At 40.6% G+C, this 54,234-nt stretch carries 39 protein-coding genes; 17 read left to right on the top strand and 22 right to left on the bottom strand.

The genetic code is table 11. The features are described 5' to 3' along the window. Window positions 1–343: 343 nt before the first annotated feature. A complete protein-coding gene (locus tag RMX69_RS24800) occupies window positions 344–1,093 on the bottom strand; it encodes a hypothetical protein (RefSeq protein ID WP_289798389.1) in 750 nt (249 codons plus the stop codon). Window positions 1,094–1,455: 362 nt separating this feature from the next. Continuing rightward, window positions 1,456–1,851, bottom strand: a complete 396-nt coding sequence (locus RMX69_RS24795; protein ID WP_322639021.1) for a hypothetical protein — start codon at window positions 1,849–1,851, stop codon at window positions 1,456–1,458. Between the two features lie 914 nt (window positions 1,852–2,765). Here RMX69_RS24795 and RMX69_RS24790 point away from each other — a divergent pair. From RMX69_RS24790 to RMX69_RS24780, 3 genes are read left to right on the top strand one after another with little or no spacing between them, the layout of a single operon-like run. Continuing rightward, complete coding sequence (locus tag RMX69_RS24790; protein ID WP_322639020.1) at window positions 2,766–3,863, top strand: Gfo/Idh/MocA family oxidoreductase; 1,098 nt, start codon at window positions 2,766–2,768, stop codon at window positions 3,861–3,863. Window positions 3,864–3,870: 7 nt separating this feature from the next. Next, window positions 3,871–4,116 carry an HNH endonuclease gene (locus RMX69_RS24785; protein ID WP_094352587.1) on the top strand — a complete coding sequence of 82 codons (246 nt, stop codon included), beginning with the start codon at window positions 3,871–3,873 and terminating at the stop codon, window positions 4,114–4,116. A 39-nt stretch (window positions 4,117–4,155) separates the two neighbouring features. Beyond that, entirely contained in the window at window positions 4,156–4,401 is a 246-nt protein-coding gene (locus tag RMX69_RS24780) for a hypothetical protein (RefSeq protein WP_322639019.1), read from the top strand. A 449-nt stretch (window positions 4,402–4,850) separates the two neighbouring features. Here RMX69_RS24780 and RMX69_RS24775 read toward each other — a convergent pair whose 3' ends face one another. Continuing rightward, a complete protein-coding gene (locus RMX69_RS24775) occupies window positions 4,851–7,559 on the bottom strand; it encodes a DUF3536 domain-containing protein (RefSeq protein WP_322639018.1) in 2,709 nt (902 codons plus the stop codon). A gap of 530 nt (window positions 7,560–8,089) precedes the next feature. Between RMX69_RS24775 and cax the strand changes: the two genes are divergently transcribed. Both cax and RMX69_RS24765 read left to right on the top strand, forming a co-directional pair. Beyond that, window positions 8,090–9,181, top strand: coding sequence for a calcium/proton exchanger (gene cax, locus RMX69_RS24770; RefSeq protein WP_289798383.1), 1,092 nt, complete (start codon window positions 8,090–8,092; stop codon window positions 9,179–9,181). Between the two features lie 264 nt (window positions 9,182–9,445). Then, complete coding sequence (locus RMX69_RS24765; protein ID WP_289798382.1) at window positions 9,446–10,588, top strand: serine/threonine-protein kinase; 1,143 nt, start codon at window positions 9,446–9,448, stop codon at window positions 10,586–10,588. 166 nt (window positions 10,589–10,754) lie between these two features. Here RMX69_RS24765 and gndA read toward each other — a convergent pair whose 3' ends face one another. Next, window positions 10,755–12,185 carry an NADP-dependent phosphogluconate dehydrogenase gene (gene gndA / locus RMX69_RS24760; protein ID WP_289798381.1) on the bottom strand — a complete coding sequence of 477 codons (1,431 nt, stop codon included), beginning with the start codon at window positions 12,183–12,185 and terminating at the stop codon, window positions 10,755–10,757. Between the two features lie 216 nt (window positions 12,186–12,401). Here gndA and RMX69_RS24755 point away from each other — a divergent pair, with 216 nt between their 5' ends. After that, window positions 12,402–13,130: a Ycf66 family protein gene (locus RMX69_RS24755; RefSeq protein ID WP_289798380.1), complete on the top strand. Its 729-nt coding sequence runs from the start codon at window positions 12,402–12,404 to the stop codon at window positions 13,128–13,130. A 383-nt stretch (window positions 13,131–13,513) separates the two neighbouring features. Here RMX69_RS24755 and RMX69_RS24750 read toward each other — a convergent pair whose 3' ends face one another. The 4 genes from RMX69_RS24750 to RMX69_RS24735 form a co-directional block, all read right to left on the bottom strand. Further along, a complete protein-coding gene (locus RMX69_RS24750; protein ID WP_322639017.1) occupies window positions 13,514–16,096 on the bottom strand; it encodes a GAF domain-containing protein in 2,583 nt (860 codons plus the stop codon). Between the two features lie 451 nt (window positions 16,097–16,547). After that, a complete protein-coding gene (pyrR, locus tag RMX69_RS24745) occupies window positions 16,548–17,084 on the bottom strand; it encodes a bifunctional pyr operon transcriptional regulator/uracil phosphoribosyltransferase PyrR (RefSeq protein ID WP_094353001.1) in 537 nt (178 codons plus the stop codon). Window positions 17,085–17,168: 84 nt separating this feature from the next. After that, window positions 17,169–18,143, bottom strand: coding sequence for an adenosylcobinamide-phosphate synthase CbiB (gene cbiB, locus RMX69_RS24740; RefSeq protein ID WP_289798378.1), 975 nt, complete (start codon window positions 18,141–18,143; stop codon window positions 17,169–17,171). 57 nt (window positions 18,144–18,200) lie between these two features. After that, window positions 18,201–18,641: an Rrf2 family transcriptional regulator gene (locus tag RMX69_RS24735; RefSeq protein WP_289798377.1), complete on the bottom strand. Its 441-nt coding sequence runs from the start codon at window positions 18,639–18,641 to the stop codon at window positions 18,201–18,203. Window positions 18,642–19,110: 469 nt separating this feature from the next. On the opposite strand from RMX69_RS24735, the gene RMX69_RS24730 reads away from it, so the two are divergent. Further along, window positions 19,111–19,524 (top strand): AbrB family transcriptional regulator, encoded by a 414-nt coding sequence (locus RMX69_RS24730; RefSeq protein WP_094353004.1) that lies wholly within the window; start codon window positions 19,111–19,113, stop codon window positions 19,522–19,524. Between the two features lie 211 nt (window positions 19,525–19,735). Here RMX69_RS24730 and RMX69_RS24725 read toward each other — a convergent pair whose 3' ends face one another. Then, window positions 19,736–21,640, bottom strand: coding sequence for a chloride channel protein (locus RMX69_RS24725; protein WP_322639016.1), 1,905 nt, complete (start codon window positions 21,638–21,640; stop codon window positions 19,736–19,738). Window positions 21,641–22,119: 479 nt separating this feature from the next. Between RMX69_RS24725 and RMX69_RS24720 the strand changes: the two genes are divergently transcribed. Both RMX69_RS24720 and RMX69_RS24715 read left to right on the top strand, forming a co-directional pair. Beyond that, window positions 22,120–22,506, top strand: coding sequence for a hypothetical protein (locus tag RMX69_RS24720; protein WP_289798376.1), 387 nt, complete (start codon window positions 22,120–22,122; stop codon window positions 22,504–22,506). Window positions 22,507–23,152: 646 nt separating this feature from the next. Continuing rightward, on the top strand, window positions 23,153–23,722 hold the full coding sequence (locus tag RMX69_RS24715; protein ID WP_289798375.1) for a hypothetical protein: 570 nt from the start codon (window positions 23,153–23,155) through the stop codon (window positions 23,720–23,722). Between the two features lie 174 nt (window positions 23,723–23,896). Here RMX69_RS24715 and RMX69_RS24710 read toward each other — a convergent pair whose 3' ends face one another. Next, window positions 23,897–25,516, bottom strand: coding sequence for an ArnT family glycosyltransferase (locus RMX69_RS24710; protein ID WP_289798374.1), 1,620 nt, complete (start codon window positions 25,514–25,516; stop codon window positions 23,897–23,899). A gap of 592 nt (window positions 25,517–26,108) precedes the next feature. Here RMX69_RS24710 and RMX69_RS24705 point away from each other — a divergent pair. Beyond that, on the top strand, window positions 26,109–27,278 hold the full coding sequence (locus tag RMX69_RS24705) for a hypothetical protein (protein ID WP_322639015.1): 1,170 nt from the start codon (window positions 26,109–26,111) through the stop codon (window positions 27,276–27,278). A 13-nt stretch (window positions 27,279–27,291) separates the two neighbouring features. Here the strand turns inward: RMX69_RS24705 and RMX69_RS24700 are convergent, their stop codons facing one another. Further along, on the bottom strand, window positions 27,292–28,599 hold the full coding sequence (locus RMX69_RS24700) for a recombinase family protein (protein WP_289798372.1): 1,308 nt from the start codon (window positions 28,597–28,599) through the stop codon (window positions 27,292–27,294). A 31-nt stretch (window positions 28,600–28,630) separates the two neighbouring features. Continuing rightward, complete coding sequence (locus tag RMX69_RS24695; protein ID WP_322639014.1) at window positions 28,631–30,568, bottom strand: ABC transporter ATP-binding protein; 1,938 nt, start codon at window positions 30,566–30,568, stop codon at window positions 28,631–28,633. A gap of 728 nt (window positions 30,569–31,296) precedes the next feature. Here RMX69_RS24695 and RMX69_RS24690 point away from each other — a divergent pair. The 3 genes from RMX69_RS24690 (at window position 31,297) to RMX69_RS24680 (ending at window position 35,321) form a co-directional block, all read left to right on the top strand. Next, on the top strand, window positions 31,297–32,010 hold the full coding sequence (locus RMX69_RS24690; protein WP_289798370.1) for a hypothetical protein: 714 nt from the start codon (window positions 31,297–31,299) through the stop codon (window positions 32,008–32,010). A gap of 67 nt (window positions 32,011–32,077) precedes the next feature. Further along, on the top strand, window positions 32,078–33,727 hold the full coding sequence (locus tag RMX69_RS24685) for a tryptophan halogenase family protein (RefSeq protein WP_322639013.1): 1,650 nt from the start codon (window positions 32,078–32,080) through the stop codon (window positions 33,725–33,727). 16 nt (window positions 33,728–33,743) lie between these two features. After that, window positions 33,744–35,321, top strand: coding sequence for an NAD(P)/FAD-dependent oxidoreductase (locus RMX69_RS24680; RefSeq protein ID WP_322639012.1), 1,578 nt, complete (start codon window positions 33,744–33,746; stop codon window positions 35,319–35,321). 106 nt (window positions 35,322–35,427) lie between these two features. Here RMX69_RS24680 and RMX69_RS24675 read toward each other — a convergent pair whose 3' ends face one another. The 7 genes from RMX69_RS24675 to RMX69_RS24645 all read right to left on the bottom strand — a co-directional run bounded on the left by RMX69_RS24675 (window position 35,428) and on the right by RMX69_RS24645 (window position 47,034). Next, on the bottom strand, window positions 35,428–41,046 hold the full coding sequence (locus tag RMX69_RS24675) for an ATP-binding sensor histidine kinase (protein ID WP_289798367.1): 5,619 nt from the start codon (window positions 41,044–41,046) through the stop codon (window positions 35,428–35,430). A gap of 476 nt (window positions 41,047–41,522) precedes the next feature. Next, window positions 41,523–42,734, bottom strand: coding sequence for a precorrin-6y C5,15-methyltransferase (decarboxylating) subunit CbiE (gene cbiE, locus RMX69_RS24670; protein ID WP_322639011.1), 1,212 nt, complete (start codon window positions 42,732–42,734; stop codon window positions 41,523–41,525). Window positions 42,735–42,780: 46 nt separating this feature from the next. Beyond that, window positions 42,781–43,185, bottom strand: coding sequence for a VOC family protein (locus tag RMX69_RS24665; protein ID WP_099100244.1), 405 nt, complete (start codon window positions 43,183–43,185; stop codon window positions 42,781–42,783). Between the two features lie 18 nt (window positions 43,186–43,203). Further along, a complete protein-coding gene (locus tag RMX69_RS24660; RefSeq protein ID WP_289798365.1) occupies window positions 43,204–43,800 on the bottom strand; it encodes a tRNA-(ms[2]io[6]A)-hydroxylase in 597 nt (198 codons plus the stop codon). Between the two features lie 100 nt (window positions 43,801–43,900). Next, window positions 43,901–44,770 carry a polyphosphate kinase 2 family protein gene (locus RMX69_RS24655; RefSeq protein WP_322639010.1) on the bottom strand — a complete coding sequence of 290 codons (870 nt, stop codon included), beginning with the start codon at window positions 44,768–44,770 and terminating at the stop codon, window positions 43,901–43,903. Window positions 44,771–45,143: 373 nt separating this feature from the next. Then, window positions 45,144–45,620, bottom strand: coding sequence for a hypothetical protein (locus tag RMX69_RS24650; protein ID WP_289798363.1), 477 nt, complete (start codon window positions 45,618–45,620; stop codon window positions 45,144–45,146). Between the two features lie 151 nt (window positions 45,621–45,771). Next, complete coding sequence (locus RMX69_RS24645) at window positions 45,772–47,034, bottom strand: proton extrusion protein PcxA (protein WP_322639009.1); 1,263 nt, start codon at window positions 47,032–47,034, stop codon at window positions 45,772–45,774. Between the two features lie 427 nt (window positions 47,035–47,461). On the opposite strand from RMX69_RS24645, the gene RMX69_RS24640 reads away from it, so the two are divergent. Together RMX69_RS24640 and RMX69_RS24635 are read left to right on the top strand one after the other, a co-directional pair. Then, a complete protein-coding gene (locus RMX69_RS24640) occupies window positions 47,462–48,631 on the top strand; it encodes a tetratricopeptide repeat protein (protein WP_322639008.1) in 1,170 nt (389 codons plus the stop codon). A gap of 302 nt (window positions 48,632–48,933) precedes the next feature. Further along, a complete protein-coding gene (locus tag RMX69_RS24635) occupies window positions 48,934–49,191 on the top strand; it encodes a hypothetical protein (protein WP_322639007.1) in 258 nt (85 codons plus the stop codon). Window positions 49,192–49,614: 423 nt separating this feature from the next. Here RMX69_RS24635 and RMX69_RS24630 read toward each other — a convergent pair whose 3' ends face one another. Beyond that, window positions 49,615–50,781, bottom strand: a complete 1,167-nt coding sequence (locus tag RMX69_RS24630) for a pyridoxal phosphate-dependent aminotransferase (RefSeq protein WP_322639006.1) — start codon at window positions 50,779–50,781, stop codon at window positions 49,615–49,617. Between the two features lie 172 nt (window positions 50,782–50,953). On the opposite strand from RMX69_RS24630, the gene RMX69_RS24625 reads away from it, so the two are divergent. Continuing rightward, window positions 50,954–51,622: a ribonuclease T2 family protein gene (locus RMX69_RS24625; protein ID WP_322639005.1), complete on the top strand. Its 669-nt coding sequence runs from the start codon at window positions 50,954–50,956 to the stop codon at window positions 51,620–51,622. Window positions 51,623–51,912: 290 nt separating this feature from the next. On the opposite strand, the gene RMX69_RS24620 is transcribed toward RMX69_RS24625, so the two are convergent. After that, on the bottom strand, window positions 51,913–52,995 hold the full coding sequence (locus RMX69_RS24620; RefSeq protein ID WP_322639004.1) for a class I fructose-bisphosphate aldolase: 1,083 nt from the start codon (window positions 52,993–52,995) through the stop codon (window positions 51,913–51,915). Window positions 52,996–53,359: 364 nt separating this feature from the next. On the opposite strand from RMX69_RS24620, the gene RMX69_RS24615 reads away from it, so the two are divergent. Next, window positions 53,360–53,677 (top strand): hypothetical protein, encoded by a 318-nt coding sequence (locus RMX69_RS24615; protein WP_289798356.1) that lies wholly within the window; start codon window positions 53,360–53,362, stop codon window positions 53,675–53,677. Window positions 53,678–53,897: 220 nt separating this feature from the next. Here RMX69_RS24615 and RMX69_RS24610 read toward each other — a convergent pair. Then, window positions 53,898–54,234: hypothetical protein (locus RMX69_RS24610; RefSeq protein ID WP_322639003.1), on the bottom strand; the 337-nt coding region annotated here is incomplete at its 5' end.

The following is a 54,234-nucleotide window of genomic DNA, read 5'->3' as shown; positions in this document are numbered from 1 at the left end:
AAGCACGGGGCTTCTCTACGAGACGCTTCGCGAACAGACCCAAATATGTGGTGAACAACAAAAACCCCAACTTCTTAGAGCTGACTTTTCACGGGATCTGGAAAACCCCTCTCCAAACCTCTCCCCTACAAGGAGAGAGGCTTTGATTTCTCCCCCTCTTCCCTTGTAAGAAAGGGGGCTGGAGGGTTAGGTTTTCCGTTGGCTTTTCCACATGACGTGAAAACTCAGCTTCTTGGAGAAGTCGGGTATCTGAAGCTGCGAATTAGATTCGCCAGATTTTTGTCAATTCTTAAACAACTGGAAACAATATGTTTCCTCAATTTGATAGCTGAATTTTTCCCTTTTACCAACAAGTACTGGCTGAAGCTGAGGTCATTGTTCTTAAATCGCCTGTAAACGCAGCTGTGTATTGATAAGGTGATGCACCATAGCAATTCATGGAATTTGTATTAGTGCCACGAGGAGTCCACCATGACTGAGCTTTCACAGTTAAATTTGCCCCATTCCATGATAGATGATTGACAAGTAAAGAGTTAGTTTGTCCATTATCTGCCTTTTTAGAAGAGAAAAATGTGGCATAATCAACCTGGCCATTAGCTGGATTAATCCGGGCTATCACTGCGGCTTTTGGCCCACCTCCATAACCATAGCTAGGCAACCACCGACCACTGGCAAAACGGCGAAAATCATTACCTGTCTGAGTGCCTGTGGAAGAGTAAATGCCATATAAAACATCATTTCCATTCCAATACAATCCGTAACCTGTACCATCGTCATTTGTTGTCTCGTAATCATTACGACACCATGCTTGTATCCCATTATTAAAGCGGACAGTTACAGGGTTTTTGTTATTTGATAGTTGCTGATAACCAATGTAAATTCTTGCTGTTCCATTAACTACTTTGGGACCATTTTTAGCTGCGATTGTCGCTTCACTATCATTGCAACTGAATGTCACAGCATTGCCAATCGATGTATTGATGGTTTGAGCTAAAACTGGAGCAGTTTTTTGTGTGAGAACTAAGTCACCTACTAAAATTACAGACAAAGAAATGCCCGCAAAATACTTTTGTAATTTGCCAAAATAAATCATGTTATGAATCTGCCGAGACAAGGAACGGAAAACACCGTACCACTATAAACTCTAATCAGTATTTATACAAGCAAATGGCTTGAAAATACTGCTCTGCAAGACTCTCAGCATTACAAAATGTTAGTTATGACTACAAAATGCCCGATCTAATATGCGTGATGATGCATGATAGTAGCTGTATATAATTGTTGTTTATCAAAGAGCATTAGTAAATATAAAAAATTGCAATAGGTTATGCTTTACCATAAACAATTGCAGTAATATAAAAAATAATTTTAATCAGCTAAGTGCCTTTGTTCGTTGCCTACATCCCTTGTAAGAACATTGTTTTCCCTCTGTTTTATGCTTTTATCCGGGCTGTATTAGATAGTTTTAGGATTTTTATCTGATGCTTCTCCAGCAGCAGCTTTCAAGCGGCTCAATCTGCTTTTGCGAATCCGTTCACTCTCGCGAACCCCACCCGCCATTTCATATTCGCTGCTATCTTTGCCATATTTAAAAGCAACCCCTCTTACCATTTTGTCTGTAAGATTACGTAGAGTTTTCTCCATCGCATCAATTTTAGTTTTAGAAGAATCAATTACAGTTAAAGCAGTGTTATAAGCATCAAGCATGGTTCTTAGCTGTTCAATTGCTTGACTCAAGTTTTGCAAATCGCAATCATCACCAAAACTCATATTTGAATCAATTGCTTTTAGTCCAGCGGATCTCAACTCAGCTTTTTCGAGAACACGGGATGTACGTTTTTTACGAGACATCAATATATTCCTTCGAGAGGTTTATAAAGCTACTTTGGCTTACTAAAGCTGTTTTTTGGCTCAGTAAAATTAGTGATAATTATATTTGTTAAGAAAAAACCAATTAATCTGAGTAATTTCTCTTGATTTTCAGTTTCCACCTGTTTTTCTTTGCAATTGCTTTAATGTTGATGATGAATACTTCAATGTTGATGAGAAATATTGCACTATTTATGAAGAACGTTACAATGTTGATGAGAAATATTGCACTATTTATGAAGAACGTTGCAATGTTGATGATGAATATTGCAATGTTGATGAGAAATATTGCAATATTTATGAAGAACGTTGCAATGTTGATGCGAATAACAACCGACATAATCTAGCGGTATACATTCATCACCCAATGTTGAAAATTCTTGCCTCGATAGCCGCTATTAACCCAAATTGTGACATCCTCACCGACCTAAAGGCGCTCTTAAGAAGGAGTAATGAGTAATAAGTAATGAGTAAATACCCATTTTTCATCCACTCATTACTTTAAAGCATTGCGTGAAGCACGGGGCTTCTCTACGAGACGCTTCGCGAACAGACCCAAATATGTGGTGATTAGTTGATAGCAGAGATGCCTACAGCAACGCATACATCAGACATAAAAAGCAAGCTAAAAGTATCGGTATTTACAACAGTCAATCCATGTACTACTGTTAGCTGATATAACTTATACTTTAAGTCCTATAGAGTCTTACGATAATCCTATCTGATAGTATACTAGATTAACAAGAGCGATCGCTAGATGTTATCAACTCCATAGTAACCGCCAAGCAGGAGGAAAAATATTGTCTACAAAGTTTGATATAACTACAGATTAGATATGAATTTTCAAAGGATATTAAGTAAATAATAAGTTAGATAAATATGGGGATAAAAATTAGATGATTGGAGTTGCGATCGCAGGTACTGGATTTGGTCAGAAAGTCCACATTCCCGGATTCCAAGCACATCCTCGCACTGAGGTAGTTGCTGTTTATCACCGAGATATAAATAAAGCCAAAGCTATAGCACAATCCCATAATATCCTCCACGCTTCCGACTCACTTGCAGATATTGTGGCATTACCAGAAGTGCAAGCCGTCAGTATTTCGACGCCGCCCTTTTTGCACTATGAAATGGCAAAAACCGTATTGCAAGCGGGAAAACATTTATTACTAGAAAAACCGACAACTTTAAATGCATTTGAAGCGAAAGAACTTTATCAGTTAGCTAAAGCAAAAAGCGTGATTGCAACTGTAGACTTTGAATTTCGCTTTGTCCCAGCATGGCAATTGTTTGCAGAATTATTGTCAGAAAAGTATGTGGGTGAGTTACGCCTAATTAAAATTGATTGGTTAGGTTCTTCTCGTGCTGATGTTTCACGCCCTTGGAATTGGTATTCTGATAAAGAGAAAGGAGGCGGTGCATTGGGATCTTTGGGTTCTCACGCCTTTGATTATATTCACTGGTTATTTGGGCCAGTGCGGAGATTAAACGCCCATTTAACTACTGCTATTCCTACACGAGTTGATCCGATTAGCGGGAAATCTAAAGCAGTGAATACAGATGATAATTGTATATTAACGCTGGAATTAGCCAATGGTACACCTTGCCAACTTTCTATCAGTGCAGTTGTTCATGCAGCAAGAACCCATTGGGTAGAAGTATATGGCGATCGCGGTACATTAATTGTAGGTAGTGAAAATCAAAAAGATTATATACATGGTTTTCGTGTTTGGGCTTCCCAACCAGGTAAACCTTTGACGGAAATAGAAATACCGAATCGGTTAATTTTCCCCAAAAATTATGCTGATGGGCGCATTTCAGCATTTATCCGCGTAGTAGACCAATGGGTGCAAGGAATTGACCACAATCACGAAATTATACCATCACTACGCGAAGGAATTTATTCTCAGTTGTTGATGGATTTATCTCATGAATCGCATCAAAAATCAAGTTGGTTAGACGTACCTAGCTTAGAAGAATTTCTGAGGAACTAGAAAACAAATGAGCAAAACTCCCCGTATTCGTATCCCGCCGGAAGTCAAAAAATATGTTTTTCAACGCGACCAATATCAATGCCGAAGTTGCGGTAAAACTAATGTAGAAACTAACCTCAGCATCGATCATATTATTCCCCTCGCTCGTGGGGGTCAAAATGATATTAGCAATCTCCAAACTCTCTGTTTTACCTGTAATCAGCAGAAAACAGATAATATCGATCCGCGTTTCCGGCGATATTTTCAGCTTTAGGTTACGATGGGATGAGCTATTAGTTTCTCTCTCATTTCTATGCCTCAAAATCACAATAGCAATTTCCTAATATTTCTCAATATTAGAACTACGCTTTTTTACTTCTTCACTGTCATAGCTATTTTAGTAGTAGCCTTTCCCTGGCTATATGAGATTAAAACGAAAGCTGGGATCGACATATCACCTGGACGCCATGCAGGAACATTTTTTGAAAAACATACCCGTGGAGTCTTCAAGTGTGAGTGGCTTTATCCCTACCATTGCGATCGCTCCCACGTTAGATGAAGAGTGCTGAGTTCCAAGTGCCTCGGCTTAGAGTTGAAAGACCGCCCACAAGGGGCGGGGCTTTTACCGTAGTACGGAAGTACTGAGTACTTCTTAAATTTACTCAGCACTGAGTGGATGAAATTTTGATCCAAAAATTGACCTCGTTCCCAATCTTTAGCTGGCAACGAGGTTTTGACTTAAGTTGAAAACTATAGCAGTCGCCAAAGCCGTTAGGACAGTTTGCGGGAAACGCGTCTTCAACAGCGTACTTTGTGATTTTATTGCTGTCCTAAGCTCCCTGTCCGTTGCTATATATCGGACAGGCGTTTTGCAAATCCCTCACGCCCTCATCCCCTAACCCCTTCTCCCAAAGGAGAAGGGGAATTGAATGTCTAGCCCCCCTCTCACTCACGGATGGGAGAGAGGGCAAAACGTTGACACCAATGTACTGCTGTGCGCCACTACATCTATTTCAGCTGATTTGAGATCGAGCTAACATCAACGGCTAACTTTTTACCTAACTTGAGCAACTGAAGACACTGATTATCTGCTTCATTACCAACGCTAGTAATACACACCGGCGCTATCTGACTTTGCAGACAGCTAAAATATAGTTCCTGCGATCGCTGTAGGGAAATATGAATATTTAGTTGATCCCCGACATCAATCAATCGCTCCAATAGTTGGATATCTGCATTAAAGCTACCATTGGCATCGTGCAACAATTGCCAGAGCGATCGCGCAATTAACTGTTCTAACATTTGCTTGCCGTCAGGAATATTCAGCCGACAACGCAGATGTTTTGCTTCAGTTGCGATCGCCTCTAATTCTAAGATGTGATTCCAACTCTTTTGGGGATCGGCAATCTCTTGTTCAAGCGATCGCAATGTCATCAGACAGCGATGCCCTAAAGCAATATCTGCTGCCACCTGCAATTCTTGGGGTACTGCTAGTTCATCTCGATGAAACGCCATCAGCACACCATAATTATCACGGTAGGCTTGGGTATACAACTGTCCTAAACGTGCCAGTGTTTCCTGACTCAGCAGCCGCATAATCCGGTGGCGTTCTTCAGCAAATAGATTTTGCAAGCTGAAAGCTTCTTCTCCAAATAGCTGCGTCATCGCCAATATCGTATGAGCCGCACTAGCTTGTTTTAGCGCCCCAAACAGCTTTTCTTTTAATTTGCTGTAGTCACGCCGCCCAGTAAATTGTTGAATGCCACAGTGGAAATCCCAGCCTCCCAAATGCAGAACCGCAAATACCAAATGCTCACTTTCCCAAGTAATCTCTGATACCAGCTTTAAATTTCCCACAGCCAGAGTTAGCGATCCCATGCGTTGCAGTTGGTAATCTAGCTCATTAGCAGCATAGCAATAAACCCGCTTCTGGTAACGCTGAGACTGTTTGTCAACAGCATCTTTTCTCGGTGGCGTTTCTGCTGGTTTCTGATTGGTAAACAGCGAAGTAATAGCGTAATGGGCTGCAACTTGCTTAAAGCCAAGTTGGGCAGTTAACACTAGTTGCCGATAAATTTCCGCACCGTGTTTGAACTCGTCTACATTACTGGGGGCTAAACCTAGATGTTTGACGAAGCCTTTTTCCAGCTGCACGCCAGCCACTTCCCCTGCCAATTCCAAAGCACGGGCAGCGTAGCGCAGAATTTGTGTCCCTTCTGGACGGGAAATTTCTTCAAAAAACCAACCGCAACTAGTGAACATTAACAAAGCGTGACGCTGCATTTCTAATAGGCGTAGTGCGTCTACTTGTTCGGCTGCGGTTAGTTTGTGGGTTTGATGACGGGCGAGGAAACGGTTGACATTGGTAGCAGAGCGATCGCGCATTACTTGGATATATTCATCTCGCGCTAGCCAAGGATCGCGAAATAACTGTCTGCCATGTTCCTGATACACCTCAGTTAGCTGATCCCGCAGCCAATTTAGGGCATCCCGCAGGGGACGACGCCATTTCTGATGCCAAACTGAGCCTTCCCCACCGCAACCACAGTCATCCTCCCATCTGCCGACACCGTGGGCGCAACTCCAGGCTGTGACTGACTTTAATTCCACTTCCCAACTGGGAGAATTTAAGCTCAGGTAGTGGGCGAAGTTCGTTACCGTCCAACCCTGTTGGGGAAACTCTTTGGTAAAGGCATAGGCTAAAGTTTTCTCTGTTCCCTTTTTGTGATGCCCAAAGGTTTCCCCATCCGTCGCCACCGAAATTAGCTGTGCTGGACGATGATCCCCACGCACCGCCGAACCAATCCGGCCGGCAAAGTGACTGGAATTATAAACGACATCACTAAAACCCATATCCCGCGATATCGGCCCATCGTAGAAGAAGATATCAATGTAGGGTAATTCTTCTGTACTAGCATCCTTGGGGCTAGTGGCGATTGCACTCAGAGGTGAAGATGAAGTGTCTAATGTGGGCTTCAAATAACAACGATAAGGACGAGTAGAATCAATCTGACTACCGCCGACTTCGATCCATTCAGGATGGGGACGATCTGGAGTGGGGAGGGGACGGCAACGCAGTGCTTGAGATGGTGCCAGGACAATGAAGCGAATACCCTCAGCCACAAGAGCTTCTAGGGTGGCGTAGTCTACAGCAGTTTCCGCTAACCACATTCCTTCGGGATCGCGGCCAAAGCGGGAGCGGAAGTCTTCTTTACCCCAGCGAATTTGGGTATATTTGTCGCGCTCATTCGCCAGAGGCATGATGATGTGATTGTATACTTGCGCGATCGCATTGCCGTGACCATGCAAGCGTTGGCTACTTTTGGCATCCGCCTCTAAAATCCGCTGATAAACTTCCACATCGTAGCGTTCTAGCCACGACATCAGCGTTGGGCCAATATTAAAACTGAAATGTTCGTAATTATTGACGATCCCCACCACTTCACCTTGGTCATTTAAGACTCTGGCAAAGGCGTTTGGACGATAGCATTCCCAATGAATCCGCTCATTCCAGTCATGGAAAGGTGCAGCGCTCGGTTGGCGTTCAATTGCGTCCAGATAAGGGTTTTCCCTTGGTGGCTGGTAAAAATGACCATGCACCGTCACATAAACACCATTAGCCTTGTTCAGGGGATCGGTTTCTTTAGTGTTATTGGGATCTGAATGTAATGTTAACGTTGAGCCAGAGCTAGCTGGCATTTCAGCAGCAGAAGTCATGTATATTTATCCAAAACAAAAAACTTACAGTTGCACCGAAAACATTGTGCATAAACCTTTCTACAATAGTTTTCACACAAAATCCGGTATAAATAACAACTATGATATCCAACTAAATTTTTACAAAGCTGTTTTATTGTAGTGGGAAATCTGCGTTATCGCACAGCCCTTTCCCTGAAGGCTTAAAGTAATTAGCCATTAAACAAAGCCTTAGTTAGGGGTTTTCTCTTCTTAAGCGCCAATCAAAAATTTAATTGTCTTTTAATATATTAAACCCCATTTTTGATGTAATATTTTGGCTCAAATTCATAGTTTTGCAACAAAAGATTACGAGAACTCATTATATCGCAATTTTGCTTTACACAACATCCACAGCGGTGAACGGAAAACAGTACAATCTCTGAATTGTTCTACAGGCGGTTGAGAGTATCCTATGGGAGTGCTGAATCAAAGTGATTGTTAATTCAACACTCCAAATTGAAAACTTAGGATTGCTCGCTGTGAATGATACCCTCAACTTAAGACAACAAATGTCAACCAAAAACATTATTCTTTTCGCTTTACTACTGTTTATCCCGGTTTCTGTAGCAGCCCACTTTCTGGAATGGGGAGAATTGACAGTTTTCATTACAGCTGGATTAGCAATTCTGCCCTTAGCAGCTTGGATGGGTACAGCTACAGAAGAAATTGCTGTCGTAGTTGGGCCATCGCTGGGGGGCTTGTTAAACGCCACATTTGGCAATGCTACAGAATTAATCATTGCCCTAGTAGCCCTGAACGCTGGGTTAATTGATGTAGTCAAAGCTAGTATCACGGGATCGATTATTAGCAACTTACTACTGGTGATGGGTTTTTCCATGCTTTTGGGAGGACTGCGCTACAAAGAACAGACATTTCAGCCAATTGTGGCGCGGGTGAATGCTGCTTCGATGAATTTGGCAGTGATTGCCATTTTGATGCCAACAGCAATGAACTATACTTCTCAAGGAATTAACGAACAAACATTGCAAAATCTGTCTATTGCTGTTGCCGTAGTATTAATCTTGGTTTACGCCCTAACACTGCTATTTTCGATGAAAACCCACTCCTATCTTTATGATGTGGGTGTAGCGGAGACAGAAGAAGAGGAAACTCCTCACGCGAAACCAAATATGATGTTGTGGGTTGGTGTCTTGCTAGTATGCACCTTACTAGTGGCACTTGAGTCAGAAATGTTGGTAGATTCTCTGGAAGTAGCCACATCTCAGCTAGGTTTGACGGCGCTGTTTACAGGGGTGATATTAGTTCCCATCGTCGGTAACGCGGCTGAACACGCCACAGCAGTCACCGTGGCGATGAAAGATAAGATGGATCTTTCCCTTTCGGTAGCTGTGGGATCGAGTATGCAGATTGCCCTATTTGTCGCACCTGTATTGGTAATAGCAGGGCGGATATTAGGTAAACCAATGGATTTGGATTTCAAGCCCTTTGAATTAGTCGCTGTGGTTGTGTCAGTGTTGATTGCCAACAGTATTAGTTCCGATGGTAAGTCCAATTGGCTCGAAGGTACTTTATTATTGGCCGCTTATACAGTGTTGGGGTTCGCCTTCTACTTCCATCCAGTTATGGAAGGTATGGGGTAGTACAGCAAGGCGGAAGTCAGCCCCTTTGGGGAAGTCAAAAGTTCACACTAAGCGGAGTCGAAGTGTCAAAAGTTAAAAGTCAAAAGTTTGTATATCAAGGCTTTTGCAAGTTTTCAAGTGGTGGCTTGATTTCCGCCGTGCTGTACTAGTTAGTAGTGGGACGCCGAGTAGCCCATCGTAGAGATCGCTCATATTTTAACGGATTCGCAAAAGTCTCCACCCTTAACGCCAGTAAAATAAAGAGATATAAGAGCGATCGCCTGTATGAGCTACTGCCTTAATCCCCATTGTCCCAAGCCGGAAAATCCCGATCATGTCAATTTTTGCGTGACTTGTGGTTCCAAGTTACTCCTCAAAGAACGTTACCGTGCTATCAAACCAATCGGACAAGGTGGTTTTGGCAAAACTTTCTTAGCTGTGGATGAGGATAAACCCTCAAAACCACGCTGCGTAATTAAGCAATTTTATCCCCAATCCCAAGGCACTAGCACTCTGGCAAAAGCCGTAGAGTTATTTAACCAAGAAGCAGTGCAGTTAGATGAATTGGGCAAGCATCCCCAAATTCCCGAACTATTGGCATATTTTACCCAAGAAAATCGGCAGTATCTTGTACAAGAATTTATCGACGGGCAAAACTTAGCCCAGGAATTGGCACATAAAGGTGCTTTTAGTGAAACGCAAATCTGGCAACTATTAAACGATTTATTGTCAGTGTTGCAATTTTGCCACGCCAGACACGTCATTCACCGCGATATTAAGCCAGAAAATATTATTCGTGAGAGCAATGTCGAACGCAAACTAGTATTAGTAGATTTTGGTGCGGCTAAATCTGCCACTGGCGCTGCCTTAAATAAAACTGGTACTAGTATTGGGAGTCCAGAATATGTTGCGCCAGAGCAAATGAGAGGTAGGGCTATTTTCGCCAGCGATATTTATAGTTTGGGTGCGACTTGTATTAATTTATTAACAGTGCGATCGCCCTTCGATTCTTATGATACCAACAACGATACTTGGGTATGGCAGCAATACTTGCAAACTCCCGTCAGTAATGAGTTGAGTCGCATTCTCAACAAGATGCTAGCAAGTATCCCAATTCGGCGTTATCAAACAGTAGACGAAGTTCTCAAAGACTTAAATAAATACTCGCCAGCAGCAGCAAAACCAGCAATAGCACTAAAGCCTATCCCTCAATCACCACCAAATTCTCCACCCAATTTTGTATTGAAATCTCCTAGTCAAATTGATCTAGAATTAGAACAAATGAAAACCCAATTTTTGGGTAGTAGCAAACCTCAAACAAATAAAATACAACCACCAAACCCAACGCCTCAGACTACTAGTACAAACAAAATAGATCAAGAATTAGAAGAATTAAAAGCTAAATATCTTGGTAATAATAACCCTTAAAATCAAGAAAAAATAGAGAATCGCTATTATCCTCCTCTCTTTCTCTGCGGTTTATCGCTTTGTGTCTATGTTAAAAAAAGTGGCTCTGAAACTCAGAGCCACTTCTAAATCTGTATTTTGAAACTGACTAACCTTTCACAATATTCTGATACAGATGTGCGAAACCTTACTTCTCGGCTTCAGCAATAGGAACCCATTCAGTGTGGAAACTTCCGGGTTTGTCGAGACGCAGGTAGGTATGTGCGCCAAAGTAGTCGCGTTGTGCTTGAGTTAGGTTTTGAGGCAAGCGATCGCGGCGATAGCTGTCAAAATAATCTAAGGAGGCGCTAAATGCTGGTACTGGAATTCCAACTGTTGCAGCTGTTGCAATCACTTCCCGCCAAGCAGTCTGTCTATCGAGAATTGTCTGCTTAAATTCGGGAGCTAACAACAGGTTAGGTAATGCTGGATTTTCGCTAAAAGCCTTCTTAATCTTATTCAAGAAGCGAGCGCGAATAATACAACCACCTTTCCAAATCCGTGCCATTTCGCCCAGATTCAAATTCCAGTTATATGTTTTTGAAGCTGTGGATAGCAACGCCATCCCTTGAGCATAAGAACAGATTTTTGAGCAATAGAGAGCATCACGTACTTTGTTGATAAAGTCCTTAGTTTGCCCGTCATACTTGATACTGGGGCCTGTGAGGACTTTCGATGCTGCTACCCGCTCCTCTTTAATCGAAGATATAATCCGGGCATTAACTGCTGCTGTAATTGTAGGAATAGAGACTCCTAATTCCAATGCAGTTTGCACAGTCCAGCGTCCAGTTCCCTTTTGACCGGCAGCGTCAACAATCAAATCCACCAGGGGTTGATTTGTGTCTGGGTCAATATATGGGAAAATATTCTTCGTAATCTCGATCAAAAATGAATCGAGTTCATCGGTGGTGTTCCATTCAGCAAACACGTCATGTAGCTGACTGGGGTTTAATCCAGCGACGTTTTTCAGCAAGTCGTAGGCTTCAGCAATTAGCTGCATATCGCCGTACTCAATGCCGTTATGTACCATTTTCACATAGTGGCCAGAACCACCAGGGCCAATATAGGTTACACAAGGGCCATCATCGACTTGGGCAGCAATTTTGTTGAAAATTGGTGATAGAAACTCGTAAGAGCTTGTTGTACCTCCAGGCATCAGAGATGGGCCATTCAACGCCCCTTCTTCACCGCCACTGACACCCATACCAAGATACCGAAGCCCAGTAGGTTCTAATTCCTGAGTGCGGCGTTCCGTATCTTCAAACCAAGAGTTGCCACCGTCGATAATGATATCGCCTTCTTCTAACAAGGGTTTGAGTTGAGCAATCACCGCATCCACTGGCTTACCAGCTTGCACCATTACTAGAATTTTGCGGGGACGTTCCAATAAGGCAACGAATTCTTCTAGAGTAAAGGCGGCTTTGACGTTCCGTCCTGTAGCACGCTGCGCCATAAACGCATCCGTTTTTTCGCGGGAGCGGTTGTAAACTGCAATTGGGAAGCCATTGCGCTCCACGTTGAGAGCGATGTTCTCACCCATAACGGCTAATCCAATCACACCAAAGCTTTGTAGTGTCATAAAAAATTTCTGGCTAACTCTTGCAGATCCTTTACCTATAAGGGTAGTCCGATATTTTCCGTTCTCCCCTAAAGAAGACCTTAAGACTTGATATAAACGACAAAAATCCACAACTAACATGGATAATTAATTTTAAATTGTATCTAAATCAACAATTGACTGACAAAATTTGCAAAATTGAAATAATTAAAGGACGCAGTAAGGAGTAACCAAATAATGCTGGCATTTGTCCTAGCTTTGGTAGTGGGTCTTGGTAGTTTAGCCATTTATATAGCAGCTTTCTTTTTCCCAGAAATCCATCGTAAGAATGACTTTATCTGGAGTGGCGTAGGATTGTTCTACGCTTTAGTTTTATGGGTATTTGCACCACGCATTACTGGAGGTTTGTTGCTGGGTCATGTGGCTAGTGTGGCTCTTTTGGTCTGGTTTGGCTGGCAAACTCTATCATTACGTCGGCAATTGACCCCACAGGCACAACAAACCCAAGTACCCAGTGCTGAGACGGTAAAAACTGGCATTCAAGAACAGGTAAATAAGTTGTCCCTTCAGGAACGGCTGGGCCAGTTGCAAAAAGGTCTGGGTAGCACCTTCAGTGGTGCGAAAGACAAAGTGCAACAGACTGTGAGTAAAAAGACACCCACAACCCCCAAACCTGAAGATATTACTTCTGTACTGTCAGAGAAACCTGCTATTGAGATTATTGACAAAACTATTGTCATCCCAGAACCACCAGCAGAAGAGACAGTTACTACCGACACCGAAGCAAAAACCGAGAGTGTACCAGAAGCGATTCCACCACATCCCCCATCTCCTGAATTGGTGGAAGCAGCGCAACCAGATTTTGAAATTGAGCATAAGCAACCGATTCCCGTAGAAGAAATTGCTCCAGATGCGGTACTCGCTCCCCCAGCGGAAACGCCACCGGAAGCAATACCGCCGAATTAAGCTGGTTGAATGCAGTGAAACCCAACGTTAACCTAATCCTAATATAGTGTTGGGTTTCACTATTTCCATCAGGCTATTTTAGAGCTAATTTCAAACGCTAATTCAGAACGATAGAAGCACACATCAAACGCTAAAAAGAAATTCATGTGTCCTCAAATCAATGGAGCGTTTCTATCTCTTGTCCAAGCAAAAGCTAGCTCTACTGTCGGAAATTGTTCAACATTCGCTATCAACACCAATGGTTTAGAGGGTGTCTGAAAATTTTTTGCATACACCAAACGCTTAGAGATTCCCCTAAATCTAGGGGCTGGGGGTGAGGGCAAAACGTTGTCACCAAGCGGGTTTAGCGTTAAGTTGACACCTATGCACAGCTGCGTGCCCTACTATTCCTCAGAGTTTGCTTCAGCAGTTTGATACGCTTGTAGGAGCCTAGCATGATCGAGAGTAAATCCTACTTGCATCGCTATCTGGGCAAATAAATCAATCTCAGATTGTTGCCAATTACGGGGTTCAGAACACTGATGTGCAATTAACAAGCCAAATAGCTGCTCATCTTTGATAATTGGTGCAACTAAATTTGCTTTTACACCAAAAGATTCGAGCAGTTTAATGTGACAATCAGCCAAACTAGACTCATAAATGTTGTTGATTGCGACAACGCGACCAGACTGGTACTTTTCTACATAGCCTTGAGTAAAACAGGGGTCGTGAATTTTAGACCGCAAAACTTTGGGATAACCTGGAAGCACTGATTCAGCAATAATAATTCCGAACCAATTAGCGTAAAAGCTATAAACTAACACTCGGTCAGTAGTCAGTGCTTTGCGAACCTCTTCCACGGTAGTTTTGATGATATCCTCTTCTTTGAGGGATTGGCGAATGCTGCGGATAATATCCACTAGTAACTGACTTCGCATCCTTTCAGCTTCGATTCTTTGCAGGAGTCTTGCATGGTCAAGAGCAAATCCTACTTGCATCGCTATCTGGCCAAATAAATCAATCTCAGATTGTTTCCAATCACGGGGTCTGGAGCATTGATGTGCAATTAACAAGCCAAATAGCTGTTCATCTTTAATAATGGGGGCTACTAGATTTGCTTTCACACCAAAGGATTCGAGCAAGTTAATATGGCAGTCAGCCAAACCAGCTTCATAAATGTTGTTGATTGCGAGAACGCGACCAGACTGATAGTCATCTACATAGCCTTGACCGAAACATGGGTCTTGGATTTCAGCTCGCAAAACTTTTGGGTAAGTGAGAACAACTGATTCAGCAATCACTGTTCCAGACCAATCAGCATCAAAGCTATAAACCATCACTCGGTCGGTACTCAGAGCTTTGCGAACCTCTTCCACAGTGGTTTTGAGGACATCCTCTTCGTTGAGTGATTGGCGAATAATGCCGATAGTATCTGCTAACAACTGACTTTGCACACCCTCAGCCTCGATGCGTTGCAGGAGTCTTGCATGGTCGAGAGCAAACCCGACTTGCATGGCTATCTGAGCAAATAAATCAATCTCAGATTGTTGCCAATCACGGGGTCTGGAACATTGATGTGCAATTAATAAGCCAAATAATTGTTCATCTTTGAGAATAGGGGCAACCAAATTTGCTTTCACAGCAAAGGATCCGAGCAAGTTAATGTGACAATCAGCCAAACCAGCTTCATAAATATTGTTTGTGGCTACAACGCGACCAGACTGATACTTTTCTACATAACCCTGACCAAAACAGATATCTTGAATTTCAGACCGCAAAACTTTGGGATAACCTGGAACCACTGATTCGGCAATTATAATTCCAGACCAATTAGGGTAAAAGCTATAAACCAGCACTCGGTCAGTACTCAATGCCTTACGAACCTCTTCCACCGTCGTTTTGAGGACATCTTCTTCGTTGAGCGATTGGCGAATGCTGCGGGTAATTTCGATAAATACCTGAGCGTTATCTGCCTTGGTATCTACTTGTTGTAGAAGCTTGGCGTAGTCAAGGGCAAATCCTACTTGCATGGCTATCTGAGAGAACAAATCAATCTCAGATTGTTGCCAAAAGCGAAGTCTAGAACATTGATGTGCAATCAATAAACCGAATAGCCGTTTGCTTTTGAGAATAGGTGCTACTAAACTAGATTTGACAGCAAATTGCTCCAGCAACTCAATATCAGCATCACTGAGATCGCCTTGATGGATATTATCAGTAGCATGGATGCTACTATTTTGGTATTTTTCTATATACCCTGCCTCAAATCCAGGCTCAGAGACTGTAACCCCTAATATTTTCGGTAAACCAGGCGCTACTGATTCGGCGATAAAGGTTCCATTATATTTGGAGTCGAAGCAAAAAATGGTGACGCGATCGATGCTTAAAGCTTTACGAATTTCTTCTGAGGTAGTTTTGAGAACATCTTCTTCATTGAATGATTCTCGAACCCAGCGGGTAATTTTGATTAATAGTTGGGAATAATCAGCTTCGGCTTCTTTCTCCTGTATTAAAACCGAAAGTAGGTCTGTAAATAAGGTGATGTTTCTCTCTAACATCACTAATTCATCTTGGCCAGCGATGAAGACTTGAGTAAACTCACTGTCTGGACGTAGCCTCTTTTTAATATTATTAGAGATTGCAGCAACATTGCTGACTCGACTCATAACTCGATTCGTCACAAAAACAGCGATCGCACCTGCTAAAATTGCTGTCACTCCCATACCAGTTAACAAGAGTGACAATTGTCTTTGTAGAGCAAGTTCACTTTCTGGTGAACTTTTTACACTCTCTTGTCTTACTTGCGGAATTTGTGTGTTGATTAAATTAATTCCATAATTGTAAGTAGCTGTTCCAATTGCAACCACAGGGAGGACACTGATACTTAGTGCCCAAACCATTGCTTTAGTCTTTAAACTCCATTTTTGTTGCCAGAGTCTCTTTTGGCGATTTCGTCTTGCTTGGTTTTGAGAAAAAGACTGACTCATAAATGAAACCTGGATTGTTGCAATTGAGAATCAATTAAAGAACCTCACCACCAAATTCTACACAAACCTTATTAAACAAAGACTGGCTTTCAGGAGTATTTTGAGGCACTAATTTTCTAAGTCATGTCCCATAATGCTTTTGTTTCCTTTAAATTCAAAAAAATTGGGTCTGATTAACAGGTTTGTTGACAATCTTATGGCGATCGCTTGGTTAGAATGTCTTATTTTCTCATTAGGAGTTGTGGTTTTCTGGCAAGGCAGGCAAACAATCTTTATTTTTTAACAAGGTTTTACAGACTTCTCGCAGTTGCCTTTACCCGTGGTATCATTTTTGCTTGATTACTGATATTACTTTTCAAGTACATGAGGGACAAAATGCAGGATTAATGCATCAGTTTGTACTTCCTGCCCCTCTGCCCCTCTGCTCCCCTGCTCCCCTGCTTCCATTAGCCTAATCTGCAATCAACTCTACTGCATCTCGTCCATCACAATTTTGTAGGTAAACTTTGACAATTTCTTCTTTAGCTGTAGGCAACTTCTTGCCAATAAAATCTGGGTGAATTGGTAATTCTCGATGGCCTCTGTCTACTAACACAGCTAAACGAATCACTTCTGGCCTACCATAATCGTTGACTGCGTTCAAAGCCGCGCGAATCGTCCGTCCTTTGAAAATCACATCATCCACGAGTACAACCGTTTTCCCGGTAAGATCAAAAGGAATTTCGCTTTTCGTTGGAGTCCGCAATCCAATTTTGTCGAGGTCATCTCGATAAAATGTAATATCCAAAGCGCCGACTGACACTGCTACACCTTCTAGCGTCTCAATTTGACGCGCCAATAATTCGGCTAATAACGCACCCCTGGTATAAATACCAAGAAGTACCAGTTGAGACAAATCACGCGTCCTTTCGACAATTTGAGAAGCAAGACGAGTCAAGGTACGACGGATTTCTTCAGATGAGAGAATTTCAACTACTTTGGCAGACATAGCGAGTCATTAGTTAGGAGTGATGAGTTAAGAGTTAGGAGTTTTTATTCTTAACTCTTAACTCCTAACTCCTAACTCCTAACTTTACATTTTATTTGGGAGCATTAAGAATATTGCGATCGCTATCCCTAACCATAGCAAAAAACAATATCGAGTCAGCTGTAAAGCATTCTGAATAGAAGTTGCAGTAATGGCATAAATAGCATCTCCTAGCAGTGGTTTGGACTTGGCTACCCCCCGATACCAATTTGTACCTCCCATCTGCACACCTAAAAATGCAGCATAGGCGCACTCGCTCCAGCCAGAATTGGGACTAGGATCTTTAATTGCATCCCGACGACAAATTTGCCAAATATGCATCGGTTTACCCGATAGCAGTGCCAGAGTCACAACTGTTAACCGACAAGGTAGCCAAGTCAAATAATCTTCTAACCGGGCACAGAACCATCCTAAATAAGTATAGGGTGCTTCTCGATAGCCCACCATTGAATCAAGGGTACTGCTGGCTTTATATGCTAAAGCTAAGGGAGTTGGCCCCACAACTGGTATAAAGACACCAACAATTGCATAAAAAAGCGGAGCCATTACCCCATCTGTGGCATTTTCTGCAACCGTTTCTAAAACGGCTCGGTAAATTTCTGCTTGTGAGAGGTTTTGGGTATCTCGACCAACGTAATTACTTAAAATCTTTCGAGCCTTCTCCAAATCTCCGACTGTTAAAGGTTGTAAAACAGCCTCCGCTGCTACTCGCAAACTTTTGCCAGCAAAACAACTAGCCAAAAGAATGCTATTTATGGCAATTCCTAAGAGTGGATGAACCCATCTGGCAATTTGAATCATCAAAAAGCCAACAAGACCGCTACCAATTATCAAGATAATACCTAGTACAATTCCAGCTAGGCGTTGTGTTAGAGAATTTTGACACAATTGGAGAAAAAATTTGGTTAGGCGAGAAATTACCCACCCCATAACTTGCACTGGATGAGGCCAATCCCAAGGATCGCCAATTAAATAATCTAAAAATGCTGCAATTATTAAGATATAGATATTATTAGTCATAAGTCGCAAGTCTTGGGTTAGAAGTCAAGGGTCAATATTTTGACTATTGACTCTTGACTAAACCACAAAACTAGCTTCTTCTCCAAGGGAAGCTTGCCGACTCCGAGCATCGTAATAAAGGTCTGCCAGAGTAATACTGTATAAAGCTTCTTTGAGTTTTTGGTTGAGTCTCTGCCAGAGGCTAAACGTTACCCAATCTTCAGCTTGTGTAGGTGCTGGGGTGTGATGAGGTAAATGGCTAGTCTCGCCAACAGCTTCTAAGATTTCTCCTATAGATATTTGTGCAGGCTCTCTTGCCAATTGATATCCGCCGATGCTACCACGAATTGATTTAACTATTGACGCACGACGCATTTCTATTAGTAGTTTTTCGAGGTAAGGAGCTGGAATATCTTGGCGTTTTGCGATCGCTCTCACAGATGCAGGCCCATATCTTGGCTGTAAACTTAAATCTAGCAATGCCTTCACACTATAGTGTCCTCTGGTAGTTAATTTCATTTTGGCAAGCTTTGTTGTTTGTCTTTTGTCTTTGTTGGCACTGCATCTCTCTGAAAAGAAATTCTGATGGTCGGCTTCCGACTCTGAGACTTCTTTAGTTTGTCGTTTCTAAATAACCAATGACTAATTACCATTGACCAATGACTAAGGATCAGTTTTGCTTATCATTCTGTGACTCAGTTCTCATCCTTAAGAAATAGACAACCTTTAGAGCGTTAGTTTAGAAAACTTAAAACTTATATAGTCTAGCAGGAATTCACAAACTATATATATAGTTATCAGCATTGCCAGCATTTTCTAAAATAGATTGTCTTGTCAATATTGGTAATGGCATAACAATTGTGCATCTGAGTGTAATATACTTGGCTAGGTTGAGATAAAAACTAAAGGATTATGTTCCTGTTAGCTCAACCTCAGCTAAAATAAAATCGATTCAAACACTTCAAACATTCATTTTCGACCTAAGTTGATGCCTAAACAGAAAAAAATTGAACCCTTACTCGGCGAAGAACTGCTCAAAAAAGTCAAAGAGCTAGAGAACGAGAGCAAAGAAGACAAAGCTAAGAAGTGCGGCTACTATACCGTTACCAAAAATGGTATAGAACGCGTCAATATGATGAAGTTCTTAAATGCCCTAATTGATGCTGAAGGCATTCAGTTAGACAGTACACCCAGCGCTAATGGCCGTGGTGGACGTAGTGCTAGTTATAGAATTAGTGTGCAATCGAATGGTAACTTACTTATAGGTTCAGCTTATACAAAACAGATGAATCTTAAACCAGGAGATGAGTTTCTGATTACTTTAGGCAAAAAACACATTCGTCTGAGACAGGTAGATCCAGAAGATCGCGAAGGTGATGAAGCCATAGAAGCCACGGCTTAATAAATGGTCATTAGTCAATTCTCCGTTGTCCTTTGTCCGTTGTCATTTGTCCTTTGTGAAAAGCAATGACTACAAACAGTCATTAGTCAAGTGTCATTTGTCCTTTGTGAAAAATAATGACCAATGACTAATGACCAATACTTCTCTACGAGAGGCTACACCCGAAGCGAAGCTATGCCGCAGGCTTTACGATTACGCTCAGTACAAGTGACTAATGACTAATGACTATATCTGTAGTAGGTAAGACTGGTAAATAGTGGCGAAGAGCCTTGCGCGTGACTGCTAAATTACAGGTTAATGCAATTTGCTCTTTTTCTAATAAACCCAAAATGCGATCGGGTTGGTCTCGTGCTACCACTGGTAATTGATGTAAACCTCGAAGACTCATTCGGTCTAAAGCCTCAGATAAAAGTTCATCTTGCCATGCATAGAGAATTTCAGTAGTACAAATGTCTATGAGGGTTTGACTGGATAAATTATCAGGAATTTCAGTTAGAGAATTTGGGTATGTTTGCCAAATAGCAAGGGCACGGTTAATATCTTCCAAAGAAAGTATACCAACTAATTGCTCTGCTTCATCAAATACTAAAGCACTACGGACGCGATCGCGGGTCATTTCTACAGCGGCATCTAATACTCCCAGAGTTGCAGGTAACTTTTTGGGACAGGGATACATGGCATCTTCTACCAAAATTTGCTGCACAATTTCCGCTTGTTCATCTTTCAATTCTGAAAGACCAATTTGTTGTAGATTAGAGTTAGAGTTAAAAGTTGGTTTAATCCTTTCTACTAACCAAACACTTAAACCCACAGCTGCCATCAACGGTAAAACAATTCGATAGTCACGGGTTAATTCAAACAGCATTAAAATAGCCGTTAACGGCGCTCTCACACTAGCAGCTAGCACTGCTGCCATTCCCACCATTGCGTAAGCTGGGGGAGCCGCCATTTGATCGCAAATTGTCGGGAATGCTACGGCTAACATTTTGGCATAAGCCGATCCAAAAGAAGCACCTAAAAACATTGCTGGTGCAAACAAACCACCGATGAAACCACTACCTGCACTAATTGCAGTCATCAATAACTTCACCACCAACAACATCACCAATAAGTAGAGTGGAAACTCCACATCTTGAAGCATTGCTTCTACAGTTTCATAACCGACACCTAGAATTTGCGGAAACTGCAAAGCAACTGCGCCAATAATTGCACCGCCAATAATTGGATGAATCGGGTCAGGAATTCGTCCCAAAAAGGCAAAACCTGGAACTTTCCCAGCAAAGCAAGCTTTTGCTCCCCGAATTGATTGAGTATAAGCCAGAGAAACGAGGCTGGCCCCTAAACCTAAGCCAAGGTAAAGAGGTAATTCCAAAGGACTGCGAACTTGGTAAACAGGTAAATCAAAAGCAGGTTGGGCCCCCAAACCAATTTGGGCAATTAATGCTGCTACCACCGCTGCTAACAGCACCACACTTACAGCAGAAGTAGCGAAAGATGTCGCTCCCATCACTACTTCTAGAGCAAAAAATACTCCAGCGATGGGGGCATTAAATCCCGCAGCAAGTCCCGCCGCAGCGCCAGCACCCAATAGCAAACGTTGTCGTTCTTGAGATACATTGAGGATCACAGAGAACAACATGCCAAAATTTGCGCCAATTTCGACACTCGGCCCTTCTGGCCCCAAAGAAGCACCGCTCCCTAAAGAAACAGATGCGGCCAGCATTTTGCTAACTGGTCGTAGTGGTCGCCTAATCTCTTTTCCCTGAGAGGCGGCGATGAGAGATGAAAGTCCAGGGCCAAAGTCTTGAGTGCGCCAGCGCATCAAGCCAACAATTAATCCGCCAAGGGTGGGAACGCAGGCTAAAGTCCAAGCACCCCAGGCGCCAATTTGACCCATTAAATTTTCCAGCATCAGCTGGTGAACCAACTGGATTAAATAGTGAAAGGTGACTACACCCATACCAGTACCACCGCCAATCAGCATGGCTAAAAACAGCACAACTGTTTCTGGGGATGGCTGAAAACGATTAATTAGGTGAGCTAAACGAGCGGAAGGTGTAGGAAAGGCAGGTTGTTCCGTTACCTTCCTCAGTTGAGTGGGAGGCAAGAGAGTCATTGAGAGGCGGGGTAAATGTAAGAAAAAATTTAAATTTTTATCTGTTACTTATCATTGTGAGCCATTATTTAGCAACCGGACAAGTAGACTTTATTTGCTTAACTTACAAAGCTTTAGCTAAAAATGTCATTGTGCAAAATTTGTGTGGGGAGAATGGTTAAATGAGAGACAATTATTATTTAAGGGTCAGCGATGCCTAAGTTGAGCGTAGCTGCGGCTAGTGGGGTGCGAGTGGGCACCAACACTATTTTTTATAGAGATAACAAAGTTTTTTGGTTGGGTGGAAGTACCTGTAAACATTAATCATGAGTCATCCTTGTTTAAATCTAGCTATACTCGTGTTGCGACTATTGAGGCATCCTTGGTAGTAATAGAATGTATGTATGATTGATGCCTGATATCAGATCGTACATTGATTGACCCCAATTCAATATAGCTATTGTTATAGAGCGAGTAAGTGGACTAGGCGGACGAGGTAAATGAATATACACACTTTTGATAATCATTATGTTACTTGCCCAATTTGCCAAAGAAATGCTACGCCTAAACCAGTTAAAACACGCATGGGCTTGTTTTGCTGTCCCTATTGCCAGGAAAGGCTAGTAGTTTGCCAAAGTGGTCATTATGTCCGCGATCCTTTTACTTGGAGACAATTGATGATGTCTTCGTCGCTACGTCGTCAAAGCCGACCTTTAGCGAGGATTATCAGAGATTTTATTCTACTCAAGCGTCCGATGGTAGCCTTGGCTGTAGGTAGTGCCATTTTCTTTAGTGCGATCGCTTTGACCCAAGAAAAGACAAGTTACGATCGCCAAATCCTTCCCACAACAGAGAAAGTTAATGAACCAGGAAACAAATCCCAGTAAATCGATTACTTTTGTATAAATCAAATTCTACTTTGATTTTTGTAATATTATAACTAAATACTCTGATAAAACCGTGTCTTATTACCCCAAATAGGACACGGTTTTATATTAGACCTGCCTTGAAAATAAGGCAGGAGGCAGATCGCTTTTAGCGTCTCCCCTTCTCCCAAAGGGAGAGGCTAGCGCCAAGGGAGAAGGCAAGAGGAAAAGACATTTTCATTGTTCCTTGTGAGCGCAGCTCATAAAGTCTCTTGCAAAAGTGCTTTTTGCACTCTCGTCGGAAAAGGGAAAAGGTTAAAGCAGGGTGGTTTCATACAAGCAGAGAAAAACTAAAACTGAGTTTCAAAGCCTGGACAAAAAACAAGAACTCAAGACTTATGTATTTTTCTTTTTTCGGATGAAACCATCCTGCCTGTATAACAGTGATATTCGGGATAAAACTGCATTTATCTATTTGAGAAATAATACAAAAACGTCACATAATTCACCAAGGTACTAAGTAATTTTAGTAGTTAAATATAGAAATATTAATTTTGATTTGATAAAAATCAAATTACCGATAAATTACTGACTTTATTGTTAAATATAGAGCTAAAGATGGTAAAAATACCATCAATAATACCACTTTATATCAGTTTAAAAAACCATGTTTAAAAAAATCTTAGCAACAAGTATTGCAACAGTTGGATTAATGATGACTGTTTCAATCTCTGCGGCTCAAGCCAATCCTACTGCAATGACTTGGAGAGTGTTAGGAAGCCCTTTACCGCTTGGCGGCAAAACCTATGTTTTGTTCGGTTCGGATGGTGGCACTAATCCTTATATAGGTGACACTAGTATTAACGAATATCGCTCACTGCTCTGCATTAAAAAGAACCCTCTATTGCCAGCACCATTAGGTCTTCCTCCATCCTACTTAACACCTGGCGGTTCGACCGCAGCTTCTTGGTCTGGCGGTAGTGTGTTGGTGATTCCTAATGTCCAAGGAACGCAATTAACATCTCTAGCAGTTGCAAATAGGATATGCAACGTCGTAGGACAAATTGTTCGTGGTACTTCTGGATATCGGATAGCAGAATTCCATGATGGCACTGGTTTTTTCGCTGGATGGAGTTTTTGGGCAGAAGCCTATGACTACATAAACGGTTTAGCGCAGTCTCCGCCTGCACGCTATTGGGTTTACATCAATAGCACACCTGCGAATCCTTGGCCTTAGAGGTTGTTTGAAAATGCTTCATAGACATAGGAGTGAAAATGTTTGTAGAGACGTAGCAGTGCTATGTCTCTACAAAAGTTTTAGGCAACGAATAATTAATTTCTGAGATGTCTAATGCCCAATCCTCAATACTTCAACAGGCTCAGTACAAGTGCCCAATGCCCCACATTACATTTACAGCCGATTAGTATCTTTTGTGACTAACTTCCAACCTTCAGCTTGGTCAATTAGCTTCATGGACTCTAGTTGAAGATTGTTGAAATCAGATACATTAAGCAGGAAGTAGGGTTGGCCGTTGTAGTGCCAATAATATTCCAGTTCACCAACAGAAGCGGGAATTATGATGCGATCGCTATAATAATCCAACGAGGGACGATGGTAGGGAAAAGATGTGTAAATCTTCCTCGTCGCTGGATTTGCCCTTACAATCATAGCGGCGACTGGTTTAACTGGATAGGCTTCAGATAATTCCCAAACCCAGTAGTTAGATTTCATTAACAGTAGCAGCGAAATATAACTTCCCCAAAACAAAATCTTCAGAAATTGTCCGTCGCCTCGTTCTGCCAATATGGCTGCTAAAGTCATAGTTAAAGCTACTGCGGCAAAAATCAGTTGTAAGTCTGTTTTTGGTGTTGTACCCGAACTGAAATAAATACTACCAGCAGAAGCAGCCACAGCAAGTATTGCCAAACCAGCAACCCAAGCACGGGGATAAGATGAGAGTAAAGGCGAATTTTCCGTTTCTGATAATTGGATACCAAAAGCTAAAGCTAAACTAGGGTAAATCGGGAATAGATACCAGGGAACTTTGGTAATCATGAAGGAAATTACCAGCAGATAAACCCCACTCCACGCCATTACTAGTTTTGCCCAGCTAAGGTTGCGATTTTCCCAGGTTAAGCGGACAGTTTGTGGTAAGAATAATAACCACGGCCATGTGTATTTGAGAAGTTCAATCACATAGTACCAAGGTGGTTCAGAATTACCTTCTACAACTGAGCCAATTCGGCCTAGTGATGGGTTGGCAATACCAATTTGGGCGAAAGTATAACCATAGCGAATTAGTTGGGCACCATACCAACCAGCTACAGGTAGAATGCCGATTAAGATTGCGATCCAGAGATAGTAACAAGTGAGCAGTCGTGGCGTATCCCAAAACAGAAATACAATTGCGATCGCACCGAGTAATACACCTAGCAGTCCTTGAGTTAAACAAATAAACCCAAAGCTAATACCAACACCAAGACAATAGCGTAAATCTCGGCGCGATCGCAACACGCACAACATCATCACCATCAAAAAACTTACCATCGCCCCATCTAACATTGCTAACCGCCCATGACGTACCACGGGTAGCATTGTTAGGTAAATCAAGGCGCTATAAATAGCAGCCCAACGTTGGCGAAATATCTCTCGAGCAATGCAATACAGTAAAGGTACAGATGTTGCTGTTAAAATTGCTCCAGGTAGGCGCGTTGTCAACTCATTTTCGCCTCCTAGAGAATAAGCCCAAGCTATTAGCAAATGCATCAAAGGCGGCTTGTTGTGATATGGTTCGCCTCCTAACGTTGGGTAAAGCCAACGCATTGAACCTGCTGGGGCGTGCCAAATTTCACGAGCAACCTGTGCCACAGTACCTTCATCCCAATCTCGCAGCGGCAACCCTCCCAGATTGATGCTAAACAGTAATACTGCTGCCAACAGCAATACTATTAGCCATACCCAATCAATCCATTTGCCAACCGTGCGATGCTGTTTTTCCAGATGACTCCAAATAAAGCTTCCTTCTTGCATATTCTCTGGTAATCATTTTACTTGCTGGTTTGATTACATAGAGACATCTAGCGAATCTCCCATGTTGCCACCCAGTAACAACGTATGTTCTTAACAATTGCTAGTTTCCAAGATTAACTCAAATTTTTATAATTAGCGCTATTTTTTGAAAAAATTATATTGGTTATTTAAATCACATTTCAGCTAATAAATGATAAAAATAATACAATCAATTATTTATTACCTGTCAGATAGTCCGTAAATAAACTTGTATTTTCTTTTTGAGGTGACGCTTAGTTTAAATTTTATCTATTTACTTTTTATCTGGCTAAGTCAAGAAATTTTATACCTGATTACTACACCAATTAAATGGTATACTGAATACTTAAAAAAATACCATAAAATTTTTTAAATAGTAGTTTGATGAAAAACATAATTATTTATTTTTTAATAAAGCAATTTTAATAATTATTAATTAAAAATCGTCCTTCCTAAAACTGATTTGGCTTTTTTAATTTTAATTAAGCAACTCTTGAATTTAGATATCTATGATCTACAATTTTTTAAGGACTTTCGATAACAATAAATAGCTAAAAATTATTGGAGACTGTCAATGAATTTACCTGTAGTTGTAGATATTACTCTTGGCTTGGTTTTTATTTACTTGATTTTGAGCTTGCTAGCTTCAGAAATTCAGGAACTAATTGCCACATTATTACAATGGAGAGCTAAACATTTAAGAACTTCAATTGAATTACTTTTATCAGGTGGTAGTGAAAGTGAAAAATCAGATATTATTAATGCAATCCATTTGGTACAGAAACTTTATAACGATCCTTTAATTAATACATTGAATCAACAAGCTAAGGGTAAAGTAGAAAAGCATTTCCAGGAAATTACTAAAAAACCTGATAAAATAGTACTAGAAAAACAAAGCGGCCCTTCCTATCTTCCTTCGGAAACATTTTCAATTACTTTATTAGATACCTTAAAAATTCCTGAGCTAATTAATTATGTTAAACATCCTAGTGAAGAAGCAAAAACCAATTTGCAGATGATAATAGCCTCTTATAAAGAACTTAAAAAAGGTATTAATAGTCCAAATAGTGCAAGTTACACAAAAATTCAAGAAATTTATGGAGAAATTGACCAGAAATTTATAGATTTTGTTAATAAAGAGTTACCTGATGAAGTCCCTGATAGTTTAATTAAGAGTCTTAGTGTAATTGCTCAACGTAGCAGGATAAAGATTGGCGATCTTACAGAGGAAGTAAATCAATTTAAAAATGAAGTAGAAACATGGTTTGATCGCTCGATGGATCGAGCAAGCGGTGTTTATAAGCGCAATGCCAAAGGAGTTGCTATTTTAATTGGAATATTAGTTGCCTTTTTAACTAATACTGATACATTTCACTTGGTTAAAAGACTGTCGCAGGATTCGGTTATCCGCTCTACCATTACTCAAAGTGCAAGTCAACGAATCGATTATATTAACGATCAAGAAGCTAGAAAGGAGATTGAAAAGCTATTAGGAAATGCTTCTATACCGATTGGATGGCAAAATATTAATCAACAGTTTGAGTTATTAGATACAACGAAATCGAATATAGTTTACATCAGAATTTCACAGGTTTTTAAATTAATTTGCGGTTGGATAGTGAGTGGTTTTGCTATTGCTATGGGTGCGCCTTTTTGGTTTGATATCCTGAATAAAGTTATCAATGTGCGGAATGCAGGGCCAAAACCTGTTGCGTATACTAAGGATCAACCGTCTCAAAAATAGTGTTTCAATTAAATCAAAAAATAAAAATAACTTGGAGTTTTAATTCTTTATTCTGACAAACAATCTCAATTTGCCTAATAAATTCTCGAAAGTAAAATCTTCGTTCTGTTTCCGACAAATCTAACCAAAATTGTGGTATTGAAACAGCTTGAGCAACAGAACGCAAGTTAACTGGCGGGAGAATTGCCAACTTTGCTTCGAGTGCAGAAATTTCTGTGCGGAGTTTGTAAGCCCTTAACTTTGCTGTTTCATCATCTAAAATTCCAGTTTCAATTAAAGCGGGTAACTGAGCAAGTATTTCTTGCTGACGAGCGATCGCTTGCCCTAAACTATTCTTGAATGCATCCAATTGAGGAAAATTCATCCCTGCTACCGCCAGAGGTAAATCACGGCAAACCCTTTCAATTGTATGTTCCAACACCTCTTGGTAGGGAATCGCCTTACACTTGGGGCTTTGAGGACAGCTAGTGGAACGTAAATAAAGATACTCCTTATCTTGGTTGCGTTGGGTAACACGGGTAACTGTCAGATGCGACTGACACTCAGCACAGACAACCAACCCAGCCAGAGAACGCGGTGCGCTAGCAGTTCGGGATGGTAAACGGCTGTTACGGCGTAAAAGTCGGTCAACTTGGGCTGCTTCTTCCTTAGAAATTATCGGAATATGGGTATTGGAGATAATTTCACCATTTTGGTAAGCTGTATTGCCGCGATAGACTGGATTAGTCAGCCAGCGTCTTCCTGTGGTGACAGAGATTTTCTTGCCGTATTTTTTCGCCAAGTAACGGACTGAACCTCGCAGGGAACCATAGAGTAAAAAGTGTTCAAAAAAATCTTTGACAACTGGTGATGTACTGCGATCAATGGTATATTTTGCCTTACCTCTGCGATAGCCGTAGGGAACTTTGCCGGGTGGCGGTGCAATCTCAAGACGATTACGGGCGTGTCCTTGGCGGATGCGGCGGCTACGTTGCTGACGTTGGATTGCGTGTAGTAAATTCAGCAAGTCAGCGCCCAGAGGGTAATTTTCAGAAGTGTAGGGTTGTTCAGTGGCGATTACTGCGATTCCCATGACTTCAAGTTGATTGAGCCGATCGCTAATTTCCTCTACAGTATCCCCCAATTCTTCCAACCGACGAATCAGGAGATAATCTGCTGGTTCAGTTTGGCAATCAGTAAATAATTGTTGTAATTGCGATCGCCCAGAGGATTTTTGCTTGCCTAAATCTTCATAAATCCGATCCACCTCCCATCCCCAATCTGCTTGATCGGGAGAGGATTCTAATAGCGGATCGGTGTAAGAGTAGGCAATTATTTTCAAAGGTTTAGCGCAGTATCACAAAGAAATGATATCAGTTGTAACTACTAGCTTGACGACAAAACATCAAGTGATACTGTCCGCCTAGTGCCATGAGTTCGTCATGAGTGCCTACTTCGATAATTTGACCATGTTCTAGTACTACTACTCGATCTGCTAGTTTTGCCAAAGCGAGGCGATGGCTAACTACAACGGCTATTCTACCCTTCGCTAAGTTACGCAAAATATTGTAAATCTCATGTTCTGTTTTCGGATCGAGGTTCGCCGTTGGTTCATCAAGGATGACTAATTCAGCCGGAGAGAGTCGCAGCAAAGCACGAGCGATCGCTAATCTTTGCCATTGTCCCCCTGATAGATCGATACCTCCTTCTAGCTGTTTCCCTAACAGGGTTTCTAAGCCTTGATCGAGATTTTGAATTACTTTAGCCAAACCAGCCTCAGCGATCGCTTCCGTGATGGCGGCGTCATCCTGCATTTTAGGCAAATCCCCAAAGGCAACATTCTCGCGCACGGTAGTCGGAAAACGAGCGTAATCTTGCATGACTACATCAATCCGCGATCGCAATTGTTCTAATGGGAGCGATCGTAAATCTTGCCCATTCCAAATAATCGCACCTTGGCTAGGATCGTAAAGGCGACATAATAGCTTTGCTAATGTAGTCTTGCCAGCACCATTCTCACCCACAAGTACAATCATCTCGTTGGGGTGAATCGTCAGGTTGATGTTTTTCAGAATTGGCTGATTGCTATTGGGATAGGTAAAGGATAGATTTTTGATGTCAATACCTGTTTGCGATGCTTCATACTCAGTTGCATTCACATCTGATAAAGCTTGCCGATAATCAGATGAATTATTCCCATTTTTTTGAAATTTCCGATTGTTAACAGCCGATTCCCTGACTTTTCCTGATACATTTGTTACTGACTTTGATTGAGAACCGGACAACTGTGGCTCTAACTCCAAAAGCTGGAAAATAGGTGTTGTTGCCAGTGCAATATTATACAACTCTGACCCGCCAGACATCAGATTCTCCAAACTCCGATGCACTTCCAAAATTACCCCAGTGTAAAGCGCCAAATCCCCCAAAGTATGGGTTCCACCGATCACTCCCTGGACTACGTATACGTATGGCAACGCCAAACCAAAACCACTCAATAAAGACCAGCCAATAACGCCTGTTGTCCCCCGACGGCGGATTTGTTGCATTGCCCGAAAAATAGTCCGGTAAAGCCCGTGCCAGCGTTCTAATAATAAGGTTTGCAAGCTAAATAAGCGTATTTCTTTGGCGTATGTCTCTCCGGTTAAAACCGTTTTATATAAGTTCATTTCACGAAGAACACTCGCTTGGGTTCTTTCTACTCCCCAAACTTGCTTACGGTATTTCATCTGCACATACATCACAGGGGTAACGCAGCTAAACAAAATTAGCGGTACCCACCAAGCAAGAGACACCAAAAGCAGTATGGCTGGAATGAAGATAAAAACTCCCTCTAACATCGTCACAAGCCTCATACAAAGCTCTGGAAGCCGTTGCACTCCCTTTTCGGTCAACTGCACCAAATTGAGCAAATCGGGTGTTTCAAACAGGGCAATATCTTCAAAAGTGGCAACCTTCTCAATTACTTGTCCTTGGACAAAACCGGAAATGCGGTCGCGCAGTGAAGTATATACAAAGGGATTGATGTTAGCGATCGCATCACTGACCAAATTTACCAACAGTGAACCGGCAATACTGTACAGTAGCAGCGGTTGCGAAAGTATCAGGGCGATGGCATTCTGCGTTGTCCCTGTACTCAATAAGCGGGTAATTTCATCAATGATCGTTTTGTTGAGCCAAATGGCGATCGCTGGGCCTGCACCACCCATTAATGTCAGTATTGTTACATAGCGTAGCTCCTTTGGAACTACCTGTATCACTGTTACTACACTCCGGCGAAATGCTTGGAATGGAGAAATTTCAATTATTTGCATATATTTTAAAGTAGCAAATAATAGCAAAATTCCCAGACAGACGTTGTGATCTCAATTCAACTCGTAGAGAAGTGCGGGCTACGCCTAAGCACTATTTTTCCCGACTCATACAAGAAGTCTATTTTCTTGGTTTGATGCCCAAGTACATTTGCAATATGCACCGGAAGAATTTGAGTGTCCAGTGGCACTTGGGTATGAAAAGTAATTATTGATACTGTATTTAGCTATAACAAATCTAAAAATATTTCCAAGTATATACGAGCCTGCTTTCAAATCTTAGCTAGTGCAGAACGCTTAACTGACCGATTTGGTTTTTCTGAGCAAGGTAAACGCTCATATCAGACCATTTCTTAACAAGTGTACTTACGTAAAATCTGCGTTTATTACATAGATACATTGAAGTTAAAGTAAAAATAAATCACAGTAAATTAGCTGGTTACAATTTAGCGTTAGCCTCAATACGATATAACACAATACACCTAAAGTATTGATGTAGAGAAGCTATTTATCACATCTTCAAAGACCAATTATCCTTCAATTAACTGTATTGCGATAAACAAGTTATGCATTGTTTGCTATTCAAATAGTGAGTGGATTTTATGCCAATGAATATCAAAAAAACTTTGGAAATTTAGCAACCAAAGATGTGGCAGATTATCCTTTCTAGAGCAAAGCAAGAAATTTATTTCCGCTCTAATATTAAACATTGAAAATCGGTACGATTAAAAATGCAACAATTACTAGCATTGATTGAACATAAAAAACAAGAATATGCTCAATTACCTTTGTTTAATTTCATGCGAGACAAGAGTATAAATGCCAGACAAAGATTAGCTTGGGCACCATGCGCCGCCCATTTTATTATGAATTTTGGCGAACTGAATAAGTGTTTTTTACGAGTAGAACCCACAAAGGATCCAATTCAGGCACTAATTAACAAGCATACTTATGAAGATGACCATCATTGGCTGTGGTTTTTGGAAGATTTGAAGAACCTAGAACTTGATAAATCATTGAATTTTAGTGATGCCTTAAAATTTCTTTGGAGTGAAGAAACTAAGAATGCTCGCTGGCTAAACTATCAGCTCTATCGATATACTTCAAACGCTACTCCCATTCAGAAAATTGTAATTATTGAAGTTCTCGAAGCGACTGGAAACATCATGTTTTCAGTTGCGGCAGAGGTTGGTACAGAAATTAAAGCCATTACCCAAAAACCATGCCGATATTTTGCCGATTTTCACCTGAATGTTGAAACTGGTCACATCACGGGTACATCTGGAATAGAGCAATATTTACAAGACATTCAACTATCAGAAGAAAGTCAGCAAGAAGCCTTTGAATTAGTTGAGAACTTATTTACAGTTTTCACACAATTTACAAATGAGCTTTTGGTATATGCTAAAACCCATCAAATCAAGCAAGAATTAAAAGCTGCATAAATTCTTGAACAAGTTTTTTGTAATTGATTTCCCTACTTAACTTTAGACTTCAAGAGGAACTTTTGTTATGTCACAGAATGTACAGGATGTACAAAATATTGTAATTGTTGGTGGTGGTTCAGCCGGTTGGATGACGGCAGCTTATTTGAGTAAAGCACTAGATAAAAATATTAATATTACTCTAGTGGAATCATCTAATATCACCAAAATTGGAGTTGGAGAAGCAACTTTTAGTACCATCAAAGTATTCTTTGATTTTCTTGGGCTACAAGAATATGAATGGATGCCAAAGTGTAATGCCACATATAAAATGGCAATTAAGTTTGTCAACTGGAATGCGAAGGGGCAACACTTCTACCATCCCTTCCAGAGATATGAGGTAATTGATGGCTTTGATATCTCGGAATGGTGGCTGAAAATGAAGAAAGATCAAGAAGCATTTGATTATGCTTGCTTTCTAATTCCTTGGCTGTGCGACCATAAACTGTCGCCAAAGTATTTAGATGGTAAGGTCTTTGATCGCAAAGTTCAAAATGAATTTTCTCAAGATCGTATTGTCAAGAAAAATATCCTGGATAAGTTAAAGATTCAGTACCCCTATGCCTATCATTTTGATGCGAATCTACTGGCAAGATTCATGAAAGATTATGCAATGGAAAGGGGAGTGAAGCAAATTGTTGATGATGTGGTAGATATTAAGTTAACTGAGGATGGGAGCATAGATAGTCTCACAACCCAAGAGCATGGTATTCTCAGTGGCGATCTTTTTATTGACTGTACTGGTTTCCGTGGTCTTTTAATCAACAAAGCCCTTGGTGAGCCATTTATTTCTTATTCAGATTCCCTATTGTGCGATCGCGCGATCGCCATGCAGATACCAACTGATATCAAAAAAGATGGTATCAACCCTTACACTACCTCAACTGCACTTTCCTCTGGTTGGGTCTGGAATATACCTTTGTATGGCAGAAATGGTACTGGGTATGTTTATTCGAGTGCATTCATTTCTGCTGAGGACGCAGAACAGGAATTACGCCAGCATTTGGGAGTTGTTGCTGATAATCGTCAAGCCTCTCATATCCAGATGCGGATTGGACGTAACAGAAACTCATGGGTGAAAAACTGTGTAGCAATTGGTCTTTCCAGTGGATTTGTGGAACCGCTAGAATCTACTGGCATCTTCTTTATTCAACATGGAATTGAAGAGTTAGTTAGCCACTTTCCCAGCAAATCTTTCAATCAAGAGTTAATTCACAGCTATAACAAAGTTGTCGCTGACTGCATAGATGGTGTGCGAGAATTTTTGACACTTCATTACTATGCTAGCGATCGCACCGACACAGAATTCTGGAAAGCAACTAAGAACAATATCAAAGTTCCAGAAGAACTACAGGAAAAATTACGATTATGGAAAAATAGACTGCCAAGCAACAAGACTATCAACCCGAAATACCACGGCTTCGAGTCTTACTCTTATTCGGTAATGTTGCTGGGGCTAAATTACATGCCTGAAAGCAGTCTTCCCATTTTAGAACATATCGGAAATGACAACGCCGAGGCTGCATTTTTGGAAATTAGGGAAAGAGCCAATTACCTAACTTCAACTTTACCGTCTCAGTATGAATACTTAACTCATGTGATGAAGTCACAAGAACAGTCAGAGTATCTGAGTGTGGTTAGCGATCGCTCACATCAGATTCCTGCACTAATTTCATAATTTAGGAGAACCCAAGATGACGGTGAAACAAGTATGTGTGATTGGGGCTGGAGTCAGCGGATTAGTCTCAGCGAAGACGTTTATTGAAGAAGGTTACGAAGTGACATTGTTCGAGAAACGGCAGGGACTTGGTGGTGTGTGGGAAAGATCGAGGGCTTACCCAGGACTGTCAATTCAAAATCCCAGAGACACCTATGCTTTCTCAGACTTTCCTATGCCTGCCTCTTATCCCGAATGGCCTTCAGGAGAGCAAATATGCGCTTACCTTGAATCCTATGCCCAACACTTTGGTGTCACAGAAAAAATTCAGTTCGGTGCGAATGTCACCAAAGTGGAGCGCAAATCAGGAAATACTCCTGGATGGGTAGTTAGTGTCAGCTTTCAAGAAAATGGTCAGGAGATCGGAAAACAAAATTACGAGTTCGACTTTGTAATTGTGTGCAATGGCACTTATGATATTCCCTACATTCCTAACTTGCCGGGGATGGAAGAGTTCATTGCCGCCGGAGGGCAGGTAATACATACTAACAACTTTAATGACGGCTCTGTAATTGAGGGCAAGCGAGTGGTTGTTGTCGGTTTTGGCAAGTCAGCCACCGATTTAGCGAATCTCGCAGCTAGCAAGGCCAAGGAATGTACCCTTGTGTTCCGTCAAGCGCTGTGGAAAGTTCCCAACTTCTTTCTCGGTCTGTTGAACATCAAGTATATTTTCCTGACTCGGTTTGCAGAAACTTGGATGCCCTACCATAAACTTCAAGGATGGGAAAAGTGGCTGCATAGTTTTGGCAAGCCACTAGTGTGGGCATTCTGGCGGCTAAATGAGACTATGCTGCGCTTACAGTTTCCCCTTGATGCTTGTGGAATGGTGCCCAAACAACCGATGAACAAATTGATTGGTTGTAGTATTGGCTTAGTACCTAAAGGCTTTTTTGAGCATGTACGCGCGGGTAAAATTCGTGCTGTGAAGACAAAGATCAACAAGTTTTTTGCTAGTGGCGTCGAATTGGATAACGGCGAACGAATACAGGCAGATGTTGTTGTCTTTGGCACAGGTTTTCTTCAGGATATCCCCTTTTTAGAAGAGAAGTACCGCAGACACGTCTTTGATGAAGAAGGCACTATCCATCTTTACCGCCATCTGATTCACCCTCATGTTCCCCAAATGGGTTTTGTTGGTTATAACTATACTTTTTGTGCCCAGTTATCAGCAGAAATTGGTGCTAGGTGGTTATCAGAGTATGCCAAAGGAAATTTACCTTTACCATCCCCGCAACAGATGCTAGAGGATGTAACAGTAGAGTTGGAATGGAGGAAGAAAGATAGACCTTATGCTTTCGTCAGTGGAGCATGTGTAACTCCTTTTACATTCCATTACATTGATGAGTTGCTTCAAGATATGGGTTTGAGTAGCCGCCGTCAAGCAGGGAACTTGGTTGGGGAGTTTTTGATGCCAATAGATCCATCTGCTTACAAGCATTTGGGTAAGGAATTACAAGCAAAACAAAAACAACATCCATCTCTCAATGATTTGGCGATCGCCTCCGGCGGGGCTATGCCCATCGCGGCAAATGTAGAGGTAACAAGCGTTCGTTGATATCTCCCAAATAAAGTTCGGTGAGGTTCTCACCCGAACCCTATGCTAAATTTACGTGAGTCTCCAACAAAGACTCACGTAAATTTTCCAGTATCGTTAGCTTGTCTTATTGTTGCAGTGGAATCTCAATCACAAACTCAGTCCCCTCTCCCAGAGTGGATTCACAGCTTAACTGACCCTTGTGTTTGTCTACTACCACTTGATAGCTAATTGATAACCCCAACCCCGTACCACTTCCTACTGCCTTAGTGGTAAAAAATGGATCAAATATTTTCTGCTGCACCTGTGCAGTCATCCCATAACCGTTATCAGCAATCCGAATCTTCAACGTGTTTACTTCTCCTAATTCAGTACGAATACGAATCTGAGGATTTTTCCTTGGAGAATCTTCTCCATTGTTGTAATCCTCTAAAGCATCGATCGCATTACTTAAAATATTCATAAACACTTGGTTGAGTTGACCAGCATAGCAAAGAACATCCGGCAGTTGTGCGTATTCTTTAAAGACCTCAATCTCTAAGCGATCGCTCTTTTCCTTGAGTCGGTGCTGCAAAATCATTAGAGTACTATCGATGCCTTCATGGATATTGACAGGCTTCATTTCCGATTCATCTAGACGAGAGAAGTTACGTAAGCTCAGAATAATGTTTCGGATACGAGAACTTCCCACCTTCATCGAGTCGAGAACCCTTGGAAGGTCTTCTGTCAGGAATTCTACATCCATTTCCTCGATTTTTTGCTCTACTATTGCTGAGGGATGGGGATATTGTTGCTGATAGATATTAATCAAATCTAGCAATTGTTGAACATAGTCACTAGCGTGAGTAATATTACCATGAATAAAATTGATAGGGTTATTAATTTCATGGGCAATTCCCGCCACCATTTGCCCTAATGAAGACATTTTTTCGCTTTGGATTAATTTACTTTGGGTACTTTGTAATTCTTCTAGGGCTTCTTGCAAATGCTGATTTTTTTCGTTAAGTTCTGCTGTTCTTACTACCACCCTTTCCTCTAATATATGACTGTACTTCTCCAATTGCTCATTCGCTTCAGCCAAATTATTGTAGAGAATGGCATTTTCTAAAGAGATTGCAGCTTGGATAGTTAAGAGCTTGAGAACTTCTAAGCGATCGCGTGTAAATGCTCCTGTCGTTAAATTATTTTCTAGATAAATCAGTCCCAGCAATTTGCCCTGGTTAAGCATCGGAATACATAATATGCTCTTTGGCTCCTCACGGTTAATATAACGATCTACTGCAAAAGAAGCTTTCGCTTTAATGTCATCAATTACTAATATTTCTTGGGTTCGTTTGACATAATTAATCAAAGAGATAGGAACACAATCACTAGATTCTAAAGGAATAGATAAAAACTCTGTGTGAGTATCTCTAAAAGTAGAACCAGGACTAATTGCGGCAACAGTTAAGTCTAAGTTATTAACTTCACTCAATATCAGCACACATTTTGAAGCCCCTGCATTTTCCATGACAACTTCCATTAAAGTAGAAAGAAGTGCCTCCAGTTCAATCTCTCCAGACACTGCTTGAGAAGCTTTAATCACAGTTCCCAAATCTAACATATCTGAAATACTAGTGTTGGAGCCAATCACAGTTTCATTCGTAATCAGAGTAGATTTATTGCTCAGTGTAGATAGGTGTAGACTCAGTTCAGGTAGATTTTTTTCACTGCAAGAATAGCTAGTTTCTTCTTGCTGAATCATCGGCAGAAGTAATTCGGAATAGCGTTTTTGCAAGTCGTAAACTTTCGCTAATGCTCCCCAACGAACATAGCAATAGTAGGCATCAGTGAGATAGAATTGGGCAATTCTTTGTTTACCCCATTTGAGATAAAATATAGCTGCTAATTCGCAAGCAAGAGCTTCTTCGTTAATGTAATCATTTTCTTTGGCAAGAGAAATAGCTTTCTCATAATTATCTATCGCTTCAAGATATTGACCAAGAACTCGATGCCGTTCTGCCTCTACTAAATAAAATTTATGTAAGTGGTTCATGGGAGCCTGATCTCCCCAATTTTGCATTTTTTTCTGATTTTCTGTCACTCTATGCAGGATTTCTTTTTGTTCAAATTCATCGAAATCAGCATATACTGCTAGATGCGTTAATGAATCATAGAAATAAAATTGAGCAGTAACAAACATGCCGACACCAGCATATAAGTACTTTTCTGCCATGACAGTATTTTTAAGAGCTGGAGAGTAATCAGCCAACAGATAACATACCTGAAGTTTGCAGAAATATAGGAAAAACAGTGCGACTCCATCTTTAGCTTTCAGATGAAGTGGTAGCATTTTCTCTTCATCATAAGCTGTACCAATTAAACTCTGCGGATTTTGAACATCTCCTAGCAGATTCAAGATTGTTTGCCGAAATATTTCATTCCAATAAAATACTCTTTCTTGCTTTATTTGCCTAATGGTCTTGCTATATACTTCTATATCTTGTTCAAGTTTTATTAGTTCATGACCTGTGAAGTATGCATGTTGAGAGTAACCATAAAGAGCATAAGCTGCAAATTCCATATCTCCTACTTCGAGATTAGTCGTATAAGACTCAAGTAAGGGTTTCAATGTTTGCTTTAGATGCTCTTTCCAATGTCTGACAAGGTGATTAAATGTTTCCATAACCTTGCCAGTTACTTCTTTTGTTTTAAAATTAGGCAACAAACTATCAGCTAGTTTCCCAAATTTATATCCAGAATCAATATCTCCTATTACCCCACACAACATTACTCCATACATCACATACGCAAAAGCAGACAAAGGAGAATTACCAAATTTGATCGATAAATTGATCTGTTTCAGAATAATAAACAGTAATAATTCCGGCGCAACTGTATAAGCAAGACCAATTGAACTAGATAGAATACGCATGATTATCAGTGGTTGCGCTTCTGTAATTTCCGGCAGTTCAATTAAGTCTTGAATAGACCTATTAGCCAACTTTGCAGATGTTGTCTCTATTGCTAACTGAATATCTGATTGGCTAGGATTTGTAGGGAACTCTACTCCTAAAGTTTTCAAAAATGTTTTTGCAATATGGACAGCTTCTAGTTCTTTTCCTTGTGCGCCATAAGACTGTATTTTAACTTCATAAGCTTTCACTTTATCTAGTGAAGTTTTCGCTTTTAGCAACACAACCTGGACAAATTTTTCTGTATCTTCAAAGTCACCACTGAGATATGCCGCTTCTGTTGCCGTATTATACAAAGCTAAGGTAAGATCGTATTTAGTATCCCAACTATCATCTGCTAGTAGCTCAATTCCAATAGTTAAATACTTCAGTGCCGATGAATAAGCTGTTGATACTAAAGCTTTACGTCCAGCCATCAGACTCATTTCAGCTAACTCATTACGTTTAGCTTGATGGGTAACAAATTCGGCTGCAATATTGAAATGATTGACAAGCTCAAAAATATTTTCTTCCCGTTCGGCAACTGTTGTGTTGTTCAAGAGAAGCAGTCCAATTTTTAAGTGTATTTGCTTGATTTGGTCTTTGGGAATTAGAGAATAGGCTGCTTGCTGAACTCTGTCATGTACGAATTTATATTTTGGTAGTTGGGCATTAGTAAGTGATAAATTTTCCGATTCTCTAGTTGAAAAGCTTAATAGTTGTCTGTCATTTTCTGGTGTAAAATTATAACCATCTTTCTGAGGTATAATCAGTCCTTCAAGTAATGCTTGCCATAAGTCAGATGCAGTATCTATTAAAGATTTTTCATTAACAAGTGATAATGTTTTTAAGTCAAACTCATTACCAATACATGCAGATATTTTCAAGACATTTTGTACATTTTGGGGCAATTTTCCTATTTGTATGCCCATAAACTCTACAACATCATCTGTAAGAGATAAGGTTTTAATTTTGGTAATATCGTACTTCCAATGACCTGCATCAAAATCTAATTCAATTAGTCCATCATCATATAATAGTTTGATAAATTGGGATGCAAAAAATGGGTTCCCTTTCGTTTTGAAAAACACCATTTGAGTCAGAGGTACAGCAATGGTTTCTGGACAACGTAGTGTATCAGCAATCATCTGATTTAAATCAATCTGACTTAAAGGTGAGAGTTTAATTGTATTAATTACTGCTCCTGCTTTGGCAATTTCTTGTAGTGTCAAATGTAGCGGATGTAGATTTGACACTTCATTATCCCTATAGGCACTAATTAGTAGCAAGCTCCCTTGACTTTCATATATATTCTCTTTATCTTTAGCAAGGGAAGAAGAATTTCCATCCATTAATAATTGAATAAACTTCAAGGAAGCCGTATCTGCCCATTGCAAATCATCTAGAAAAATAACCAGAGGATGATCTTTAGTAGTGAAGACCTGGATAAATCTCTGGAACAATAAATTAAAGCGATTTTGAGCAGCGCTACCAGCAAGTTCAGCAGATGGAGGTTGTTTGCCAATAATTATTTCAAGTTCAGGAATTACATTAATGATTACCTGAGATTGCGTACTCAATGCCGATAAAATTTTGGTTTTCCACTGTTGAATTTGGGCGTCTGTTTCGGAAAGTATTTGACTAATTAAATCTCGCAAAGCTTGCACCAATCCTGACAACGGGATGTCACGTTGGAATTGGTCAAATTTTCCTTTGATGAAGTAACTACGCTGTCTGGCAATGGGTTTGTGGACTTCATTAACCACAGCAGTTTTACCAATCCCTGAGTAACCAGAGACTAAAATCATTTCCGTGCTTCCCTTTGTCACCCGGTCAAAAGTAGTGAGGAGAATTTCAATCTCTCTTTGACGACCATAAAGTTTTTCAGGAATGGCAAAATGATTTGAGATATCCCGAATTCCTAATTCAAAGGCTGTAATATTTCCTGTCTCTTGCCATTGGTTTTGACATCTCTCCAAGTCATACCTGAGTCCATGAGCGCTCTGATATCGATCTTCGGCATTTTTTGCCATCAGCTTGCTGATAATATCAGATAAAATTGTAGGAATATTGGAGTTAATATGACTGGCTTTTGGCGGTTCTTTGGCAATGTGAGAGTAGACTAACTCCATCGGTTCAGTAGTACTAAATGGTAACTGCCCTGTCAGGAGTTCAAAGAAGGTGATACCCAAGGAATAAAAGTCGGTACGGTAGTCTATCCCTCGATTCATGCGTCCTGTTTGTTCAGGGGAAATATAAGCTAGAGTACCTTCTAGGACGTTGGGATTTGTGAGAAATTGAATTTCTTTTGGTAATAGAGTCGCAATGCTAAAATCGATGATTTTAGTCTTACCTGTTATCGGATGAATTAAAATGTTAGCGGGTTTGATATCTTTGTGAATTATGCGATAGTGATGTAACTGTTCTAAAGTTGCACTAATTTCAAGTGCAATATCGAAAAACTCACTCAATGAAACAGAATTATTTCCTTTTTTCTGCTCTTCTTGCTGCCAGAGATTAAGGGCAATGCCACCAAAATCTTCCATTACTATCACATATCTATTGTGATATTTTTCTAGGTTTATTGGCTTGACTATGCCTGGGATTTCAAGGTTTTGGGTAATGGTGTATTGATTGTGAAACTGATTAATTTCAGCAAAGTTAGGATCTTCATTACGCATCAGTTTTAAAATAACTGATTGCCGATCTTTTTCTCTGATAGCTCGATAAACTAAGGTTTTTTTACCTGAATATAGTTGCTTAATAATGCGATAGCCAAGTATAGGAAATACTTTATCTGATTCTACTAACATTGCATTTAGTTATGATAATTTTCTTTCTATGGTTTAGTATACCCAGAGCATAGTAGCTACTATCAGTGAGTAATGGAATTTTGTAAGGTGTTAAAAAGTAGGGTTATTAATAACCGATTGGTAGCAGATTGTAAGTAACTGAGGTATAGGAATATCAGTGTATTAACGGGTAATGAGCGGCTATTTATGTTTAGTTTCTTCAAAAAGCTAAAATTGAAAAATGCTGCGATCGCACATAAATATTAGATATTTTAACCGCAGACAGATATTCATTTTGCTGTATCTAGAGTAGAGAATATACTCACAATTGTTCATAGTTTTGACAGCAAGATACATTTTACAAATTATACTGTGTATAACAAAATGAGAATTTACGTAAGTTATCACCAAATTACAAAAGCGATGTCTGCGACAAGACGTTCGCGTAGCGTCTCCGACAGGAGAAGCGTCTACGCACTCATAACTTTATTCAATTTTTAAGGCTTCACTACTACCCATTGCGTCACAGCCGCCATTGCTCGCCAACCCAAAAATTTACCAATAGGTTCCGCCCGCTGAATGGCAATACGAGTTAAATCACCACCGACTTGTTCATGCCATTGAAATAAAGTTTGCTCACCCTCTACTGTTACAACATTGGCCACCAAACGTCCACCCGGCCGCAGTGCTTCCCAACAAACATCAAAAAGTCCCGTTGCTGTAACCCCACCACCAATAAAAATGGCATCTGGTGCTGGCAAGTCTTTCAGGGCATGGGGCGCTTTCCCTTCAATAATTTGCAGATTTGGAGTACCAAGAGTGGCGGCGTTATCGGCAATATATAGTAGTCTAGAAGAATTTTGTTCGATCGCGATCGCTCGACATCGCGCATTACTCCGCATCCATTCAATTGAAATTGAGCCGCAACCCGCGCCCACATCCCACAATAATTCTCCTGGTGTGGGTGCTAAAGCTGCTAGGGTAATTGCCCTAACTTCACGCTTCGTTAATTGTCCATCGTGGTGGTAGGCTTTATCTGGTAATCCTGGCAATCTTGGTAATGGGATAACCCCAGTATCAGCAATACAATCAACTGCGATCGCATTCAACACTGCAACTTCAGTTTCACTCCAAGATGCAGCCGTACCTTCCACAATTCTTTCATGAGCGCCGCCCATACGCTCCAATACGGTGATTTTACTGCCACCATAGCCGCGATTTGTCAAAATTTGAGCAACAATGGCGGGTGTGTCTTTGCCTTCACTCAAAATCAACAGCCGCGCTTTTGGATAGATGTAAGACTGGAGTATGGAAGATGGACGACCATTCAAACTCAAGGTTTCTACCTCAGTTAAAGACCATCCCACCCTGGCACAGGCGAGGCTGAAGGCTGAAGGTGCGGGGATAATCGTCATTTCAGAGACAGGAATTCGCCGCATCAAGGTGACACCAATGCCATAACACATCGGATCGCCGCTTGCGAGTACGCAGATTGACTGCCCCCGACGCTGGATGATTTCGTCTACAGAAGTGCTAATGGGAGATGACCAGACTAGTTTCTCACGTCCATCGTCTGTAGGGAGCATTGCTAAATGGCGATCGCCTCCCACAATTACTTGAGCTTGATCGATTAAAGAACGAGCGATCGCACTTAACCCCTGTAATCCATCTTCCCCAATGCCAACAATAGAAAGCCATTTTTGTATCATGCTAATTCATGATTAATTACTTTATAACGTTGTTGGCAGCGAATTTTTAACTGATAATTCCGAGATTGTTGTAGATTTCGATCAAATTGCCATCAGGATCGCGCAAATGAGCTGTGCGGATTCCCCAGCTTGGGCGATCTTGTGGTTGAGTCACAACAAGCGCATTTTGCTCCTTTACTTGCTCATAGACCTCATCCACATTATCCACTGCCAAAATCAAGGCAATTTTATCTCGATTGACAATGTATGAAGGCTGTTCGATTCTTGGGACTACTTCAGCCATTAATTCTTGTTTGAGCAAACCCAGCTTGAGATATCCGGTATTAAACTCAGCATATCCGCTATCTTCATCGCCCCAATCGACATCAAATTTCAGCAGATCCCGGTAGAACAGAAAAGAATCTTTGTAATTGGAGACAAGCAGTCTCAGGTGTGTTAGCTGAAGCTTCATATCTGTTGGGTTAGTCTACTAACTGTGAATTCTAGGTTCTGGATGCAAAGTCGCCAGCAACTCGCTTTCGACAATTGCTAATTCATCAAGCCGCTGCATGACAATTTCTTTGTCGAAATAAGTAGCAGCTAAAACCCAATATATACCGTAGTGACGCGCTTCGGACGCCATTAGCCCACGATAAAATTTTGCTAACTCTGGCTCTGGACAGTGAGCAGCTAATAGTCCCAGGCGCTCGTGAGAGCGAGCTTCAATTAAACCAGTGACTAGTAAGGAATCCAGAAATCGTTCAGGTTCTTTGGGGCGTACAGTAGCTCTTAAACCCGCGCCATAGGGAGGTGGTGGTAGGGGAGCTAGGGGAATATTCCGGCGTTCTAACCATTGGTTGACTAGCTCAAAATGTTCTAGTTCTTCGCGGGCGATCGCAGTTAACTCCCGTACCATTTTAGTATTGGAAGGGTAGCGAAACATCATGTTCAACGCTACACCTGCTGCTTTGCGTTCGCAGTGGGAGTGGTCGAGTAAGATGATATCTAAATTAGCGATCGCTTGTTCAACCCAAGCAGAACTAGTGGGCTGTTTCAGGGCGTTGATAGTCGTTAACTGAGTAAGCACAGAGTCAAAAAACTCCAAAATTTTAATTTGGCTGAGTATCGTAGCAAATTGATTTTAGCGGAATATTGTTTGGACAAAATTTACCCATCAAATTCACAGGTTAATCTTCCTGCTCTAGAATACGTTTTGCCTCCAAAAGTTGCTGCTTATGTTCCTCACTAACTGTTGGGTATTGCAGATTTAGTTCTTCTAATTTTGTGCAGATAATATTGGCAACAGTCAGGCGTGTAAACCATTTGCGATCGGCAGGAATAATATACCACGGCGCCCATTTAGTACTCGTATTATTAAAAACCTCTTCATAAGCATTCATATAATCATCCCAAAAAGCTCGTTCTCGGACATCATTATCTGAAAACTTCCAATTTTTATCAGGAGAGTCAATCCGTTCTAAAAAGCGTTTTTTCTGCTCTGATTTAGAGACATTTAGAAAAAACTTCAGAATAATTACACCATTATTAACCAAATATTTTTCAAAGTTATTGATTTCTTCAAAACGCTGTTTCCATATCTTATTTCCATTAGGGAAGCGAGGAAGCTGTTGTTTCTGAAGCATTTCTGGATGGACACGCACCACTAGCGCTTCTTCATAGTATGAACGGTTGAATATGCCAATTCTTCCTCTTTCTGGCAGAGCTTTCATTGAGCGCCACAAGTAATCATGGTCTAATTCTTCTGCACTGGGCCCCTTAAAACTAAACACCTGAAATCCCTGCGGATTAACACCAGAAGTTACGTGTTTAATAGTGCTGTCTTTGCCAGCAGCATCCATTGCTTGAAAAATAATCAACAGAGCATAGGTGTTTTGAGCATAGAGGATATTTTGGTAATTAGCTAGTCGTTCAATATCTACCTGTAATTTTGTTGCAGCATCAGTTTTTTCATGAAAATCAGTTTTATAAGCTGGGTCATAGTTTTTTTTCAGAGAAATCTTTGAACCTGGTGGAACAATGAAAGCATCATGATTCATGTATAAAATCTCTTAGCAACTAATTAATACACAAACATATTTTGAAGTGTTAATTACTGAAAGTTATTATTTATTAATAGCAATAATTCAGTATCCAAGATTCAGGAGTCAGAATTGAACGGTAATTTAGAATAATTCCTATATTTATTCACTAAATTTTATCCTGATTTTTTAACTATTATAGCAATCCTATTTGATTTGTGAAAATGCACGGTATCCAGATCCCCGACTTCTTCGAGAAGTCGGGGATCTAATTTTTCACAAATGATTTAGGATTGCTATATGCGTTATCCAGAAATCCTGTAGAGAGTAGCACTGCTACCTCTCTACATTCTTTTTCATTCATCTCTCTGTGACAAAACTTAGTTACGAATTACTTGCGTCGTTTTGGCATAGGACGCATTGCTTCACGTCCCAAGATAAACATCCCTGTGATACCTAAACAGACAAACCAAATATATTGATACCAATATTGCCGAATCGGCACAACTGTACTGGTTTGTGGATGCAATGTGTTTAAGTATAACAGCAGCACCAATATCATGAGCGCCCCAAAACCAACAAGGCTCAAGCCAACAAAAATTCGTGCAGGACGCAGTTCAAAATCACTAATAGTATTTAGGTCAATTTCTGCCAGTTCCTTAAAGGAGTCATCTGCCAAAGATGAAGTTGCTTGGAATCTATTGCTCAGTTTTAGTGGCAAAATCGGCGACAGTTTCGCTACAGTTGGGCGACGAAGTAAAGCCTCAGTATCTCGCAGCAGTTCCAGCGGCTTACGGGTAGTAGTTGGTTGAGCAAACTCTATGTTATCTGTAGGAGTTGAGGCATTAACTTTGCTTTCAAAATCCATAGTATACTTCGGAAAAACCAGGATATACATAGCCTAGCGAATCAAAAGACAAATGCGTGAAAATAATTTGTAATTTGTAATTAATTGATTTCTGGTAAGAAATATATTCTTTACTCAAAGTAAGTGAATTTGGGCGTTGGATAATTACCAATTACTCGTCCATCTCTTTTAATGTAGCTAATGACGATGGAGATAAACGACTGAGATAGCGGAATATCCAGTATTTAAAGATAGTGTTTAAAATTACAGGAAATGTCGCAATAAAGAAAAAGATTACATTTCTACTGGCTGGTAGACCTAAATGTTCTGCCAATCCCGCAAGAAGAACTTCCCACCCATCTGGTGAGTGAAATCCTACAAATATATCTGTAAATAGAATAATTAAAAAAGCCTTAGCACTATCACTGAGACCAGAGACAATGGTATCCATAAAAGACTTAAGAATTACAATTTCTCTTTTGCTCATGGCGATAACTATACCAAAAGCAAAGAGTGATATTAAATCAGCAAAAGCATTACTAATACTACTATTACTTTTTCTACTAAATTCTTCAGAGATTTCAATTGCTTTACTTTTGATTTTTTCTTGTGTTAGCTCTGAAGAAAGTGGTGGTGCTTGATTAAGAAAATATTCAAATCTCAGTTCTTCTTGAAAATTATGTAATTCATGGATAGCTTCTTTTTCCATATCAGAATTAATGAAGATTTGAGTTGCATTATCTCCTCTAACCCTTTCTAATATTGGAGTTACTATAAACTCTTTAGATAAATATTGACTTAAAAGCGGTACAAGAATGAGAATTATCAAAAATCGCAGGGAAATTATTGTTCTACCTTTAGAAATGCGATAATTCCTAACAAACTCTTCTTCTGTCTGCGGTGCAAAATCTGCTTGAATTTTATTAATTCTTCTGCCAATAGAACTATTACTCAGTCTACTTTTTGGAATTGGAGCTTTAACTTGAGTATCATTTATTTTAGATGAATTTAGCTGTTTTTTTATTTCGTTATCATTGATTTTTAAAGGCTGATAAGTTGGCACTGAGGGACTATTATTAATTACCTCATCTTTGATAGCATATTTCTCTACTACTTCATCAACAACCTTCAATTTTTCTAATAAAACAGAATTAGAGATATTGACAATTCCGCGACTAAGCTGGAATTCTGCAAGCCTGATCTTAATAATAGTTAGGTTCTTATTAAGGTATACTTGCCAGTAAGACATTACATTTTCAGTATAATTTACTGATTTTAAAGATATTTTTTTGTTATCAAAATGTTCGTTCTCAATGTTTTTAATTCTCTGAGCTGCTTCGTAAGCTTCTAAAAGTGCCCTTTCTGGTGTATTTGAAAACCAACGGTTCAGCGATCGCAAATATTTTTGGAATGTTCTGGTAAGTGAGTTTTTCATTACATATATGACTTTTAGATAATGTGTATTATAGTTATATAATCATAAAAAATGGGTAATAACAGCTAAATAATTAGTCCAATCCAGATTCAGGTAATACTCCCTGATGCGATGTCTAGAAAGGGCTACGTCTACAATAGCAATTTTATATTACCTGATAAAGTCAGATGGATCGGCATAGATTGACACTGGTTATTTATATTGACAGTCTATCCATTACACTGTCATTATTGACACCATCTATCAGTGTTTATGCTCGATAGAGAAGCTTTGATTGTAACATTTCATAATCGAGGCAAATTTTCCACTATGCAGAGTTTATCACTGTTAAAGGGAATAGGAAGTAACGATGTTGCTTTCTCATCTCCCTTCCCTCTATTCACTACTCCCCACTCCCAAGTTTTAAATTATGAGTTTGAGTCTATGCATGATTGTGAAAAACGAAGCAGCAACACTGCCTAAATGCCTGAGCAGTGTGAGAAAAGTAGTGGATGAAATGATAGTCTTGGATACAGGCTCAATCGATCGCACTCCCAATATTGCCCAACAACTCGGTGCAAAAGTCCATCATTTTAAATGGTGTAATGATTTCAGTGCTGCCCGCAATGCAGCTCTCAAATATGTCACTGGTGATTGGATTTTAGTATTGGATGCTGATGAAACTCTGACTCCTGAAATTGTACCGCAGTTGCGAGAGGCGATCGCTAGAGATGAATATCTGCTCATTAACCTCGTTCGTCAGGAAGTTGGTGCAGAACAATCTCCCTATTCTCTGGTTTCCAGGCTATTCCGCAATCATCCAGATATTCGTTTTGACCGTCCTTACCATGCCTTGGTAGATGATAGTGTGTCGGAAATTTTAACCAAAGAACCCCACTGGCAAATAGGTTATTTACCTGGGGTTGCACTTGTACACACAGGATATCAAAAAAGTGCGATCGCTCAAAATAACAAATATGCCAAAGCCACTACAGCGATGGAAGGGTTTCTCGCAACTCATCCCAACGATCCCTATGTTTGCAGTAAATTAGGGGCGTTGTATGTGCAAACTGGGAAAATTTCTCAAGGTATGGATTTGCTCAGACGAGGAATCACCGTTGCTGAAGACAACTACGATATTTTATATGAACTCCACTATCATTTAGGCATTGCCTACAGTCGGTTGCAAAAATCCCCACAGGCGATTTCTCACTATCAAGCTGCCATCAAATTGCCAATTTATCCGATGCTCAAACTAGGAGCATACAACAACTTGGGTAACTTACTCAAAGCAGCAGGAGATTTCAACGGTGCGAAAACTGCTTATACTACAGCTTTGAAAATAGATCCCACTTTTGTTTTTGGACATTATAATTTGGCGATGACATTTAAGGCTTTGGGTTTATTTGCAGATGCGATCGTATATTATCAACATGCAATTACCTTAAATCCCAACTATGCCGAAGCATATCAAAATTTAGGGGTAGTGTTGCTAAAAATTGGCAATCATCAAGATAGTTTAGCAGCTTTTAAAAAGGCGATCGCCCTTCACGAAAGGTATAATCCCGAAGAGGCGAAGAGGCTACGCCAAGGATTGCAAGAGATGCAGTTGATATAGAGGTGAGGGCAGAGGGGCAGAGGGGCAGAGGGGAAAAACTTACTGCAACTCACTGCTCCCCTACTTCCCTACTCCCCTAGTTCTCCCCGATTGTTACCTAATCTAAAAATATCAGCCCAAAAGTTGAAATCAAAACTTTTGGCGGTATCAAACTTTTCATTATTTTATGAATGAAGAAATAAAGTTATTTCGTATATTTTGTTCATATCCGGTGATGTTGGCAGCATAATTGCCTTCACGGGCATAATTCTTTAAAGAATACGACAACGTAAATGCAATAAGTATTTGAGGAAGTAATATCTATGCTTAAAACCCATCTTATTCACACCGAAGCTGATTATCGTGCTGCACTTGATGAAATTGAAAGATTGTTTGATGCAGGACTCAATACACCAGAGTTTGATCGCTTGGAAGTTTTAACTACGCTTGTTAAAGCATACGAGCAAAGGTATTATCCAATCGAAACACGAGATCCTATTGAAGCAATCTTATATTATCTTGAATCCCGTGAGTTGTTTTTAGATGACATGGAGCCAATGAAACAAGCGATGTTTTACTAAAAACCTCTTGAACTTGAGCTTCAGAACTCGGAACTTAAGCTTCAGAACACGAAACTTGAGCTTTGGAACACGAAACTTGAGCTTTGGAACACGAAACTTAAGCTTCGGAACACGAAACTTGAGCTTCGGAACTCGGAACTTGAGCTTCGGAACTCGGAACTTGAGCTTCGGAACTCGAAACTTGAGCTTTAGAACATGAAACTTGAGCTTCGGAACATGAAACTTGAGCTTCGGAACACGAAACTTGAGCTTTGGAACTCGGAACTTGAGCTTTGGAACTCGGAACTTGAGCTTTGGAACACGAAACTTGAGCTTCGGAACACGGAACTTGAGGTTTAAAAATGAACTCCACCAGTTCTGAGTCGAAAAGGTGGAGTTAAATAGTTGGAGAATTGATAAATTCTCCTCACAAATGACAACCAACTAAATACGCGACTTGACAAATTTCTCTAATCTATCCATTCCCTTTTCAATCGTCGCCATATCTGTGGCGTAGGAAAGGCGAATGTTGTTATCAGCGCCAAAAGCAATTCCGGGAATGACAGCAACTTGATGTTGTTCCAACAAAGCGTCACAAAATTCTAGGGATTTTAGACCGGTTTTGCTGATATCAGGGAACAGATAAAAAGCGCCATCTGGTTTTGCGGTACTCAATCCGGGAATAGCGTTGAGTCTGTCTAGCATTACCTGTCGGCGTTTGGCGAAGGCTTGGCGCATTTCTTCGACACAATCTTGAGAACTTTGTAGCGCTGCGATCGCACCATATTGGGCAAAGGTACACACGTTAGATGTACTATGTCCTTGAATGGAACTCGCTGCTTTAATAATTTCCACAGGCCCCGCTAAATAACCAAGTCTCCACCCAGTCATGGAATAAGCTTTCGCAAACCCATTACTAATCAAAGTGCGGTCAAAAATTTCCTTCCCAAGAGAACCGATGCTGATATGTTCTGCACCGTCGTAGAGAATCTTTTCGTAAATCTCATCAGAGACGACAAAGATATCTGCATCAACTACTACCTGCGCCAGTGCTTTGATTTCATCTGGCGTGTAAACCATCCCTGTAGGATTAGATGGAGAGTTGAGGATAAATAACTTCGTCTTCGGCGTGATTGCTTTACGGAGTTGTTCGGGAGTAATTTTATAACCCGTCGTTGCATCTGTGGGCACAATTACCGAAACTCCACCGACCAAAGTTACCATTTCGGGATAACTTAACCAGTAGGGTGCAGGGATAATTACCTCATCACCTGGATCGATCAATGCCACCATCAAGTTGTACAGAGAATGCTTCCCGCCATTGGTGACGATGACATTCTCAGACTTGTAATCAAGACCATTATCATTTTTGAGCTTATGGGCGATCGCTTCCCTTAACTTTGGTTCTCCGGCTGCTGCACCATACTTGGTTTTGCCTTCATCCAAAGCTTTGACTGCTGCGGCTTTAATATGCGCTGGGGTATCAAAATCTGGTTCTCCAGCGCTAAAACTACAAACATCTATTCCTTCCGCCTTCAGTGCCTTAGCCTTGGCTGCGATCGCTAAGGTTAATGAAGGTGTTACCTGACTTACTCTTGCTGCCAGCTTCATTCTTACTATTTTTTGGCAAATCTTTCACTTATCTAAGGATATCCCAGAATCCCTACCAAGATTTGCCTTTTTTGAATTCGTTGCTGATGGTAGATTGGGAAGAATTCTCGATCCTTGACTCTTAACAATGTATTGCATATAACTTGAATTTTAGTGGAAACTAACTGTTTTTATGCAATTCAAGAAACTTTTCATCGCATCTTCTCTATTAATTACTAGTCTTTTTATACCTAATGCTGCCATTGCTCAAAATCGCGGTACTCCGGGTAAATTTGATTTTTATGTACTGACGCTCTCTTGGTCGCCAGATTATTGTGCGACAAATGGCACTCGCGATCCACAGCAGTGCAGTTCTGGCAAGAAACTTGGTTTTGTATTACATGGTTTATGGCCGCAGTACCAAAGAGGTTATCCTGCTAATTGTTCCACCCAAAAATTACCATCGGAAGTAAAGCGGCAGTTTCCCAATTTATATCCTAGTAATAAACTTTACGATCATGAATGGGAAAAACATGGTACTTGTTCGGGGAAAACTCCTGCGGAATACTTGGGATTGAGTAAAAAGTTAAAAGATGCGATCGCTATTCCCGCAGCTTATAATCGTCCTGCAAAACCATTGCGTACCACAATTACAAATTTTAAAAATTCATTCGTGAGTGCGAATAATCAAATTAGTGCTGATGGTGTAGCACCTTTTTGTTCTGGTTCGGGAAGATTTTTGCAAGAAGTCTTCTTTTGTTATTCCAAAAATGGTAAACCTGGTATTTGTAGCGCCGAGATTTTGAAGCGATCGCAAAAAAGTTGTGGTCAACCAGATTTTTTATTGAGAAATGTTAGATAGAAAGGGGATTAGGTGACAGGTGATAGGCAATAATCTGTACTCTATTCCCTTCTTCACTCCCTAATGCCTAAGAGGATGTCTGAAAAGTTTTTTGTATACATCTAACCCTTAGAGATCCCCCTAAATCCCCCTTAAAAAGGGGGACTTTAAGACTCTTATTCCCCCCTTTTTAAGGGGAGCCAGCGCGGTCTTCTCCCAAGGGGAGACGCCAAGGGCGATGGGGGTTTTCCCATAGCGACTGGCGTGGGTTAGGGGGGATCAACCAATATTTGATACTTCTCAGACATCCTCTAAGCGATCGTCACATCTGGCGATAAATAAACATCCTGAATGGTATGAAACAGTTTCACACCTTCCTCAAAGGGACGTTGGAAGGTTTTTCGCCCAGAAATTAATCCTGAACCACCAGCGCGTTTGTTGATTACGGCGGTGCGAATTGCTTCGGCGAAATCATTTTTACCAGTCGCGCCACCAGAATTAATCAACCCCACACGCCCAGAGTAGCAATTCAGTACTTGGTAGCGAGTTAAATCAATTGGGTGATCGGTTGTCAGTTCTGTGTAAACCCGCTCATCGGTTTTGCCGTAACTCTTACCACTGGCTTTGGCAATTGCACCGTAACCATTGTTATTTTCGGGTAACTTTTGTTTGATGATATCGGCTTCAATTGTTACACCCAAATGATTTGCCTGTCCGGTGAGATCAGCCGCAAGGTGGTAATCTTTATCTTGTTTAAAAGCGTTATTCCGCAGATAGCACCAGAGAATTGTTGCCAAACCCAGTTCATGGGCGCGTTTAAAAGCTTTGCTGATTTCTTGAATTTGTCTGGTAGAATTCTCCGAACCAAAGTAAATTGTCGCACCTATCGCCGCCGCCCCTAAATTCCAAGCTTGTTCGACATCAGCAAACAATACTTGATCAAATTGATTGGGGAAAGTTAGCAATTCGTTGTGATTGATTTTGGCAATAAAGGGAATTTTGTGGGCATATTTCCGTGATACGATGCCTAATGTTCCCAAAGTGGTAGCAACAGCATTGCAATCTGCGGCGATCGCTAATTTGACAATATTTTCTGGGTCAAAGTAAATTGGATTGGGCGCAAAAGACGCGCCAGCTGAGTGTTCAATCCCTTGGTCTACTGGTAAAATCGAGAGATATCCTGTGTTTGCCAGACGACCAGTAGAGTAAAGTAAATGGATATTACGCAATACTTGAGGATTGCGATCGCTGTTGAGCCAAATTCGATCTACAAAATCTGGCCCCGGTAAATGTATTAAATCCTGAGAAACCTTTGCTTTGTAGGTAAGCAGGTCTTCAGCCTCTTTACCTAGCAATGACTCAATAGAATTAGCCTCTTTGAGCGTTGTAGTCATAGTATTATCCTCAAAAAATGAGCAAATGACCTTGCCTTTAAGATAGCATTTCTAATATTGCTAACTTAGTTGTACGGTCATTAATTATGTGTATTCTTTTTGAATATAGAGCAATCTTCTTTTATAAATGAAAACCAAAAGGCTGAGATTCCCCACTTATTTCAATAAGTCAAGAATCTTGTGATGAATGATTAAGTAAGGCTATACTACCGGAAGTATTCACTAAACTTTCGGGATTGAGGTTTTTAAGTTCAGTTACCAATATCAAACAGTACAATCATACTATCTTGGAATATAACTTAAAATTGAAAACCCATTTTTCCTCGATTTAGGTAGTAATTTTGAACAGAATAAATACAATTCTATGAGTAAGTTTCAAATCGATATCGACTTCAGCAATATAGATTTAGCTTCTCTTGAGACAGAAGAAGATTTTCAACGAGAGGCAAAAATGTTACTCCCAAAGGCACTCATCAAACTAGGTGAAAGTGTGGGTGAAAAGACTTGGGAAGAATTACAGGAAAAGTTGCAAGGAAATGGAGGTAAACTCAAATCTTCTCCCAGCGAGAAACGTAGGTTTATTCAAGAAACCGGAAGAACTTATCAACGAAATGCTAGTAATAGAGAAAAACAAGAGCTGGAAGAATATATAGTAGATCAATTACGCCAGCACAAGCGGTAAAGATCCACCTAAGCGTGATCTACGTGTATTCTAACTTCTATTTTGATTAGGGTGCTTTAGCCTTTGGCGTAATCCACAACTGTACTAACTTCTAGTATTCAAAATCGTTCAAGGAGTCTTTGATACTATATTGTGTTCAAAGAGTCTTTGATACTCGTGTTTTACTCTGTCTAGTTTTTAGACTTTTTATTACGTTGAACTCAGGTTATTCAAAGTCAAATTACGAAGCAATCCTCCCCGATGTAAAGCTTGTATTATCGTATTTCCACGCACCATTTTCAACATAATAATAGTAGAGATATCCATCTGTACCCCGGAAGAATACTTCTGAATGACTTCGTTGAGGTGCATATACAGCAGTTATATCACCAGAAACTTGCGACGCTCTAAAGCTTGTATTATCGTATTTCCACGCACCATTTTCAACATAATAATAGTAGAGATATCCATCTGTACCCCGGAAGAATACTTCTGAATGACTTCGTTGAGGTGCATATACAGCAGCAAAAGTGTTGAATGTTAAGAGAAATCCGATAAAAACAGCCCAAAATATGTTA

Origin of the sequence: Nostoc sp. EspVER01, from assembly GCF_034530635.1 — a bacterium.
In the GTDB taxonomy this organism is placed as follows: Bacteria; Cyanobacteriota; Cyanobacteriia; order Cyanobacteriales; family Nostocaceae; genus Nostoc.
This window is presented reverse-complemented; position numbering and strand designations above follow the sequence as displayed.

What these genes read in the sequence shown, in the direction of transcription:
- RMX69_RS24800 (WP_289798389.1), bottom strand. Translation starts at nt 1,093, where the DNA reads ATGATTTATTTTGGCAAATTACAAAAGTATTTTGCGGGCATTTCTTTG.
- RMX69_RS24795 (WP_322639021.1), bottom strand. Translation starts at nt 1,851, where the DNA reads ATGTCTCGTAAAAAACGTACATCCCGTGTTCTCGAAAAAGCTGAGTTG.
- RMX69_RS24790 (WP_322639020.1), top strand. Translation starts at nt 2,766, where the DNA reads ATGATTGGAGTTGCGATCGCAGGTACTGGATTTGGTCAGAAAGTCCAC.
- RMX69_RS24785 (WP_094352587.1), top strand. Translation starts at nt 3,871, where the DNA reads ATGAGCAAAACTCCCCGTATTCGTATCCCGCCGGAAGTCAAAAAATAT.
- RMX69_RS24780 (WP_322639019.1), top strand. Translation starts at nt 4,156, where the DNA reads ATGCCTCAAAATCACAATAGCAATTTCCTAATATTTCTCAATATTAGA.
- RMX69_RS24775 (WP_322639018.1), bottom strand. Translation starts at nt 7,559, where the DNA reads ATGACTTCTGCTGCTGAAATGCCAGCTAGCTCTGGCTCAACGTTAACA.
- cax (WP_289798383.1), top strand. Translation starts at nt 8,090, where the DNA reads ATGTCAACCAAAAACATTATTCTTTTCGCTTTACTACTGTTTATCCCG.
- RMX69_RS24765 (WP_289798382.1), top strand. Translation starts at nt 9,446, where the DNA reads ATGAGCTACTGCCTTAATCCCCATTGTCCCAAGCCGGAAAATCCCGAT.
- gndA (WP_289798381.1), bottom strand. Translation starts at nt 12,185, where the DNA reads ATGACACTACAAAGCTTTGGTGTGATTGGATTAGCCGTTATGGGTGAG.
- RMX69_RS24755 (WP_289798380.1), top strand. Translation starts at nt 12,402, where the DNA reads ATGCTGGCATTTGTCCTAGCTTTGGTAGTGGGTCTTGGTAGTTTAGCC.
- RMX69_RS24750 (WP_322639017.1), bottom strand. Translation starts at nt 16,096, where the DNA reads ATGAGTCAGTCTTTTTCTCAAAACCAAGCAAGACGAAATCGCCAAAAG.
- pyrR (WP_094353001.1), bottom strand. Translation starts at nt 17,084, where the DNA reads ATGTCTGCCAAAGTAGTTGAAATTCTCTCATCTGAAGAAATCCGTCGT.
- cbiB (WP_289798378.1), bottom strand. Translation starts at nt 18,143, where the DNA reads ATGACTAATAATATCTATATCTTAATAATTGCAGCATTTTTAGATTAT.
- RMX69_RS24735 (WP_289798377.1), bottom strand. Translation starts at nt 18,641, where the DNA reads ATGAAATTAACTACCAGAGGACACTATAGTGTGAAGGCATTGCTAGAT.
- RMX69_RS24730 (WP_094353004.1), top strand. Translation starts at nt 19,111, where the DNA reads ATGCCTAAACAGAAAAAAATTGAACCCTTACTCGGCGAAGAACTGCTC.
- RMX69_RS24725 (WP_322639016.1), bottom strand. Translation starts at nt 21,640, where the DNA reads ATGACTCTCTTGCCTCCCACTCAACTGAGGAAGGTAACGGAACAACCT.
- RMX69_RS24720 (WP_289798376.1), top strand. Translation starts at nt 22,120, where the DNA reads ATGAATATACACACTTTTGATAATCATTATGTTACTTGCCCAATTTGC.
- RMX69_RS24715 (WP_289798375.1), top strand. Translation starts at nt 23,153, where the DNA reads ATGTTTAAAAAAATCTTAGCAACAAGTATTGCAACAGTTGGATTAATG.
- RMX69_RS24710 (WP_289798374.1), bottom strand. Translation starts at nt 25,516, where the DNA reads ATGCAAGAAGGAAGCTTTATTTGGAGTCATCTGGAAAAACAGCATCGC.
- RMX69_RS24705 (WP_322639015.1), top strand. Translation starts at nt 26,109, where the DNA reads ATGAATTTACCTGTAGTTGTAGATATTACTCTTGGCTTGGTTTTTATT.
- RMX69_RS24695 (WP_322639014.1), bottom strand. Translation starts at nt 30,568, where the DNA reads ATGCAAATAATTGAAATTTCTCCATTCCAAGCATTTCGCCGGAGTGTA.
- RMX69_RS24690 (WP_289798370.1), top strand. Translation starts at nt 31,297, where the DNA reads ATGCAACAATTACTAGCATTGATTGAACATAAAAAACAAGAATATGCT.
- RMX69_RS24685 (WP_322639013.1), top strand. Translation starts at nt 32,078, where the DNA reads ATGTCACAGAATGTACAGGATGTACAAAATATTGTAATTGTTGGTGGT.
- RMX69_RS24680 (WP_322639012.1), top strand. Translation starts at nt 33,744, where the DNA reads ATGACGGTGAAACAAGTATGTGTGATTGGGGCTGGAGTCAGCGGATTA.
- RMX69_RS24675 (WP_289798367.1), bottom strand. Translation starts at nt 41,046, where the DNA reads ATGTTAGTAGAATCAGATAAAGTATTTCCTATACTTGGCTATCGCATT.
- cbiE (WP_322639011.1), bottom strand. Translation starts at nt 42,734, where the DNA reads ATGATACAAAAATGGCTTTCTATTGTTGGCATTGGGGAAGATGGATTA.
- RMX69_RS24665 (WP_099100244.1), bottom strand. Translation starts at nt 43,185, where the DNA reads ATGAAGCTTCAGCTAACACACCTGAGACTGCTTGTCTCCAATTACAAA.
- RMX69_RS24655 (WP_322639010.1), bottom strand. Translation starts at nt 44,770, where the DNA reads ATGAATCATGATGCTTTCATTGTTCCACCAGGTTCAAAGATTTCTCTG.
- RMX69_RS24650 (WP_289798363.1), bottom strand. Translation starts at nt 45,620, where the DNA reads ATGGATTTTGAAAGCAAAGTTAATGCCTCAACTCCTACAGATAACATA.
- RMX69_RS24645 (WP_322639009.1), bottom strand. Translation starts at nt 47,034, where the DNA reads ATGAAAAACTCACTTACCAGAACATTCCAAAAATATTTGCGATCGCTG.
- RMX69_RS24640 (WP_322639008.1), top strand. Translation starts at nt 47,462, where the DNA reads ATGATTGTGAAAAACGAAGCAGCAACACTGCCTAAATGCCTGAGCAGT.
- RMX69_RS24635 (WP_322639007.1), top strand. Translation starts at nt 48,934, where the DNA reads ATGCTTAAAACCCATCTTATTCACACCGAAGCTGATTATCGTGCTGCA.
- RMX69_RS24630 (WP_322639006.1), bottom strand. Translation starts at nt 50,781, where the DNA reads ATGAAGCTGGCAGCAAGAGTAAGTCAGGTAACACCTTCATTAACCTTA.
- RMX69_RS24625 (WP_322639005.1), top strand. Translation starts at nt 50,954, where the DNA reads ATGCAATTCAAGAAACTTTTCATCGCATCTTCTCTATTAATTACTAGT.
- RMX69_RS24620 (WP_322639004.1), bottom strand. Translation starts at nt 52,995, where the DNA reads ATGACTACAACGCTCAAAGAGGCTAATTCTATTGAGTCATTGCTAGGT.
- RMX69_RS24615 (WP_289798356.1), top strand. Translation starts at nt 53,360, where the DNA reads ATGAGTAAGTTTCAAATCGATATCGACTTCAGCAATATAGATTTAGCT.